This window comes from Tepidanaerobacter acetatoxydans Re1, assembly GCF_000328765.2.
Lineage (GTDB): Bacteria > Bacillota > Thermosediminibacteria > Thermosediminibacterales > Tepidanaerobacteraceae > Tepidanaerobacter > Tepidanaerobacter acetatoxydans.
The window spans coordinates 713,871-771,541 of record NC_019954.2 but is presented as its reverse complement, the minus strand read 5'-3'; the positions used below and the strand labels follow the sequence as shown (position 1 = coordinate 771,541).

Annotated in this window: 51 protein-coding genes, 7 tRNA genes, 1 riboswitch and 3 other annotated features (2 of these 62 cut by a window edge); of the genes, 4 read left to right on the top strand and 54 right to left on the bottom strand. The window is 37.7% G+C overall.

Annotated elements, in window-relative coordinates; genetic code table 11:
• The 6 genes in view from TEPIRE1_RS03610 to rapZ are tightly spaced (at most 59 nt apart) and all read right to left on the bottom strand, a layout consistent with a single transcriptional unit that may run on beyond the window.
• Positions 1-3,036, bottom strand: the 5' portion of a protein-coding gene (locus TEPIRE1_RS03610; RefSeq protein ID WP_015295043.1) for a DNA polymerase III subunit alpha. 393 nt of this gene lie to the left of the window's left edge; 3,036 of the gene's 3,429 nt are visible here — the first part of the coding sequence; the start codon lies at positions 3,034-3,036; the stop codon falls past the left edge of the window.
• A 9-nt stretch (positions 3,037-3,045) separates the two neighbouring features.
• Positions 3,046-4,344, bottom strand: a complete 1,299-nt coding sequence (locus TEPIRE1_RS03605; RefSeq protein ID WP_013777817.1) for a DRTGG domain-containing protein — start codon at positions 4,342-4,344, stop codon at positions 3,046-3,048.
• Positions 4,345-4,403: 59 nt separating this feature from the next.
• A complete protein-coding gene (locus tag TEPIRE1_RS03600) occupies positions 4,404-4,670 on the bottom strand; it encodes an HPr family phosphocarrier protein (RefSeq protein ID WP_013777816.1) in 267 nt (88 codons plus the stop codon).
• Positions 4,671-5,630 (bottom strand): DNA-binding protein WhiA, encoded by a 960-nt coding sequence (gene whiA, locus TEPIRE1_RS03595; protein ID WP_013777815.1) that lies wholly within the window; start codon positions 5,628-5,630, stop codon positions 4,671-4,673.
• Positions 5,631-5,688: 58 nt separating this feature from the next.
• Positions 5,689-6,624, bottom strand: coding sequence for a gluconeogenesis factor YvcK family protein (locus TEPIRE1_RS03590; protein WP_013777814.1), 936 nt, complete (start codon positions 6,622-6,624; stop codon positions 5,689-5,691).
• Positions 6,625-6,630: 6 nt separating this feature from the next.
• A complete protein-coding gene (gene rapZ / locus TEPIRE1_RS03585; protein ID WP_173391426.1) occupies positions 6,631-7,500 on the bottom strand; it encodes an RNase adapter RapZ in 870 nt (289 codons plus the stop codon).
• 320 nt (positions 7,501-7,820) lie between these two features.
• On the opposite strand from rapZ, the gene TEPIRE1_RS03580 reads away from it, so the two are divergent.
• Positions 7,821-8,165, top strand: coding sequence for a YlbF/YmcA family competence regulator (locus TEPIRE1_RS03580; RefSeq protein ID WP_013777812.1), 345 nt, complete (start codon positions 7,821-7,823; stop codon positions 8,163-8,165).
• 74 nt (positions 8,166-8,239) lie between these two features.
• On the opposite strand, the gene mgtE (TEPIRE1_RS03575) is transcribed toward TEPIRE1_RS03580, so the two are convergent.
• The 13 genes from mgtE (TEPIRE1_RS03575) to TEPIRE1_RS03515 form a co-directional block, all read right to left on the bottom strand.
• A complete protein-coding gene (gene mgtE, locus TEPIRE1_RS03575) occupies positions 8,240-9,580 on the bottom strand; it encodes a magnesium transporter (protein ID WP_013777811.1) in 1,341 nt (446 codons plus the stop codon).
• Entirely contained in the window at positions 9,577-10,974 is a 1,398-nt protein-coding gene (gene mgtE / locus TEPIRE1_RS03570) for a magnesium transporter (RefSeq protein WP_013777810.1), read from the bottom strand. The genes mgtE (TEPIRE1_RS03575) and mgtE (TEPIRE1_RS03570) overlap by 4 nt, the downstream gene beginning before the upstream one ends.
• Before the next feature lie 176 nt (positions 10,975-11,150).
• A riboswitch (M-box (ykoK) riboswitch) is annotated at positions 11,151-11,319 on the bottom strand.
• A 106-nt stretch (positions 11,320-11,425) separates the two neighbouring features.
• Positions 11,426-11,875: a hypothetical protein gene (locus tag TEPIRE1_RS03565; protein WP_013777809.1), complete on the bottom strand. Its 450-nt coding sequence runs from the start codon at positions 11,873-11,875 to the stop codon at positions 11,426-11,428.
• Between the two features lie 81 nt (positions 11,876-11,956).
• The gene (locus TEPIRE1_RS03560) at positions 11,957-12,541 is read right to left on the bottom strand and encodes a hypothetical protein (RefSeq protein ID WP_013777808.1); all 585 of its coding nucleotides are present in this window, start codon (positions 12,539-12,541) and stop codon (positions 11,957-11,959) included.
• Positions 12,542-12,712: 171 nt separating this feature from the next.
• Positions 12,713-14,029, bottom strand: coding sequence for a histone deacetylase family protein (locus TEPIRE1_RS03555; RefSeq protein ID WP_013777807.1), 1,317 nt, complete (start codon positions 14,027-14,029; stop codon positions 12,713-12,715).
• A complete protein-coding gene (locus TEPIRE1_RS03550) occupies positions 14,016-15,695 on the bottom strand; it encodes a hydantoinase/oxoprolinase family protein (RefSeq protein ID WP_013777806.1) in 1,680 nt (559 codons plus the stop codon). Before TEPIRE1_RS03550 ends, TEPIRE1_RS03555 begins: the two co-directional genes overlap by 14 nt.
• A gap of 14 nt (positions 15,696-15,709) precedes the next feature.
• On the bottom strand, positions 15,710-16,621 hold the full coding sequence (gene murB, locus TEPIRE1_RS03545) for a UDP-N-acetylmuramate dehydrogenase (RefSeq protein WP_013777805.1): 912 nt from the start codon (positions 16,619-16,621) through the stop codon (positions 15,710-15,712).
• 119 nt (positions 16,622-16,740) lie between these two features.
• Positions 16,741-17,001, bottom strand: a complete 261-nt coding sequence (locus tag TEPIRE1_RS03540; protein WP_013777804.1) for a hypothetical protein — start codon at positions 16,999-17,001, stop codon at positions 16,741-16,743.
• Positions 17,002-17,194: 193 nt separating this feature from the next.
• Positions 17,195-18,046, bottom strand: a complete 852-nt coding sequence (dat, locus tag TEPIRE1_RS03535; protein WP_013777803.1) for a D-amino-acid transaminase — start codon at positions 18,044-18,046, stop codon at positions 17,195-17,197.
• A 23-nt stretch (positions 18,047-18,069) separates the two neighbouring features.
• Positions 18,070-18,819, bottom strand: a complete 750-nt coding sequence (locus TEPIRE1_RS03530; protein WP_013777802.1) for a phosphatase — start codon at positions 18,817-18,819, stop codon at positions 18,070-18,072.
• 25 nt (positions 18,820-18,844) lie between these two features.
• Positions 18,845-19,900, bottom strand: coding sequence for a bifunctional phosphoglucose/phosphomannose isomerase (locus tag TEPIRE1_RS03525; protein WP_013777801.1), 1,056 nt, complete (start codon positions 19,898-19,900; stop codon positions 18,845-18,847).
• Between the two features lie 30 nt (positions 19,901-19,930).
• Positions 19,931-20,866, bottom strand: coding sequence for an HPr(Ser) kinase/phosphatase (gene hprK, locus TEPIRE1_RS03520; protein WP_013777800.1), 936 nt, complete (start codon positions 20,864-20,866; stop codon positions 19,931-19,933).
• A gap of 35 nt (positions 20,867-20,901) precedes the next feature.
• Positions 20,902-21,900 (bottom strand): 3'-5' exoribonuclease YhaM family protein, encoded by a 999-nt coding sequence (locus TEPIRE1_RS03515; protein ID WP_013777799.1) that lies wholly within the window; start codon positions 21,898-21,900, stop codon positions 20,902-20,904.
• 198 nt (positions 21,901-22,098) lie between these two features.
• Here TEPIRE1_RS03515 and TEPIRE1_RS03510 point away from each other — a divergent pair, with 198 nt between their 5' ends.
• Both TEPIRE1_RS03510 and TEPIRE1_RS03505 read left to right on the top strand, forming a co-directional pair.
• Positions 22,099-22,986, top strand: a complete 888-nt coding sequence (locus TEPIRE1_RS03510) for a ComEC/Rec2 family competence protein (RefSeq protein WP_013777798.1) — start codon at positions 22,099-22,101, stop codon at positions 22,984-22,986.
• Between the two features lies 1 nt (position 22,987).
• Positions 22,988-23,203 (top strand): DUF3006 domain-containing protein, encoded by a 216-nt coding sequence (locus TEPIRE1_RS03505; RefSeq protein ID WP_013777797.1) that lies wholly within the window; start codon positions 22,988-22,990, stop codon positions 23,201-23,203.
• A 128-nt stretch (positions 23,204-23,331) separates the two neighbouring features.
• On the opposite strand, the gene TEPIRE1_RS13805 is transcribed toward TEPIRE1_RS03505, so the two are convergent.
• The 3 genes from TEPIRE1_RS13805 to ileS form a co-directional block, all read right to left on the bottom strand.
• A complete protein-coding gene (locus TEPIRE1_RS13805; protein ID WP_013777796.1) occupies positions 23,332-23,505 on the bottom strand; it encodes a hypothetical protein in 174 nt (57 codons plus the stop codon).
• An 83-nt stretch (positions 23,506-23,588) separates the two neighbouring features.
• Positions 23,589-24,446, bottom strand: a complete 858-nt coding sequence (locus tag TEPIRE1_RS03500) for a DNA-3-methyladenine glycosylase family protein (RefSeq protein WP_013777795.1) — start codon at positions 24,444-24,446, stop codon at positions 23,589-23,591.
• A 163-nt stretch (positions 24,447-24,609) separates the two neighbouring features.
• Positions 24,610-27,747: an isoleucine--tRNA ligase gene (ileS, locus tag TEPIRE1_RS03495; RefSeq protein ID WP_013777794.1), complete on the bottom strand. Its 3,138-nt coding sequence runs from the start codon at positions 27,745-27,747 to the stop codon at positions 24,610-24,612.
• A 45-nt stretch (positions 27,748-27,792) separates the two neighbouring features.
• Positions 27,793-28,034 (bottom strand) — a binding site (T-box leader).
• 289 nt (positions 28,035-28,323) lie between these two features.
• On the opposite strand from ileS, the gene TEPIRE1_RS03490 reads away from it, so the two are divergent.
• A complete protein-coding gene (locus TEPIRE1_RS03490; protein ID WP_013777793.1) occupies positions 28,324-30,726 on the top strand; it encodes a transglycosylase domain-containing protein in 2,403 nt (800 codons plus the stop codon).
• A 217-nt stretch (positions 30,727-30,943) separates the two neighbouring features.
• On the opposite strand, the gene TEPIRE1_RS03485 is transcribed toward TEPIRE1_RS03490, so the two are convergent.
• The 32 genes from TEPIRE1_RS03485 to TEPIRE1_RS03330 all read right to left on the bottom strand — a co-directional run.
• Positions 30,944-31,405: a 2-thiouracil desulfurase family protein gene (locus TEPIRE1_RS03485; protein WP_013777792.1), complete on the bottom strand. Its 462-nt coding sequence runs from the start codon at positions 31,403-31,405 to the stop codon at positions 30,944-30,946.
• A complete protein-coding gene (locus tag TEPIRE1_RS03480; protein WP_013777791.1) occupies positions 31,402-33,765 on the bottom strand; it encodes an endonuclease MutS2 in 2,364 nt (787 codons plus the stop codon). Before TEPIRE1_RS03480 ends, TEPIRE1_RS03485 begins: the two co-directional genes overlap by 4 nt.
• The gene (gene polX, locus TEPIRE1_RS03475) at positions 33,762-35,483 is read right to left on the bottom strand and encodes a DNA polymerase/3'-5' exonuclease PolX (protein WP_013777790.1); all 1,722 of its coding nucleotides are present in this window, start codon (positions 35,481-35,483) and stop codon (positions 33,762-33,764) included. The genes TEPIRE1_RS03480 and polX overlap by 4 nt, the downstream gene beginning before the upstream one ends.
• Before the next feature lie 6 nt (positions 35,484-35,489).
• Positions 35,490-35,759 carry a cell division protein ZapA gene (locus TEPIRE1_RS03470; protein ID WP_013777789.1) on the bottom strand — a complete coding sequence of 90 codons (270 nt, stop codon included), beginning with the start codon at positions 35,757-35,759 and terminating at the stop codon, positions 35,490-35,492.
• A 75-nt stretch (positions 35,760-35,834) separates the two neighbouring features.
• The gene (gene pheT / locus TEPIRE1_RS03465) at positions 35,835-38,231 is read right to left on the bottom strand and encodes a phenylalanine--tRNA ligase subunit beta (RefSeq protein WP_013777788.1); all 2,397 of its coding nucleotides are present in this window, start codon (positions 38,229-38,231) and stop codon (positions 35,835-35,837) included.
• Positions 38,232-38,244: 13 nt separating this feature from the next.
• On the bottom strand, positions 38,245-39,261 hold the full coding sequence (pheS, locus tag TEPIRE1_RS03460; protein ID WP_013777787.1) for a phenylalanine--tRNA ligase subunit alpha: 1,017 nt from the start codon (positions 39,259-39,261) through the stop codon (positions 38,245-38,247).
• Positions 39,262-39,310: 49 nt separating this feature from the next.
• Positions 39,311-39,536 (bottom strand) — a binding site (T-box leader).
• Positions 39,534-39,623 carry a YqzL family protein gene (locus tag TEPIRE1_RS14410; protein WP_013777786.1) on the bottom strand — a complete coding sequence of 30 codons (90 nt, stop codon included), beginning with the start codon at positions 39,621-39,623 and terminating at the stop codon, positions 39,534-39,536. (Overlaps the previous feature by 3 nt.)
• Positions 39,624-39,677: 54 nt before the next feature.
• Positions 39,678-40,493, bottom strand: a complete 816-nt coding sequence (gene rlmB / locus TEPIRE1_RS03455; protein ID WP_013777785.1) for a 23S rRNA (guanosine(2251)-2'-O)-methyltransferase RlmB — start codon at positions 40,491-40,493, stop codon at positions 39,678-39,680.
• A 48-nt stretch (positions 40,494-40,541) separates the two neighbouring features.
• Positions 40,542-41,198, bottom strand: coding sequence for a potassium channel family protein (locus TEPIRE1_RS03450; RefSeq protein WP_173391424.1), 657 nt, complete (start codon positions 41,196-41,198; stop codon positions 40,542-40,544).
• 12 nt (positions 41,199-41,210) lie between these two features.
• Complete coding sequence (locus tag TEPIRE1_RS03445) at positions 41,211-42,578, bottom strand: TrkH family potassium uptake protein (RefSeq protein WP_013777783.1); 1,368 nt, start codon at positions 42,576-42,578, stop codon at positions 41,211-41,213.
• A 20-nt stretch (positions 42,579-42,598) separates the two neighbouring features.
• Complete coding sequence (gene rplT / locus TEPIRE1_RS03440; protein ID WP_013777782.1) at positions 42,599-42,955, bottom strand: 50S ribosomal protein L20; 357 nt, start codon at positions 42,953-42,955, stop codon at positions 42,599-42,601.
• 22 nt (positions 42,956-42,977) lie between these two features.
• On the bottom strand, positions 42,978-43,175 hold the full coding sequence (gene rpmI, locus TEPIRE1_RS03435; RefSeq protein WP_013777781.1) for a 50S ribosomal protein L35: 198 nt from the start codon (positions 43,173-43,175) through the stop codon (positions 42,978-42,980).
• Between the two features lie 5 nt (positions 43,176-43,180).
• A complete protein-coding gene (gene infC, locus TEPIRE1_RS03430) occupies positions 43,181-43,750 on the bottom strand; it encodes a translation initiation factor IF-3 (RefSeq protein ID WP_013777780.1) in 570 nt (189 codons plus the stop codon).
• A 142-nt stretch (positions 43,751-43,892) separates the two neighbouring features.
• The gene (thrS, locus tag TEPIRE1_RS03425; protein WP_013777779.1) at positions 43,893-45,803 is read right to left on the bottom strand and encodes a threonine--tRNA ligase; all 1,911 of its coding nucleotides are present in this window, start codon (positions 45,801-45,803) and stop codon (positions 43,893-43,895) included.
• A gap of 80 nt (positions 45,804-45,883) precedes the next feature.
• Positions 45,884-46,059, bottom strand: a binding site (T-box leader).
• A gap of 102 nt (positions 46,060-46,161) precedes the next feature.
• On the bottom strand, positions 46,162-46,770 hold the full coding sequence (locus TEPIRE1_RS03420; protein WP_013777778.1) for a DUF445 domain-containing protein: 609 nt from the start codon (positions 46,768-46,770) through the stop codon (positions 46,162-46,164).
• A gap of 157 nt (positions 46,771-46,927) precedes the next feature.
• Positions 46,928-47,836 carry a putative sporulation protein YtxC gene (ytxC, locus tag TEPIRE1_RS03415; RefSeq protein ID WP_013777777.1) on the bottom strand — a complete coding sequence of 303 codons (909 nt, stop codon included), beginning with the start codon at positions 47,834-47,836 and terminating at the stop codon, positions 46,928-46,930.
• Positions 47,837-47,962: 126 nt separating this feature from the next.
• Positions 47,963-48,037, bottom strand: a tRNA-Val gene (locus TEPIRE1_RS03410).
• 7 nt (positions 48,038-48,044) lie between these two features.
• A tRNA-Leu gene (locus TEPIRE1_RS03405) sits at positions 48,045-48,133 on the bottom strand.
• 13 nt (positions 48,134-48,146) lie between these two features.
• A tRNA-Cys gene (locus TEPIRE1_RS03400) sits at positions 48,147-48,220 on the bottom strand.
• Positions 48,221-48,232: 12 nt separating this feature from the next.
• Positions 48,233-48,307: transfer RNA gene (locus TEPIRE1_RS03395), tRNA-Gly, on the bottom strand.
• A gap of 7 nt (positions 48,308-48,314) precedes the next feature.
• Positions 48,315-48,390, bottom strand: a tRNA-Phe gene (locus TEPIRE1_RS03390).
• A gap of 8 nt (positions 48,391-48,398) precedes the next feature.
• Positions 48,399-48,475, bottom strand: a tRNA-Asp gene (locus TEPIRE1_RS03385).
• Between the two features lie 7 nt (positions 48,476-48,482).
• Positions 48,483-48,558: transfer RNA gene (locus TEPIRE1_RS03380), tRNA-Val, on the bottom strand.
• Between the two features lie 199 nt (positions 48,559-48,757).
• A complete protein-coding gene (gene hisIE, locus TEPIRE1_RS03375) occupies positions 48,758-49,393 on the bottom strand; it encodes a bifunctional phosphoribosyl-AMP cyclohydrolase/phosphoribosyl-ATP diphosphatase HisIE (protein WP_013777776.1) in 636 nt (211 codons plus the stop codon).
• A complete protein-coding gene (gene hisF / locus TEPIRE1_RS03370) occupies positions 49,386-50,144 on the bottom strand; it encodes an imidazole glycerol phosphate synthase subunit HisF (protein WP_173391416.1) in 759 nt (252 codons plus the stop codon). Before hisF ends, hisIE begins: the two co-directional genes overlap by 8 nt.
• Positions 50,145-50,157: 13 nt before the next feature.
• Positions 50,158-50,889 carry a 1-(5-phosphoribosyl)-5-[(5-phosphoribosylamino)methylideneamino]imidazole-4-carboxamide isomerase gene (gene hisA / locus TEPIRE1_RS03365; protein WP_013777774.1) on the bottom strand — a complete coding sequence of 244 codons (732 nt, stop codon included), beginning with the start codon at positions 50,887-50,889 and terminating at the stop codon, positions 50,158-50,160.
• A 30-nt stretch (positions 50,890-50,919) separates the two neighbouring features.
• Positions 50,920-51,504 (bottom strand): imidazoleglycerol-phosphate dehydratase HisB, encoded by a 585-nt coding sequence (hisB, locus tag TEPIRE1_RS03360; protein ID WP_013777773.1) that lies wholly within the window; start codon positions 51,502-51,504, stop codon positions 50,920-50,922.
• Positions 51,505-51,519: 15 nt separating this feature from the next.
• Positions 51,520-52,641 (bottom strand): histidinol-phosphate transaminase, encoded by a 1,122-nt coding sequence (gene hisC, locus TEPIRE1_RS03355; protein WP_013777772.1) that lies wholly within the window; start codon positions 52,639-52,641, stop codon positions 51,520-51,522.
• A 150-nt stretch (positions 52,642-52,791) separates the two neighbouring features.
• The gene (hisG, locus tag TEPIRE1_RS03350) at positions 52,792-53,412 is read right to left on the bottom strand and encodes an ATP phosphoribosyltransferase (protein ID WP_013777771.1); all 621 of its coding nucleotides are present in this window, start codon (positions 53,410-53,412) and stop codon (positions 52,792-52,794) included.
• Between the two features lie 56 nt (positions 53,413-53,468).
• Positions 53,469-54,584: an ATP phosphoribosyltransferase regulatory subunit gene (hisZ, locus tag TEPIRE1_RS03345; protein ID WP_013777770.1), complete on the bottom strand. Its 1,116-nt coding sequence runs from the start codon at positions 54,582-54,584 to the stop codon at positions 53,469-53,471.
• Between the two features lie 734 nt (positions 54,585-55,318).
• The gene (locus tag TEPIRE1_RS03335) at positions 55,319-56,467 is read right to left on the bottom strand and encodes an alpha/beta hydrolase family protein (protein ID WP_013777769.1); all 1,149 of its coding nucleotides are present in this window, start codon (positions 56,465-56,467) and stop codon (positions 55,319-55,321) included.
• Positions 56,467-57,671, bottom strand: the 3' portion of a protein-coding gene (locus TEPIRE1_RS03330; RefSeq protein WP_013777768.1) for an alpha/beta hydrolase family protein. Its footprint extends 40 nt past the window's final position; 1,205 of the gene's 1,245 nt are visible here — the last part of the coding sequence; its start codon lies off the right edge, out of view — the gene reads right to left on this strand; its stop codon occupies positions 56,467-56,469. The genes TEPIRE1_RS03335 and TEPIRE1_RS03330 overlap by 1 nt, the downstream gene beginning before the upstream one ends.

The window sequence follows — 57,671 nt, the reverse complement described above, 5'->3', positions numbered from 1 at the left end:
TTCCATTGTCCCGGTTAAATCTTCAATGTCTACAAATGCCATTATTTTATCATTTTTAGTAGTTTTAGTATTTATTGCTGTTATAATACCGCCTATGGTTACAGGCATGTTATCCTGAATATTATTTACATCATTCTTATTCCCAATATAGAAAGTAACATTTTTCGACAATTCTTCTTCATATTCCAGCAATGGGTGACCACTTAAGTAGATGCCTAACATTTCTTTTTCCATAGCCAGCAATTCAGCCTTCGGATATTCCGGAATATCGGGTAAAATCTCCTGAAATGCAGGGACATCATCAAGCATTTCAAAAATTGAGATTTGATTTTTTACATTTTCCTTTTGCTGTTTCTGAACACGAACTAAAGTACCTTCATAGATTCTAATAAGTTGGGAACGCTTTACTCCTAATGATGAAAATGCCCCGCTCTTTATAAGGCTCTCTAATGCCTTCTTATTTAATTCGCCGCAAACCTTTTCAATAAAATCGGTAAAAGAAGTAAACCTGCCTTTATCTTTTCTGGCATTTATGATCGATTTTGCAACACTTTGACCCACGTTTTTTACAGCAGTAAGGCCGAACCTTATTTTATCAGACACTACTGTAAAACTTTCGTAACTCTCATTTATATCCGGCGGCAGGACCTCTATATTCATGCGGCGGCACTCATTTATATAATAAGCTACTTTATCGGTATTGTCTATCACACTGGTCAAAAGAGCAGCCATAAATTCTACCGGAAAATGGGCTTTGAGATAGGCCGTCTGATATGCTATAACGGCATAAGCGGCAGTATGTGCCTTATTAAAGCCATAACCGGCAAAATAAGAAATTTCATCAAATATCTTACCTGCTGTTATTTTGTCAATGCCATTTTTTATACAGCCTTCTACAAACGACTCCCTCTGAGCAGCCATAACATCCTGCTTCTTTTTTCCCATAGCCTTACGAAGGATATCGGCTTGAGCCAAAGAAAAACCGGCTAGCTCCTGAGCAATCTGCATAGCCTGCTCTTGATAAAGAATTATTCCATAAGTTTCATCTAATATGGGCTTTAGCGCAGGATGCAAGTAATTTATAGATTTTTGACCATTTTTACTCTTTATAAAATCATCGGCTGCACCGCTTCCTAGCGGACCCGGTCGATACAAACCTATTATTGCTGCCACATCCTGAAAAGATTCGGGTTTTAATTCCGTAAGTAAATTTCTCATACCTGAACTTTCAAGCTGGAAAACCCCTGCAGTGTTTCCCTGCCCTAGCATTTCGTAAACTTTTTTATCATCTAACGAAAGTTTATCAAGATTTACTTCTTTACCTTTCGTGTGGCGGATAATGTTTATAGCATCCCTTATAACCGTCAAAGTTCGCAGCCCTAAAAAATCCATTTTTAAAAGGCCTAGTTCTTCAAGAGCAGTCATTGTATACTGTGTTGCCACATTAGAATCGCCTATTTTATGCAAGGGAACATGTTCTACAATTGGGTCTTTTGATATTACAACACCTGCAGCATGTGTCGATGCGTGGCGCGGGAAACCTTCAAGAGCTTTAGCTACATCTAAAAGACGCTTGATTCTTTCATTTTCATCATACATTTTTTTAAGCTCAGGATTTACTATCAAGGCATTTTCGATAGTCATGCCTATCTCCTGTGGTATCATTTTTGCAATCATATCCACTTCGCCGTAAGGATATCCCATAACTCTGCCTACATCCCTAATAGCAGCTCGGGCAGCCATTGTTCCAAATGTTACAATTTGTGCTACTCGATCTTGGCCATATTTCTTGACGACATAATCAATAACCTCCTGACGCCGCTCATAACAGAAGTCCACATCTATATCCGGCATAGATACTCGCTCGGGGTTTAAAAAGCGCTCAAATAGAAGATTGTACTTTAACGGATCAATATTAGTAATATGCAGGCAATAAGCTACAAGGCTGCCGGCGGCAGATCCCCTTCCGGGTCCTACCATGATTTTATTTTTCCGTGCATAGTTAATAAAATCCCATACAATCAGAAAATAACTGGAATAACCCATTTTCTTAATTGTATCTAACTCATAATCTAAACGCTGTTTGATTTTATCCGTAATTTCGGAATATCTTTCAGCCGCACCTTCATAGCACAATTTTTCCAGAAATTCATCCTGCGTAACGCCTTCCGGAACTTCAAAGCTGGGCAGATGTATTGTATTAAAGTCCAGTTTTACATTGCATTTTTCGGCAATTACGGCAGTGTTTTCAATGGCATCTGGGATATATGAAAAGAGTTTTTCCATTTCTTCCGATGATTTCAAATAAAATTCTGAAGTTTGGAATTTCATTCTGTTTTCATCATCTAAGGTTTTCCCTGTTTGTATACATAAAAGAGCATCTTGCACCGTTGCGTCAACTTTATTAATATAATGGACATCATTTGTTGCTACAATAGGGATTTCAGTTTCTTTACTTAAACGTATAAGGTCATTGATTATTTTTCTCTGATCTAATATGCCATGGTCTTGAACTTCTAAGTAAAAATTGTCTTGTCCGAATATTTCCTTAAAATCTTCAGCAGTTCTTTTAGCTTGATCATAATTGCCTTCCAACAGCAAAGTCGGTATCTTGCCTGCAAGACAAGCACTTAATGCTATAAGACCATCTGAATATTCTTTAAGAACCGACATATCTATTCTTGGTTTATAGTAAAACCCATCGGTAAAACCTACCGAAACAAGCTTCATCAAATTTTTATAGCCCTCATTATTTTTTGCCAAAAGAACCAAATGATATAAATCATCATCTATTCCCGGCTGGCGGTCCTGCATGGTTCGTGCAGCCATATAAACTTCGCAGCCTATTATCGGCTTGATTCCATAAGAGAGCATAATTTTGTAAAAATCTATTACACCATACATTACACCATGGTCTGTAATGGCTGCGCTTTTCATACCCAGTTCTGTCAGACGTTTAGCCAGCCTCTCTATTTCACACGCACCGTCTAAGAGGCTATAGTTCGTATGGACATGCAAATGCACAAACTCTCCCATTAAAATCACCTACCTGTCAATAACCCTCGCAGAAATAATGGCTTTTGCCACCAATTTTTCCTCGTGCATGAGATTTATTTCAGCTTTTCCCGACTTTCTCCCTATATCGATTATTTTAGCTTCTATCTCTATTTCCTGCTCTAACTGTACAGGTTTTGAAAAATATACCGTAAAACTATCTAAAACTGTTTCCAATCTTTTCTGTGCCCTGAATGCTTCAAAACCGGCATTAGCTATAATCGTCATAAGAGCTCCGCTGCTTGCTACACCATAAGGATTTAACATAACGGGATCTGTCTTTCCTCTAAGCTTCACTCCATCTTCGGTTTTGCTCATGGAAAAACGACTCATCACAATACTATCCGCCGTTTCACCTATTTGCGGCTGAAAACTCAAATGTTGCAAAGCCTTAATCGCATCTTTTCGAGTCAAGATACCTACCAGCCTTTTATCCTCTACCACAGGAATAAGCTTTATACCTTCCCAACCCATTAGCCGTGCCGCATGAGCCACCGGTGTATCTTTCGTCAATACTATCGGATCCTTGCTCATAACATCTTTTATTAAAACATCATCCTTTAGGCTTGATATGTCATTTGTAGTAACAATACCACAGACTTTCATATTTTTGTCGACTACAGGAAATTTACTGTGTTGGGTTGTTTTATACATGTTTCTCCAATCGCCTACGGTAGCATCAATGGTTAAATAATCAGGTTCTTTTACCATCGCATCCTTTACTCTGACAACTTCTTTCCTTACCAACCTTTTGTAGATAGCACGATTGATAATAGTAGCTACGGTAAAGGTATCATATGATGAAGAAAGTAAGGGCATTCCCATATCATCTGCCAGTTTAATTACTTCATCATCCACATCAAAGCCACCCGTTACTAGCACTGCCGCACCATGTTTTAATGCCAGGATTTGCGCATCTTTACGATTGCCGACTATAAGAAGGCTTTCTGGTTCAATAAACTTATGCATTTCTTCTACTTCCATAGCACCAATTAAAAACTTACTAAGAGGTTTATGCAGGCCGGATTTACCGCCCATTACACTTCCCTCAACTATATTTACTACTTCGGCAAAGGATAAATGTTCAATTGCTTCATCAGTCTTTTTTTCAATTCGGATAGTACCTATTCTGGGCATGGTACAAACATATCCTGCCAGCTGTGCATCTTTAATGGCGCGATATGCCGTTCCTTCACTTACATTTAAATCATTTGCCAACTGCCTTACCGATATTTTCGAACCTACCTCAAGCTTTTTAATATATTCAATAATTCGGGCATGTTTTGTCATAACCTCACCCTTAATTCATTATATCTAATTTAAAAGCTACCGTCACGGTAGCTTTTAAATTAATCTTCACCAAATTTGCTTTCTATCAATTCTACTAGTTTTTCCACAGCTTCTTTCTCATCTTCACCCTGAGCAGAAATTGTAATTTGAGTTCCTTGACTTACTGCAAGTGACATAACACCCATTATGCTTTTTGCATTAACCTTTTTCCCGTCTTTTTCGATAAATACTTCTGATTTAAATTTGTTTGCTGTTTGGACAAACAATGCTGCAGGCCTTGCATGAAGACCCGTTTTGTTCTTAACGGTTACATTTTGTTGAAACATCTAATATTCCCCTTTCGTTGACTGTAGCTTCTTAGCTATTTCTTCAATTTTTTTTAATCTATAACTCACACCTGATTTGCCTAAAATCGGATCCATCATTTGTCCCAATTCTTTTAAGCTTAAATCCGGGTGTTTGAGTCTAAGTTCAGCAACTTGTTTTAAATTCTCCGGTAAATCATTAAACTTACCACTTTCTTTTAAATAGTTAATGCTAGCAGTCTGCCTGACAGAAGCATCAACCGTCTTGTTCAAATTGGCAGTTTCGCAATTAACCATGCGGTTCACACTGTTTCGCATTTCTTTTAGCACTCTTATGTCTTCATATTTTAAAAGACTGCTGTGTGCACCGATAATCCCTAACATATCGGCAATGTGGTCCCCGTTTTTCAAATATATTAAATAGTTGTTTTTACGCTCTACCACCTTTGATTTTAAACCAAAATCACCAATAAGTTTTAATAGAGTTTGAGCCATATCCTTATCTTGTGTAACAAATTCCATATGATAAGAGCCTTTAGGATTACTGATAGAACCTCCACCTAAAAAAGCGCCTCTCAAAAAGGCTTTTTTACAGCATTTATTTTTAATTAAGGCCGGATTGATGCCGGTGCTTTGATGTTCGGAATCGTTCCCAATGGGTAGTATTCCCAGTTCTTCAAGTAAAGTCTTGCATTGCTTTACATCTACGGAAATAATATATAAGCTTCTGTCTTTTAGAAAACTATTCCGCTTTACAGCGATCCCATCCGGTGATATGGAATTTTTCTTTAAAAGTTTGTAAATCCTTCGGGCTGTAGGTGCATGTACAGTTTGAATCCGAAGAAGTATCTTTTTCTGCCCACCTATTATTTGGATTGTTCCAGCCATTTGTATAAGCGAGGCTAGTTCTGCTCGCTGACAGCATGTGCTTGAGGATAGTCTGGATAATTCTTCTTTTACATTATACGAAAAAGACACCATCCTCACCTCATTCCATCTTATTCTACATTAATTTTAAAAAACCTTCAAACAAAATTTATTAAATTAATTTCATAATCGTTTCAGCTAGCTTTACCGGACTGTGATGAGCTACATCAGTGGGATTAACTATGGAATCTGCCACTACGGTATACCCCATTTCTTCTATGACATCTTTGTCACACTCTACATATGTGGAACCTTCGGATAGATAGCGCGATAATAGATGATCCGGAATTTGACCGGTATTTATAATGACATACTCCATCACATTAGGATTTGAATGTTCTATAACCGCTTTCACATGATCAGATGCAGTATAGCCATCAGTTTCTCCCGGCTGTGTCATTACATTTACAATATAAATCTTCTTTGCCTTTGATTTTGATATGGCCTCAGCCAGATCTTTTACAAGAAGATTGGGAATTAAGCTGGTATACAAGCTTCCAGGGCCGAGTATTATCAAATCGGCCTTTTCCACGGCTTCTAATGCATCGTCTAGCGGCTTAGCATCGGATGGCTTTAGCATTACTTTTGATATCCTTTTTCGCGAATTAGGAATACAAGACTCACCACTGGCTTTCTCGCCATCCTCATAAATCGCCTCAAGTGTTACATCCTCCAAAGTAGACGGAAGAACAGTTCCTTTAACTGCTAGAATCTTACTGGATTCTTTTATGGCCAGTTCAAAATTACCCAGCATTTCAGTCATTGCTGCCAAGAATAGATTTCCAAAGCTATGCCCTTTCAATGACCCACTGCTAAAACGGTATTGAAACAACTCCTCCATAAGTGGTTCTGTATAAGCTAAGGCTAATATACAGTTTTTGATATCACCCGGAGGTGGTATTTTAAGTTCATTTCTGATAACTCCCGAGCTGCCACCATCATCTGCTACCGTTACAATAGCAGTAATGCGGTCCGAATAAGATTTTAAGCCTCTTAAAAGATTTGGAAGACCTGTGCCTCCCCCTAAACATACTATATTAGGGTACAAGTTTTCTCAACTCCGTTCTATGTCTTTGTCTATATCTCTATGGTCTATGATCACCCGGCAGCGGTCAATCTTAAGCCTTGCGGCTATTTCATCGGCTAAGGCCACAGACCTATGTCTGCCGCCGGTGCAACCGATGCCTATTATCAGCTGAGTTTTGCCTTCTCTTATATAATATGGTATTAAATACTGAATCATATCAATTAGTTTATCCAAAAACTGTTGGCTTTCCGGCCATTTCATTACAAATTCTTTAACTTCCGGATCTTCGCCGGTATATGGTCTAAGTTCATCAATATAATACGGATTAGGCAGAAATCTCACATCAAAAACCAAATCTGCATCCAAAGGAATTCCCTGTTTAAAGCCAAATGATACTATGTTTATTAAAAAAGGATCCTCTTTTTCCTGTTCAATAAACCTGATTACTATTTCTTCTTTCAGTTCAGCCGGCGTTGTTAAAGATGTGTCAATGATATAGTCGGCCACTTCACGAAGTTTGGACATTTTCTCACGTTCGGATTTTATGCCTTCAACTATGCGCCCTTCAAAGGCTAGCGGATGACGTCTGCGGCTTTCCTTATATCTTTTTATGAGCACCTCGTCAGACGCCTCAAGAAAAAGTATTTCATAGTTATGGCCTGCCTTACTCAGTTCGTTTAAGCTCTCAAAAAGCTTGTCGAAAAAGCCGCCTCCCCGTATATCAATTACTAAGGCTATCTTATTTATTTTTTTAATGCTCTGTCGGCAAAGTTCTATAAAAGTAGGAATCAATGCCGGAGGAAGATTGTCTACGCAAAAATATCCATGATCTTCAAATACCCTCATAGCCAACGTTTTCCCAGCTCCTGAAAGCCCGGTAATAATTACAAATTCTATGTCATTCATACATTTTCACCCCTTTACTGCTCTTGAGGCAGCTAAACACTTAAACACCTTATGGGCAATGCCTGCTTTAATTATGTTTTTTATTTACATATTAAAACAGCATTAATTCCATATATTTATTTAATTATATTGCCGCTGGTTCTAACTGCGTTTATCAGCTTCATATCTTATAATATCTTAGTAACAGTATAATATATATTATTAATAAAATCCATTCCATACAAATGTACATAAAATCGAGTTTGGAAAAACTGCAATATTTGCTATAATAAGATTTAAGGTAGCAATTACGAAAAGGAGGTTGTTATAAGATGAATGTATACGATCTTGCGCACCAACTTGCGCGAAGTTTGAATGAGAGTCAGGAATACTTAGAATACAAAAAGGCTAAGGAAACTATTAAACAAGACCCTCAAGTTGAAAAAATGCTTAAAGATTTGAGAGCTAAACAAATCGAAGTCCAAGCTCTTAGTATATCCGGAAAGCCAATCGCCGAAGCTCAAAAAAGCCTTGAAAATCTCTATAATATCGCAGTTAACAACTCACTGCTAAGGCAGTATTTAGAAGCGGAAGAACGATTTGCAGTCTTGTTTACCGATATTCAGAATATTATTATAAAAGGTATAGAATTTGATATAGATACGGAGGATAAATAATTTTTTTAGGAAATCAACCGCTATGCTGTTCCGATAAAATGCGCATCAGTAGCTGGGCGGTTGATTTCTCATACTTACAGATTTAAAATCCATGTTGCTGTGGAAAAATAAACAAAGAGCCCTATAATATCAAGAAGTGTGGTTACAAACGGGCCAGATGCCACCGCCGGGTCATGTCCGAACTTATGCCATAACAGCGGAATAAATGTACCTAATGCGGCGGCTAATGTGAGATTAAATGCCATGGCAATTCCTACTACAAGACCCAATAGCACTTTTCCCTGCCAAAAATATGTTATTGCAGTCACTAATATACCATTAATTATGCCTAAAATTATCCCGACCGCAGCCTCCCGAAGAACGTTTTTTATTATAGAAGCAGTGTCGATTTCCCCTGTTGCAAGTCCCCTGACAACAATCGCGGCAGATTGTGTGCCAACATTTCCACCCATGTCCATGATAACCGGTATAAAAAATGATAAGGCAACTATAGTCTGTAAAGTGGCAGAAAAGCCGTTGATTACTCTTCCGGAAAAAATCTCCCCGATAATGGCTACCAAAATCCATGGCAGTCTTCGCTTTGCTCGAATCCAAGGGGATATTTGTTTTAAATCTATTTTCTCATCGACATCGGAACCAGAGAATTTTAATATGTCTTCGGTAGTTTCCTCTTCAACCACCATCATAGCATCATCTACAGTGACAATACCGAGCAAAACATCATTGTCATCAACCACGGGCAGTGCTAAAAGACCATATTTTTTGATAAGTCGTGCTACCTCTTCTTGGTGTGACATCACATTTACTTTCTTTACATCTGTCTTCATAAAATCTTCGATTGGGGTTTGCTCCGGTGCCAAAATCAGATCCCTTAAGGAAATAACCCCTGCAAGCCTGCCCTCAGAATCCACCACATAAAGATAATATATGGTTTCCGCATCGGGTGCCAGCTCTGCTAATTTATTGAGCACATCTTTTGCTTTTAAATCTTTGGAAAAAGCAATGTATTCAGTTGTCATACGACCGCCGGCCGTGTTTTTATCATAAGCCAGAAGGTCTTTTAAATCTAATTTTGCACTTTCCTCCATTAAAGACAGTATCTGCTTTTTTTCTTCTTCTTTTAAATCACCTAAAAAGTCTGCCACATCGTCTGATGACATTTCTGCAAGTAATTTAGAGGCATAATTTGCTTCAATGTTTGTTAAAATAAAGTACTTTTTATCTGAATCGACTTCTTCTAGGACTTGTATGGCATCTTCGAAATCTAGTATCTTAAACAAATTTAGGCTTTCTTTGGGTGAAAGCTCCTCGAAAAATTCAGCTATATCTACAGGATGATACTTATGAATTACCGATTTTAACTTAGTATAATCCTCTTTACCTAAAATATCTCGGATTTCTTCTACTCCGTTCATGCCAGCACCCCCTCTAATCCAAGCCTTGCAAAGCCGACCATGTTTGGAGAAATTATATCAATAAAGTAAATGGCAAATGTAAAATATACTATGAGTGTTGTTATATCCACCACTGTAGTTATAAATGGCCCCGAAGCCACAGCAGGGTCGATGTTGAACATGTTAAAAATGAGCGGTATTAAGACACCTATGAGTGCTGCAAGCATTAATGAAATGCACATAGAAAGACCTACTGCCAGACTTAGTTGAGCATTTTTTTGCCATATATAGCTTATAACTGAAATTAGTGCACCGCATATTATTCCCAATTGTAGCCCTGCTAAAGTTTCTCCAATAATAAACTGAAAAATATTTTTTCTGTTTAGTTCTTCGGTAGCTATACCGCGCACCGCTAATGCTAAGGACTGAGTTCCGATATTACCTCCGGTAGCCATGAGCACCGGAATAAAAAATGCTACAGCTACAACAGACTCTAACACATGAGAAAATCCATCAATAACTTTTCCTGACAGCATATCCCCGAAAAGGCAGACAATAAGCCAGAAAATCCTTTTTTTTGATGCACCCCAGATTGTACTTGTTAAAATCACATCTTCTTCCGTAGTGATACCGGCCATTTTATGGATATCTTCAGTATTCTCCGCTTCCAAAACTTCCATAGCATCATCAACAGTAACAATACCCAGTAAACGATTTTCATTATCAACTACTGGAACGGCCAGCAGTGAATACCGCGATATGATTTTTGCAACATCTTCTTGGTCTTGGTCTACATTTACCGAGATAACTTTTTTATGCATTATTTCATGGATTTTTTTATCTCTCGGAGCGCTTATAAGTTCTCTAAGTGATAGAACTCCTTGTAAGTGTTTTTTGTTATCAACTACGTATAGGTAATAAATTGTTTCGGCTTTTTGGCCAAATTGACGAACATCTTCTATGGCTTGACTCACAGTTTCATCAGAAAAAATATAAACATAGTCGGTAGTCATAAGTCCGCCGGCCGTATCTTCCGCCATTTTGAGAAGCTCTTTAAGTTCCTCGTAATCTTCTTGGGGAAGTTTCATGAGAAGGCGCTCCGCCTGAGCTGTAGGCATCTCCTGAATAAGGTCTATAATTTCATCTACAGACATATTTTCCAGGATTTTTATAGTTTCCTCCTCACTCATTTCTTCAAGTATTTGAAGACTATCCGCCGGATCAAGTTCTTCTAAAACTTCTGCGGCTTTAGAGCTGCTCATCATATGCAAGAAAAGCTTTTTATTGCCGTTTTTTATTTCATTTAATATTTCGGCAATATCTGCCGGATGTAGATTTGCCAGTATTTTATGTGCTTCGTCACTTTTGTTAAGTACAAGATGCTTTATAAGAATTATGTCTTTCTTTGGCAGCATTACAGTACCTCCTTTTTAAGAGGATCACCCGAACGCTGCATTAGCGGTAGGGTAAACCTCTCGTAATATTCTTTTATTTAGTAAATATCGACTACTAGGACCAGGGTCCACCTTACCGCCCCCTTTAAGTATAAAAATCAATATAAAAACCCTTTCCGATGAAAGGGCATGACAAAATATTTTCCCCTCGTCATCGGTTTTAGCACTGAGCGACTTTGGAACTTAAATTCCAGCCACATTAGATTCCACCTTAATCCGGTAAAACCTGTTAACCCATTGGTGTCTCTCGACATTTCCGGGCAGTGGCTTGTATTCGCACAGGAGCCTCACCTAACGGGAAGTTCGATATACCTTTGCTTTAATACTATTTTAATCTCTTTTTGAAATGTATGTCAAGGAAAACTTAAAAATAAAGAGGAGGCTGCCTTTACTAACCTCCCCTTCATGCATTTTACTGAAGCTGCTGACCGGCCTGCTGTTGCTGCTGTTTTTGCTGTTGCTGCTGTTGCTGCTGCTGCGATTGTTGATTTAATTGTTGGAGTTGTTTTGTCGACTGATCTAATAATTGATTCATTTGATAAAATACTTGATTGGTCTGGATGTTTTGTTGAGCCTGTGAAAGAGCATCAATTGCCTGCTGAATTGCTTGATTTATCTGGTTATCCGTCTGTTGCTGCTGAGTCTGTGCTTGATTTTTTAACTGGTTCAGTAATTGATTAAATTGATCCGGTTGTATCTGATTTGTCATTTGATTGTTTACACTCCCTTGAACTTGTTGATTTACTCCGGTTTGGTCAGCATATATGCCTTTATTTTCCAGCTTATTATTTATTTCTTCGGAAACCTCAGCGTCAATTTTCTTTTCCAATAAATAATCTTTAAAGTCTTTTTTCCCAGTCAAACAAACACCTCCCTTAAGGAATTTTAACCTCCCATATTAGCATACCCTGTGCATTGCATTTTAATAGATAAATTTTCCCCATTACTGAAGTAAACTATCAATAGATTTACTTATTTCATTAAATACCTTTTGTTGCTCCATGGTTTGTTGTGCAGAATTGAGAGTATCTATAACTTGCTGCAAATTTTGTTGAAGATGATATGTGGTATCATCCGAAGCAGAAAAAATATATTCCCCGGCCTGATTTGCTTTTGATATAGTCTGCAGTTGATTCTCAGTGTTTTTTAAATCAATGGTAATTTGTTGGGATGATGTATTAAAATCATTTAATATTCGATCTATTTGCTGGGAAAGTTTAGCAAAACTATCGTTGATTTTCTGTGCCTGATTTGTCAATGCAATTCGCTTTTGGGCTATTTGTTCTTGTAAAAGTTTAGTATTAGCACCAGATACCCATTTGGCCAGAAGATTTTGGTTTCGCTCTATTTCTATCTCAATTTGTTGAATTGCAGTATCTAACTCGTTTTTAAAATTTAATATATCCTGATGAGTGTTTTTAAATTGATTAGTCAAATCGCTAAAATTCATTTTATTTTGTGCGATGAAGTTTTCAATTTTTAGAGTTTGGTCTGAAAAATTGTTGCAAAGATTTTTAAAATCGTCCAAGTTATCACCTTCCTTTTTTGCTAATTCTTTTTTGCTAATTCCTTTTAGATATTTTGTCCTTTTGTATATTCTTTTCTACATCCATATTTTTCTTTTAAAAAAAGTTTTTTATACAAAAAAATAGCCCGAGTTTTTGAATACTCGAGCTTTAAGAATCTCTTACATTTAATTTCAAGATTGTTTATCAAGGTAAGCATCATTTACACGATCTTGTAGGTAAGCTTTAAAATATTTTTGCATGTCGACATCTTTATAGATTTTATAGCCTTCGTCCACGCATGAAGAACATGCATCACGAGGTATAGTTACCGCAAAAATGGGCATGCCTCTGTCGCTATTAGACTTAATCATATTTACGCCCGAACACTTAGAGCATACTTTGAATGTTTGTGTTTGATTTTCAAGTATGCCGTCAGTATCGTAATATATCTGCCGCTGTCTTGTAATATAGTCTTTATCTTTTATAAACTCATATGCAATTAAATCTTTTTGCCGCCAGCGGTTATAGATATTTTCACAAAGTTCTTTGATATATTCTGTAATTTTCTTTGATTGTTTTAATTTTACCGGGTCATAATCCGGTTCCCTAACATGGGAATAGTCTAAGCCTGCCATAGCCAATATTATCCCAAGATTCACATAGGGCAATGCCCCTTCTATCGAATATCCTCCTTCTAAAACTGCTATATCAGGGTTCAGTTTATGATTTAATTCGGCATAACCCCAAGCAGTGAAGTTCATATTAGTAAGCGGATCTGTATAATGGTTGTCCTGCCCTGCCGAATTTATAATTAAGTCCGGTTTGTATTCACTTAATATTGGAAGGACAAGATTATCGAGCACATATAAAAATCCTTCCTCGCCGGTTCCCGGAGGAAGCGGAATGTTTATATTATAGCCCATGGCTCCAGGGCCGCCAAATTCATCTATAAAGCCTGTTCCCGGATAAAGTGTTCTCCCATCCTGGTGAAAAGAAATAAACAGGGTATCTCTGTCATTCCAATATATATCTTGAGTTCCATCCCCATGATGGCAGTCCGTATCAACTATTGCCGCCCGACAGTGCCCGTATTTTGCCCTGAGATTTTCCAGCATCACTGCTTCAATATTGATAATACAAAAACCTCTATCCCCGTATACGACACGCTGAGCATGATGCCCTGGCGGCCTTACAAGGGCAAATGCCTTATCTGTTTCTTTGTCCATTACCGCATGTGCTGCCTTAATAGCACCACCTGCTGAAATTAAATGGGATTTAGTAACTCTTTGCTCTACATTTGGAACACAAAAATGAACTCTCTGGATATCTTGCTTTACTGCTATTTCAGGGTTGTAGAATTTGATATTTTCTATATCCATTATACCTTCCTCAAATATCTGATCCTGAGTATATAGCAGTCTTTCTTCACGTTCAGGATGTGTTGGACTGATTGCCCAATCAAAAGCAGGAAATAAGACTACGCCCAACCGATTCTTAGCAACTAACATTTTTATCACCCCATAACCCGTATATTAGTCCGGGCTTAATTTGGGCTCTTATCCTTATGTTCTTGCCACTTGTGTAAAAGCCGCGCACTATATTAAAGCTGTTTTCTTCTACTATTTCAGCCTGAATTTCGCCCTTTTCAGCTCCGAGCAGCAAAGATTGCTGTTTTAATAAATCTATGGCTTTAAGTCTTGCCTCTTCCAAAGTATAATCTTTATTTATCTTTTCATATAAACCCATCTCGGGAACCGCAAGGGTTCTTTGTGCGGTATCTATAAACATAGTAATTTCCGCTGTAGTTCTAGCCAACGCAGCACCCACCGCATTTGCCGCTTCATAAACTTTGGGATAGCGGCAAGGTATGCCAAAACTTTTTTCAAGAATAGGAGCCATCGCCTTAGCCGGACCACCTATAACTTGTATTAATTCAGGCTTAATTTTTTTGCCGTAAAGTAATTCTTTTACAGTGTATACCGGGTGAGAATTTATTTCATGCAACAGTTCTTCTGCCTTATTTTTTATCATTTCAGCCATTGTATCCAAAATTGCAGATGCTGCGGCCTCAGGACATAGATTTAGTTGTTCGCCTATTTCCTTCATAGCACTTAAGGCCTTGCTTTTATTGCCGGCACTGATTAATCCCAGAACTATCATTGCATCTGTAGGGGTCGGACATGGCCCGTCAAAGGCCTGTGGTCGTCCCAGCCTTTTTGGACCTATAACAATCTTTTTATTTTTCACGCAAACACTGCTATCTCCGCCAACGCCTATGGATACGCTATAAAGAGATCTTACCAGTGTTGGAAATTCTCCGATTTTTATTCCCAACGGTTCAAGCAACGGAACTCCATCGGCTAAAAATGAAATATCAGTAGTAGTTCCGCCGATATCTAGAAATATGGCATCTTTAGAAGTTTCAAGAAAGGCTTGTCCGCCCATTACACTTGCTGCCGGGCCTGACAAAATAGTATTAACCGGATATCTTTCACCGGCTTTAAGACTCATAGTTCCTCCATCAGCTTTCAAGACACTTACGGGTGCATTGATTTTTTCGCGCTGAAGAGCCTTATATATGCTTTCACTAAACTTTAGAAATGTTGTATAAACTGCAGAATTATAATACGAAGTGAAAACCCTGCGAGGGAAGTTTAATTTGCCTGATACAGTATGACCCAAAGTTATGGGGAAAAATTCATCTTTCAATAGTTCGTTTATTCTTATCTCATGATCGGCATTGCGCACAGAAAACTTTCCAGCTACCGCTACAGCTGAGATATCTTTGCGTTTCAAGGTCCTTGCTGCCTTTTCTATTTCTGATTTATCAATAGGACTTACTTCCCTACCCCGATGGTCTATATAACCCCCAATAAAAATATTTTCCCGGCCGCAACTGAGAAAATCTTTTTGCAGACCGGGTCCGCTTTCGATTATCATTCCAACCGGATCTGTCTTTTGTTCTATAATGGCATTAGTAGAAATAGTGGTACTCAGTATCATTCGCTCAATTTTATTAGGATCTTGTCCTGAAAGCAAGGGCTTTAAAGCTCCCCAAATAGATTCCAGTAAATTGCTGTGATCGGTGGGAATTTTAGATGTTTCAATAATCTTGCCTTGATGAATAAGAACCGCATCTACATTAGTTCCCCCCATATCCAGCCCAACAATCAATTTTTCTGCCTCCTTTAATCACCTATGATTTTAATTTCGGATTCAAGATCAACATTGAATTTTCTTTTGACTTCCTTTTGCACGTGACTGATAAGGCTTATCACATCCTTAAAAGTTGCATTTTCTACATTTACGATAAAACCTGCATGTTTATCAGATACCATGGCTCCGCCTATTCTGTATCCTTTAAGACCCGCCTTTTCTATCAGAGCTCCTGCAAAATGGCCTGGAGGTCTTTTAAAAGCACTGCCGGCACTTGGCAAATTAAGCGGTTGTTTAGCTTTTCGGCAAGCTGCAAATTCCTCCATTTGTCTTTTTATGTCTTCGTAATTTCCGGGTAAAAGTTCCATTTCAACTTCCAATAAAATTCTATCGCCATCTTGAAGAATGCATCTGCGATAAGAATAATCAAGTTCTTCTTTTTGCATCTCATACAATCTGCCATTCATATCTACTACAGTGACCTTTTTTACAACATCAGCCATTTCTCCGCCATAAGCTCCCGCATTCATAACCACGGCACCTCCAACAGTGCCCGGAATACCATTGGCAAACTCTAATCCGCTAAGACTGCTTTCAAGTGCTATTCTGGACAAAGCTGATAGGGGAACTCCGGCTTTGCACCTAATAATATTTTTATTTACATTGGCATCATTAAAATTTTGTGCCAATTTCATTACTACGCCCCTAATACCCTCATCCTTTACTAGTAAATTCGTTCCATTGCCCATGACGAAAAAGGGAATATCGTTTTGCCTGCATACTTTGATAATACTTGTTACCTCTCCTATATTTGTAGGCAAAACCATTATGTCCGCAGGCCCCCCAATACGAAACGAGGTATGTTTTTTCATTGGTTCGTTTATTTTAACTTGACTTTCAGGCAAGAATTCTCTCATAATTTCATATATTTTTGTAACGTCCATGATACCTTCCCTTCTTCTTCAATAAAAATACAATTTTATCTTCTAACATAGTTTATTTCTATATAAAGGCTATAATTCCTGCAATATGTCAAAAAAGGAACCTTCATAATTATTATAATTTATTCTTCATCGACTGTTGACATAATATTTGACAGCAGCTCTGCAAGAGTGGCATCATCAGAAATATTATAAAAGCTTATCATCCCACCGGCTTCCCTTATAATAAAAGCCTCAGGCGATATGCTCATACCCAAAAATAGGCTAAATATGTAGTAGGCTCTTAAAGTAATATGAATAAGAGGTATAAATGTCAAATCCCCTATTGTCCTTGGCTTACCCAATATCATTTTATCATAGATGGCATAATTATCAAAACTCATGTATAAACATTCCTTATTTGTACTTTTCAGTTTTACCGTGCTGCTGCTTAATGCTATTTTTTACCTTTTTTATTTTTTTCTTATTCAGATATGTAGAATTGCAACATAAAAAATAGGATAAAGGAAGCTTTGAAGAATCCTCTATCCCATTTTATAAACATATTGACAGATATTTTACGCCATATCTCTTTGCTTAGCAGTCTACTGTTTGGATGTGCTCTTGGTAATATTTCTGTATTATTTTTGTTAATTTGCCGGGAATCCCATCACCAATAATTTTACCATCAACTTTAACTACCGGCATTATCTCCGTAGTAGTTCCTGTCAGAAAAACCTCATCAGCATCAAAAAGGTCGTCAATACAAAAAACTTCTTCAGAATACTTTATGTCATTTTGGTCGGCAATTTCTAAAACCACACCGCGAGTTATGCCGTTAAGTATTTTATTGTTTGCAGGGTGTGTAATCAGCTTATTATCTTTAACTATAAATACATTACTGCTGGAACCTTCTATTACGCTTCCTCCTCGATGGAAAATCGCCTCAAACGATCCGGCTTTCTTTGCTTTCTCTTTTGCAATACAGTTTGCCAGAAGCTGAACCGTTTTGATATTACAGCGGCTCCAGCGCTCATCGGGCACTGTTATACAGGTAATGCCATTTTCGTAAAATTCTTGTGGATTTCCTTTTGATTCTCTCACTATAACTACCCAAGTACAGGAGCTTTCCTTAGGAAAAGCATGCTGCCTGACAGCCGCACCTCGTGTAACCTGGATGTATACCGAGGCATCATTGAATCCGCTCTCTTTTACAGCCTGCCGACACACTTTCTCCAAATTGTTAAGTCCAAAATCGAGATCCATGTATATTTCTTTTGCTCCATTTTGCAAGCGAGCCAAATGACGGTCAAGATAGAAGAATCTGCCATTATATATATGTACTACTTCATATAAACCGTCTCCAAATTGAAAACCTCTGTCTTCAACCGATACTTTGGCATTTTCATAATCTACTCTTTGCCCGTTTAAATACACCACTGTTGACATGCACAATGCCCCCTTTTGATGTTTTAGATTTTAGTTGATGTTTTGTAACTAGGCACAACTTCCCTACCCTTGGATTTTAAGAAGTCTATGACCTTTTTCATAGAAGTGTTTAAAACATTTTCCTCAGGAATTCCGGCTTCTTTTATTACTTCTTCGGCTTTATCAAAATTACCGATATCAAAGCAAATATGTGCGTCACTTCCCAGAGAAACTCTGGCTCCAATTGCTGCGGCTTTTTTCGCAATTAATATGCAATTATCCTTGCTGCCCTTGCGGCTAACAGTAAAAGAACTGTTGTTTATCTCTATATGCACATTATATTCATGAGCAGCCTCAACAAATCTATCAATGTCCAAGGGAAATTCCGGATTTCCCGGATGCACAATGATATCCACATAGGGGTTTTTCATCGCTTCAATGACGGCTCTTGTATTATCTTCAACCGTTCCTTTCGGAGAACATCCGGTATGCAGACCCGCCAGCACTATATCTAACTTTTTTAAATAGCGTTCGGGAAGGTCTAGAGTTCCTTCATTATCAAGTATATTTGCCTCAATTCCTCTGAGTATATATACGCCCTCAATCTGCTGAGGTATAACTGTCATGTTCCCAAAATAATAGCGATTCACGCCTTCTCCCATAGCCGGCCCATGGTCTGTTATGGCGATCATTTTAAGACCTTTCTTTGCTGCAGCTTGAGCATTTTCAATAACCGTGCTGTAGGCATGGCCACTTGCTATAGTGTGGCAATGGGTATCTACTTCGTATTTCAATATTACCACCTCATAAAATGAAATTTCAATCCTTCATCCGTTCTTTTAATTCATCAATAAAATCTATTTCTTTAGGGTCTTTGTTATTTAGTATCGCCAAATATGCACTTACATAATCTCCGAACATTATATGATAAAGCATTTGTTCCAGTGATGATTCGCCTTCAGGCCATATCTCCGTAATACCGCTGACTTCTTCTTTTAAAATGTCAGTCGTTATATCAATACGTTTTTTTATGCGATCACTTTCATTCGGTGACCTTAGTATAATAATTTCAAAGGTCTTTAAAAGCTTACTGTCACCCTCAAAGCCCATTATCTCATTGTGATTTAGCTCCGGAAAAGCATTATAGAAAGCCGGGTGTTTAGCATTTTCATTCATCTGCCCTTTCCATCTCACCGCAATAATATCGGTCAGATTTGAAGTGCCGTAAATCAAAGGAAGCTTTCCATGCAATTTTCCAGCTAAGGCTTTTGCAGGGTTATCCTTTTCTGGTACCTGCGGGCAGTATTTTTCACGGACTCGTTTTAAAAGACTAACGGCTGTTTCTATATCTGATTTCTTGCCAAATCCTATTCCCAGCTCTTTAAACAATACTAAAATCGGAAACAGTGAAAATCCCAAAGCCGCGCGCGGAGGCAATCCACCCGGAATCGTAATAACAGGAACTTCATCTTGTGCGGCTTTTTCCTTTAATTTGCCTCCCGTAGTAATAACTATAATTTTAGCTTTCTTAGTTTTTGCATAATCATAGGCAGTCAGGGTTTCTTCCGTGTTGCCGGAATAACTTGAAGCAACAACAAGTGTCTTCTCGTCCACAAAAGCAGGTAACTTGTAATCCCTATTAACAATAACAGGAATCTGAGCTCTGTCAGTCGTCAGCATGCGAACTAAGTCGCCGCCAATAGCAGAGCCTCCCATTCCTGTTATTACCACATTCATAATATTGTTAAATCGCAGTCCGGATATTGACTCCTTGGTAATGTTGACAGCTTCTATGCAGTGGTCCGGAAATTTGTATATAAGGTCAAACATACCACCTTTGTCTAATTCCTTTATTTTTTCCAGATTGTCTAACATTTTTAAATACCTCCTGTTTTTTATTAATATTTATTGCAAATTTTTTTTGTCTTTATTGATTTCCTCCAGAAGTCTTTTACTAAACTCTAATGCGGCATTATATCCAAAAGCTTTTAAGCGGAAATCCATCGCCGCAACTTCTAAAATAGCAGCCAGGTTTCTTCCCGGCCTAATTGGAATCGTTTTTTTCGTTATATTTGAATCAAGAATTTTTATTTTTTCTTCTTCTAATCCTAATCTATCGTCTTCTTTATACTTTTCCCACTCCACCAGTTCCGCCACCAACTCAATTTTTATATCATTTCGTATACTGCCTGCCCCAAAAATGGTTTTCACATCGATAACTCCCAGCCCGCGCACCTCTAAAAAATGTCGTATAAGCTTAGGGGCTGTTCCGACTAAAACATTTTTTGCAACTTGTTTTATTTCCACAGCATCATCAGCAACCAAACGATGACCCCGCTTAATGAGTTCTATTGCTGTTTCACTTTTGCCTATGCCGCTCTCGCCTATTATTAATATACCTATACCGTATATGTCAACTAATACGCCATGAATTGTCGTACGCGGCGCAAGCATGCTTTCCAGAAAATCCGTTAGCCTGCTCATAAATTGTGTGGTTGCGGCAGGAGACCCCAAAACAGGTTTTTGATATTTTCGCGCCACTAAAGTAAGCTCTTCCGGTGGTATAAGGTCGCGGGTTATTATTACACATGGTATATCATAGGAAAAAAATTTTTCAAGGCGAGCCTTGAGGATATTTTTAGGAAGACCTTCCAAATAAGATATTTCCGTTCTTCCTAAAATTTGTATTCTATCATATGCAAAATAATCAAAGTATCCGGTAAGTTCAAGCCCCGGACGGTTTAAATCCGCCACCGTAATACAGGGCATATCGCAATCGGTATCTGCGATTATTTTTAATTTAAACTTATCAATCAGGTCCCTAAGATTTATTTTTTGCATTTTACTCTCCACTGATTTTAAAATCCTTTTTATTTTTATTTGTTCATATTTTCTTTTGAATTACTATCGCTGTAGTTTGACATATACGCACTGCGTTCTAAAAACTTATCCCATGGAGTCCAAGGCGACTCCGAATCTGTATGTTTGTTTAGAAGCCCGGAAAATTGGTTTAATCTGGCACTTAAAAGGTCGGAATGAAAAAGTGCAAAAGCCTCTATTGTCTTTGGCACCTCAGGACTGCCCCACTGTTTTTCACCATGGTGTGAAATTATCATGTGGCTGATGGACAATTGTAGTTCCTTCGGAAAGTCCGGAATTTCTCGGATTTTTTCATCCACCATTTCTTTTCCAATTACTAAATGGCCTATGAGTTTTCCTATGTCTGTCATTTCAAAAGAAATACTTGAAAAATTATATTCTTTAATCTTCCCAATATCATGCAATAAAGCACCTGTAATCAGTAAATCGCGGTTTATGATATCCTTATATTCAGAAGCTATTAATTCACAAACTTGGGCCACTTCAAGGCTGTGTTCTAAAAGGCCGCCTATATATGCATGGTGGATTCTCTGCGCCGCCGGGCTGTTTATAAAAGCCCAATATGTATTTTTGTCGTTAAAAATTGATAATAGTAACTTTTTGAGATATGTATCCTCCACTGATTGAATTAATTCATTAAATCTTTTTACCATCTCTTTACGGTCTTTTGAAGTGGATTGTTGAAAAAGAGTTAAATCTACATTATCCTCATACTTTTTTATATTAACAATATTTATCTGCAGGCCATTATACTCTGATACATAGCCTTCAACCATTACAATATCGCCTTCATCAAAAAGACCTGCCACATCGCAAGCTCCATCCCATACCCTACCTTCAATATTTCCAGTCGCATCTGCCAGAACCAGTTTCAGAAACTGACCCGGAGCTTTAGCACTTGAAGGCGAGTAATTTGCAAAATTCTTTTTTACTACGCCAAATAAAGTCTTTACTTTATCTCCGACTTTTAAATCTTTAATAAATTGTTTTTCCATTACAACCTCCAAAGACCTGTTAAATAATTCTATGATACAATAAGATTATAGCACAACTTTATCCATTTAAAAAGAAATAAACGACAGTTTACCTTGTGGAGAGGATTTTGATATGGTATTATTTACATGCTCTTTGCTTAACTTATTTTCAAAAAAATAAATAAAAAATATGGACATATTTTTAGAGGTGATTTCTAATTGCAACATTCTAATGTTGGAAGTAAAAAACTATGCAACAAATACTTTATTATTTTACTCTTGGGTTTGCTTTTACTTTCTGCCTGCTCAATTGAAATTGATACATTACAACCTGCCGATGATGGTCTTCTTGAAATTCATTTTATTGATACCGGTCAGTCTGACAGCATCTTTATTAAATCACCTGATGGAAAAAGCATGCTAATAGATGCAGGAAACAATGACGATGGCCAGACGATTATCGATTATATTGAGAGGCTAAATGTACATAGACTTGATTTTGTAGTAGGAACACATCCGCATGAAGATCATATTGGTGCAATGGATGACATAATTGAACATTTTGATATCGGAAAAATCCTCATGCCAAAAGTCACTGCAAACACAAAAACCTTCAAAGATGTTCTATTGGCAGTAAAAGATAAAGGCTTAAAAGTCACTTCGGCACGAGGAGGCATGGAGTTTTCTCTTGATGAAGGTGTGAATATAGATATACTTGCCCCCAATAGCAGCAGCTATGAAAGCCTTAACAACTATAGTATTGTAATAAAGCTTACTTACGGAAATACTTCATTTCTTTTTACCGGTGATGCCGAAAAAATTTCTGAAGAAGAAATGCTAAAAAATGAGAATTATAATCTGAGTGCAGATGTGCTTAAGGTCGCTCACCACGGCAGCAGTTCAGGTACAACAAAAGAATTTTTATCGGCTGTATCTCCCAAATATGCCGTTATTTGCGTAGGGAGTGATAACACTTACGGTCACCCGCATAAAGAAACATTAGAACTTTTATCTGATTACGGTGTGCAAGTATACACTACTGCCGACAATGGTAATATATTGATAACCAGTGATGGCCAAAATATTGAAATAAAAAGGGTGAAATAAAATGTATGCCGTAGTAGATAGGTTTGAAGACAAATATGCTGTATTGGAAACCGATGACGGTCAAATGTTAAATATTAAAAGACAGCTTTTACCGGAAGATACCAAGGAGGGCGATGTAGTAAACCTAGATGATATGACTGTTGATAAAAACGAAACCGAAATTAGAAAAAATGTTATTCGTAAGCTTGCAGACGAGCTGTTTGAAGATGAAATTTAATTGATGCAGTAAATCTGATTTATCAGGAAAAGATTTTAGTTTTAGATACATAAAGACGGCATTCAAATACGTTTTTGCACCCATTTGAATGCCATCATCTTTAATGATAAGATTTCTATATTTTATAATCAATCTAAGGCATTTAAGATATCATGAGCTTTTTCACATCGGCCAACCTGCCAATTTGAGCAGTTTTTACAGGATCTATATTGCATAATGTATTCAGCGGGATATTTAAATGTGCTGCCCTTTTTATAGTCTTCACACGTTTTTGCTATAATAATAGTTTGTTCCGGACTCATATTTATCTCCCCCACCTCTTTTTTGATACTATTATTATAGCATATTTAAGTGTATAATATGACACTTTTTAAGATTTTATATTTCACTTTATAATATCTTGCAAGTAATTTCGGGAATAGTAAAAAAGATATTGCTGCATGAAACCTGCTCTATCGCCAAATTTTTTCTCCGCAAATTTTTGGAGTTTTTTAATAGGTATTTGGTTGCCGCTGAAATAAATATGTTCAAGAACCCTTTTTATCCATACATCTATAGGGAACGCATCAAACTTTCTCATGGAATAAAGCATTATACAATCTGCCACTTTTCTGCCAACGCCGGGCAAGGTCAATAGCACTTCTCTGGCTTCATCTGTCGGCAGTTCTCTTAAACCATATAAATCAACTTTACCATCCGCTATCATCCTTGCTGTTTCTATGATGTACTTGGCTCTGTAACCGCATTTTGTCTTTTTTAGCTCATCTTCTGATAGGCTTGCTAGTCTGTCCGGAGAAGGAAAAGAATAGTAAGTTTTTCCTCTGTATTCCAATGGCTCTCCATAGATTTTACACATATTTTCAATGGTACTTTTAATATTTCTAATATGATTGTTTGCCGATATAATAAAAGATATGGTGGTTTCCCACGGATCTTGAAAAAGGATTCTATATCCACTGCAGTAATTAACCGCAGCAGCTACCTCTTTAAAGCACATCAATTCCTTTTCTATCTGTTCATAATCTCTAGGCAGATCGAAGTATTCCTTAGCAAATGCTTCTTCTTTGCCTTCTAAGTTAGAATCAATTATTAGCTCATCATTGGCCTGGACAACCTCAAAAATATAATCTTCAACAACACCGATATATTTCCCATCTTCGCTGCGATTCCACCGAAATGCCTGGCCTCCGTCGGCTATTATTTCAAGATTAAATGGAAGAATATTGTTAAAATATATTTTCATAATATCCTCTCTCCATAAGTCAAAACACTTTACTTCAATAATTACCCACACTATAAATATGCGGCATTTGTTCTAAAATTTACTGCAAACAAATGCCGCAACTTAATATATTATATTAGTATTTTCCCATTGTATTACCTGTTCTGTATGATATCGCTCCTAATTAAATTTGCTTTACACCAATATTAACCTTGTGGCCGTTGATATCACACTCTCTTGCAAAGCTGTCTTCAGGCGGAAAAACTCTTTCAATAGCAATAGACAGCGTATCTGTTTTTATTTCTTCTCCGTGTTTTTCTAGCACTTCATCTATAATGTCGTCACCTAAATAATACAGACATATCTTATCCTCAACTTTAAAGCCTGCTTCTTTGCGCATGTTTTGAATTTTACTTACCAGTTCTCTGGCAAAGCCCTCAAGCATAAGGTCAGGAGTAATTGTAGTATCAAGAACCACGTAATAGCCGCCTTCACCTTCGGCACAGAAACCCTCTTTATCTTGAGCTCGAATATCTAACTCATTTTCTAAAATAGTTATGTTTTCCCCATTTACATTGATAACAACTTGGCCGTTTTCTCTTGCTCTTTTTATAAGCTCCATAGGTTCAGCAGCAGCAATCTCTTTTGCTATGCCGGACATGAGTTTTCCGTATTTTGGTCCCAATAAATCGAACCGCGGTTTTACCATGTATGTGAAATATTCTTCAGCTACATCGATATATTCAATTTCTTTTATGTTCAGCTCTTCTTTAATAATATCCGACAAGTCTAAAACCAATGCTCTATCATTGAAGTTTCGAAGTTGTACCATCATCTTTTGAAGGGGCTGACGGTTTTTAATCTTACCTTTGTTCCTGGCAGCTCTGCCAAGTTCTACAATCTTCCTTGCAAGTTCCATCTTGTGTTCCAGTATTTCATCGATAAATTCTTCTTTGACCTCCGGAAAATCGCAAAGATGTATGCTTGCCGGCTCTTCGGGGTATGGTGTTAAAACTAAGTTCTGATATAATTCTTCTGTGATAAAAGGAACAAAAGGTGCTGCCATTTTGATAAATGTTACAAGTGCTTCATACAGTGTCAAATATGCAGCTATTTTATCATTGTCCATTTCAGACTTCCAATAGCGTTCTCGACAGCGTCGCACATACCAGTTGCTAATATCATCTATAAGTGATTCCATAGTCCTTGCAGCATCTGTTATGTCTAAGTCATTCATATATTTGCGTATTTGTTTATTCACGCTATTTATCCTTGACAATAACCATCGATCCAATTCGCTTCTATCCTCAGGGTCTAAAGAATACTTCCTTGGATCAAATTCATCAATATTTGCGTAAAGTATAAAAAATGAATATACATTCCACAGTGTCCCCAAAAACCGTCTTTGGGCTTCACTTACGGCATCTTGATAAAAGCGGCTGGGGCTCCAGGGAGGACTTGCCACATAAAGGTACCAGCGCATAGCATCGGCACCCTGTTCATTAAGAACCTTCCATGGGTCTAAAATATTGCCCTTATGCTTGCTCATTTTAATTCCCTTTTCATCAAGGATATGCCCCATAACCAGAACATTTTTGTAAGGTGATTTGTCAAACAGTAGTGTAGAAATCACCAAAAGGCTGTAAAACCATCCCCGAGTCTGGTCAATGGCCTCTGAAATAAAGTCTGCCGGGAAGTGTTTATTAAAGTAATCCTCATTTTCAAAAGGATAATGGAATTGCGCAAAAGGCATGGCACCAGAGTCAAACCAACAATCTATTACTTCAGGCACCCGTTTCATGTTGCCGCCGCATTCCGGACATTTTAAAATCACCTCATCGACATACGGTTTATGCAGTTCTATATCCTCAATAGGTTGTTTGCTCATATCTTTGAGTTCTTTTATACTTCCTACCGCATGCTGGCAGCCACATTCGTCGCAAATCCAGATATTTAAAGGTGTCCCCCAATACCTCTCACGGCTTAAGCACCAGTCAATTACATTTTCCAGAAAATTGCCGAATCGCCCATCTCGAATGTGTTCCGGATGCCAATTAATACCCTTATTTATTTCAAGAAGTCTTTCTCTGATAGCTGTTGTCTTTATAAACCAGCTGCTGCGGCCGTAATATAAAAGCGGAGTATCGCACCGCCAGCAAAATGGATAGCTGTGCTTGTACTTTTGTGATTTATAAAGGATGTTTCTGCTTTTTAAATCCTTGATAATACCCTTATCGGCATCTTTAACGAACATACCCGCCCAAGGAGATACCTTTTCAGTAAACTTGCCCTGTGCATCAACCGGTTGAATTACTGGCAAACCATACTCATGACCCACTCGTGAGTCATCTTCACCAAAGGCCGGTGCAATATGCACTATGCCAGTGCCATCCTCCAATGTAACAAAATCTGCTGTAACCACATAGTAAGCTTTATCCTTCTCTTCTTCAAAAAATGGGAATATCGGCTCATATTTCAAGGAAACTAATTTTTCTCCGGGGAATTTATCTATTATGGTATATTCCCCTTCTAAAGTCTCCAATCTGCCTTCGGCCAAAATTAGTCTTTCGCCGCATTGTTCAACCATTACATAAGTATAGGTATCCTTTACCGCTAAAGCTACATTAGACGGAAGAGTCCAAGGAGTTGTCGTCCAAACAAGAAAATAAGTATTTTCTTTCCCTGCTACCGGAAACTTTACAAAAACCGAAGGATCTTCAACCTCCTTATACCCTTGTGCAACTTCATGACTGGAAAGAGATGTGCCGCATCGCGGGCAATATGGAACTACTTTATTCCCCTTATATAATAAACCCTTTTCCCATATTTGCTTAAGCGCCCACCACACAGATTCAATATAAGTGTTGTGATAGGTGACATAAGGGTTGTCCATATCTATCCAAAAGCCTACCCTTTCAGTCATCTTGCGCCATTCCTCTTCATAGGTAAAGACACTGTTTTTACACTTTTTAATAAAGTTTTCAACACCATAGCTTTCAATCTGAGGTTTCCCGCTAATACCCAGTTGCTTTTCCACTTCTAATTCTACAGGAAGGCCATGGGTATCCCAGCCGGCCTTTCTGTCTACCCTATAGCCGGTCATAGTCTTATAGCGGGGAATTAAATCTTTTACTACTCGTGTAAGAACGTGGCCAGCATGGGGCATACCGTTAGCAGTAGGCGGTCCTTCATAAAACACATAATTAGGAGCATCCTTGCGATTTTCAATGCTCTTTTCAAATATCTGTTCCCTTTTCCAAAAATCAAGGATTTTTTCTTCTATAGGGACAAAATTCATTGTCGATTCTACTTTCTTAAACATTACTATCCTCCTGTCTTAACTTTAGAGTAAAAAAAAATCCGTCCCAAAAGGGACGAGATTTCTCCCGCGTTACCACCCAAATAGGAAAAAGATCATTTATAATTTATATTATTACATCTTTTTCCCTCTCATTTTTGATAACGGCAAATAAGCCGGCAATTCTTACTCCTTTAGTTTCAGAATCACACTCCTGGGTGATTTTCAGTCATCATCCCCTGCCGGGCTTGCACCCTCCCCGGTTCGCTAAAAGGTTTCCTGATGCTTACTGTCCCCATCATAGTTTTAATCAAATATCCCATATTACTTTTTTATGATATATTATTTTATTGTCAATGTCAACGTTTCCCCTTGCCGGTAAGCTGCCTTAAAAAGCTTTGGATTGTTTGCCGCACATCTGTTATGATGAAAAATTTGATAAGTTCCCTTATATTTTGTTGTGTGGTATAATGTTTTTATCTGCTTCATAGCTAATTTTAATTTAATATTAACCGACCATATATGCCTCAAACAAGATTGGTTTTGTAAAATTTTATTTGCTTAAACTCATTTAATTGAGAGGACCAAGGGGAGGTTATCATGTCAAATAAAAAAAAGAATATAAAAAAACGAAAAATACTTAATTGGCGCAGTATAATTATTTTCATTATGGTTTTAATTATTATCGGCTTTGGGACAGGCATTGGAGTATTTGCATCATATGTAAAGGATGCACCGGAGTTTGACCCGAATAAACTAAAGCCCAGCGAAACTTCCATAGTATATGATCAAGACAACCAAGTCATAGCCGAATTACACGGCGAGCAAAATCGAATACAGGTACCTTTAGAAAAAATACCTAAAAATCTAATAAATGCCTTTATTGCTATAGAAGATCAATACTTTTATTCACACAAAGGTGTAAATATACGTTCAATAATCGGATCTCTCGCTACCAATCTGGTGCATGGAGGTATTAGGCGAGGTGCCAGTACCATAACCCAGCAGTTGGTTAAAACTGCTTTTTTATCTCCTGAACAATCTTTAAAGCGAAAAGCCCAAGAGGCATGGCTTGCTATACAGTTGGAAAGACATTATACCAAAAACCAGATAATGGAGTTTTATTTAAATCAAATTTATTTCGGGCATTCTGCCTACGGGGTTGAATCAGCTGCCGATACTTACTTTGGAAAAAGTGTTGAAGATTTAACTTTGGCTGAAGCCGCCATGCTTGCCGGGATACCAAAGGGTCCTGCTTATTATTCACCTTACACTAATTTTGATAAGGCCAAGGAGCGTCAGGAGATTATCTTAAATGCTATGGCCGAAATGGGATTTATAAGTGAAGAAGAAGCAGAAAAAGCCAAACAAGAAGAAATAAAGCTCGTAGGAATAAAAGATGTAGCTGCAGATTACAAAGCTCCATACTTTACCGATTATGTCATACAAGAATTGGCGGCTCTTTTTCAAAAGGAGTTGGGGCTTCCCGAAGACGAAGCCTATAATAAAATCTACACCGGCGGCTTAAAGATATATACCACGGTTGATATGGAAATTCAAGAAGAAGCCGAAAAGGTCTTGTCTGACCCGAAGAATTATCCCTATTCTAAAAATGATGCCAATGAGGTAGTTCAGCCACAAGCCGCTGCCGTTATAATCGATCCTCATACAGGATATATAAAGGCTCTAGTAGGCGGCCGTGAGCATCAGAGAAAATTAGGATTCAACAGGGCTTCTCAAGCTTTTCGTCAGCCCGGATCGACTTTTAAGCCTATTTTAGTATACACCGCAGCAATTGATATGGGCTATACGGCTGCTACCGTAATCGACGACTCGCCTGTGTCTTTCCCTTCGGGGTCCGGCACAGTATGGTCTCCAAAAAATTATACAAATGATTTCAAAGGCCTTACAACTATTAGAAAAGCCATAGCCAATTCGGTAAATATCGTAGCTGTGAAGGTATTTAATGAAATTGGCGTGGATAGAGGTATAGAATATGCACAAAAACTAGGCATAAAAAATCTCATACTTACAGGAGACAAAAATGACAGACAGCTTTCAGCCGCCCTCGGAGGTATTACAAAGGGGGTTACGCCTTTGGAACTGATTTCGGCTTTTGGTACTTTAGCAAACGAGGGAACACATGTGGAACCTATAGCAATTTTAAAAGTTGTAGATAAAAGCGGAAGAACAATTTTTGAAAACAAGCCGGAGATGTGGAGTGCCGTTAGCAAACAAACAGCTTTTATTATGACCGATATGCTTAGAAGCGTCGTAACAGAAGGCACCGGAAAAAGAGTAGCTGATTTTCCGTTCCCTGTAGCCGGAAAAACCGGTACCACCTCTGATGACAAAGATGTATGGTGGGTAGGTTATACTCCTCACCTGGCAGGTGTAGTCTGGATGGGACATGACGAGCCAACAGCTATGCACAATGTAGCAGGCGGATATCAGCCGGCCTTAATGTGGAAACAAATTATGACAGTTGCACATAAAGACCTTCCCAAAGCAACATTTGTAAAACCGGATGGTATAGTCGGCCCTATAGCTGTTTGCATAGATTCAGGGGATTTACCCTCGGAGTTTTGTTCAAAAGATCCAAGAGGTAATAGAATTAGACAGGAATACTTTATAAAAGGCACACAGCCTGTAAAAACCTGTGATGTTCATATAGAAGATTTTATTGATACCTCTACCAATTGCTTAGCAACAGAATTTTGCCCGGAAGAGTTAGTTCAAAGACAAGTTTTCATTAAGAGGCGTGTTCCTTATTCACCATCTTCCTCAGGTCAGATACCATTAGATGCAAAATATGAATTGCCAACGGAATATTGCGATGTTCACAAATCCGAACCGGTAATTACTCCTCCTGATATGAATTTCCCTTGGGACGATGATGAAGATACTAATGAAAATGAGGAAAACGGATTCAATAAAAATGGCAATGATGACAGAGAAAATAATGAGCATAACCATAATAATGGAAACAATAACAGCAACTAACTAATTAATCAGTCCTTGAATTTAGCAGGTTTTCCTTGTCTACATCATGACACGGTGTTTTAATCTGGGCTGTCAAACTTGAGAAAAACTATCACATAAGTAACTTTGTTTAAATAAAAAAACACTTTTTGGTCGTATTGAATCAAAAAGTGTTTTTTTATTATGCTGATTAGGTATTAAGGATTTTTGAAGAATATGTCATCATCGGCATTTTACTTTACTTCTGTTTTAGGTATTCATCCGAATCTATTACATTGATACCATGCTCTTGTAAATATGCTGCCGTAACTCCCATTCCCCGGCGCAGGCTTTTCTTAAATGTTCCGTCATAAATACATTTACATCCGCATGAAGGGCTTTTTGACTTTAATATAGCCTTATCCGCATTTAATAGCTTTGTAAGTTTTAGTGCTTCTTTGGCTCCTCTTAAGAAGTTTTCAGTTACATCTTGGCCTTTATCTGTAATTACCCTTGCTTTACCATCTATTGCATCCCGACCGTCTCCATCAGCTATTTCCGAACAATCTCTGGGTGTAGGCAGGCCACCTGCCTGTTCAGGGCAAAAAGGTACTGCTACACCTTTTTTTACCATTTCACAAAAACAGGGCTCTATATTATTTCCACCATCATATTTGGTATTTAAACCGATTAAACACGCACTTATCAAAAATCTTTTCACAATTCAACCACCGTCACACCGGAGCCTCCTTCTTCCATATTCCCTAATCTGAAAGCCTTGATATCCGACCTGGTTTTTAACATATCTGTTATTCCCTGACGCAGAGCGCCGGTGCCCTTGCCATGTATTAAAGTTACCCTCGCCACACCTGCCATCATTGCATCATCAAGATAGTTGTCTACTTCAGCCAAAGCTTCGTCAACCGTAAGACCTCTTAGGTCAATTTCTGTTGAAATTTCCTTGGCTTTACTCATAGCGATAGATGAATACCTGGATTTTTCCTCCTCAAACTCTATCTGTTCTATAGGTATAAGACTTTCTGCCGGAACATTTACTTTCATAATTCCAACCTGTACCTGAGCTGATTTTAAGGCTTCATCCAGTGATAAAATATAACCTTCTTGATTCAAACCTGCTATCTTTACTTTTAGACCGGGTTTTAATGGTTTTTTGTATTTCTTTGCCGCGTTTATAATTAAAGCATTTTTTGAGTCCTGCAGTTTTTCATCAGTTTTTCTAAGCCAAGACCTTGCTTGTTCTACAGCCTTGTTTCTAATATGAATTTGATTTTCTGTTTCGGCATCTTTTAAGCTTTCTATAATTTGTGCAGCTTCTCTTTCAATATTATCAAGTAACAATCGGGCTTTCATCTTGGCTTTTTCAACAATTTTTTCCTGCTGTATTCGCAGTTTTTGTTGTTCTTCTTCTAACCTATCGATTTTTTTTAGGTATTCCGTTTTCAAAGCTCGCAGTTCTTCCCTTTCTTCTTCAGCCTTATTCTTTTGCAGCTCTATATGTGTAAGCAAATCCTCCAGCTTTAAACTTTCTTCAGCCATCAAACTTTTGCCTAAGTCCACCACTTCTTGCTTTAAGCCAAGTCTCTTTGCTATTTCAAAAGCATTGCTCTTGCCCGGAATCCCTATTGTTAGTCTATAAGTTGGGCTTAAGGTTTGTATATCAAATTCCATGCTGGCATTTTCAACACCCTCTTTAGAAAAGGCAAATGTTTTAAGTTCACTGTAGTGGGTAGTAGCCAAAACCCTGCTTCCTTTTTCATAAAGGTAATTTAATATAGCCATAGCCAAAGCCGCACCTTCTGTCGGGTCTGTGCCAGCTCCTAATTCATCAAGAATTATTAAGCTATCTTTCGTAGCTAGGTCAAGGATTTCCTTTATATTTTTCATGTGAGAAGAAAAGGTGCTAAGACTTTGTTCAATGCTTTGCTCATCACCTATATCTGCGAAAACATCTTCAAAAATTGAAACTTCAGTTCCTTCTTGAGCAGGCAAATGCAAGCCTGATTGAGCCATGAGTATAAAAAGGCCGACGGTTTTTAAAGCAACCGTTTTCCCTCCGGTATTAGGCCCAGTGATTATCAGTATGTTAAATTCATCACCAAGATACACATCCAGGGGAACCACTTCACCTTTTAAGAGCGGATGCCTTCCTTGTATTATATTTATATATCCTCGATTATTGAAGATTGGCTCAGTGCCTTTTATGTCCAAGCTGTAGCCTGCCTTTGCCATAATAAAGTCCAGATGAGCCAAACCATATAATGTATCATGAATAAAATCATAATTTTCCTGTACCTTTTTTGAAAAATCCCATAAAATTCTTTCAATTTCCTTCTTTTCCTCAATCTCAAGTTGTCTGAGTTCATTGTTCATCTGCATTACTGCCATGGGTTCTATATATAGCGTCGCTCCACTGGCCGATTGGTCGTGGATAACTCCCTGAATACTGCCGCGAAATTCCTGTTTTACCGGAACAACATAACGGTCTTGGCGAACAGTAACTATTGGATCCTGTAATGCTTTCTGGTAGTAAGGAGAGGAAATTATTTCATTTAATTTGTTTCTTATGCTCTGGGCCAGATTCTTCTTCTGTCTTCTGATTGAACTCAACTTAGGACTGGCATTATCAGCTATTTCCTCATCACTTACAATTGCTTTTTCTATTTTTTCCTCCAAGGATTGAAATATATGCAAGCCATTTACTATTTCATTTATGATTACACTGTCTGCCGGCTTCTTTTCATTCCATGCAGATTTAATTAATCTGGCAGCTCTCATAGTTGATGCTATATCCAAAAGCTCCCCCGGAGAAAGTACAGACCCAAGTTTAGCCAAATTAAGGCTATTTCTTATATCCTTGATTCCTCTAAGAGATATTTTGATTCCGGAGTTGAGTAATGCCAAACCTTCACTGGTTTCCCTCTGGAGCATTTTGACCAAATCCTCATCAGAAGAAGGTCTCATGCGGGCTATCTTTTCTTTTGCCAGCGATGAAACTGCGTATTCCATTAATATGCTCTTTATCTTATCATATTCTAAAATAGTTTCGACTTTATTGTTCATTGCATCACCTTTAAAAAGTCCAAAAGTTTTTCAATGGAAAAAGTATTTATAACATTTTCGGGTTCAAGCCAACCTCGCCTTGCTACCCATAATCCATACTTCATGTCCGTCAATGTTTCTTTGTCATGAGCATCGGTATTTATGGCAATTTTTATGCCCATCTCCTTTGCCCTTTTTGCCATCACATCATTCAAATCCAGTCTATCGGGCGAAGCATTTATTTCAAGTACAGTGCCGGTTGTAGCCGCTGCTTCAAATACCAAGTCCATATCAATATCATAGGGAGCTCTCCTGCCTAAAATTCTTCCCGTAGGATGTGCAATTATATTTACATAAGGATTATGACAAGCATTGACAATGCGTTTTGTCAAAGTTTTTCGGTCTTGGCGAAACCCACTGTGAATTGATGCAATAACGATATCTAATTCCTTTAAAATATCATCTGCAAAATCCAGCGTCCCATCGGTTAATATATCAACCTCGGCACCTGCTAAAATGCGTATTCCCTCAAGCTTGTTATTCATATCCCTGATAATATCAATCTGCTCTTTTAACCTGCTTTCATTAAGGCCACCGGCTATTCTCAAGGACTTGGAATGGTCGGTTATAGCTATATATTCATATCCTAGGGCTTTGGCTCTTTTGGCTATTGATTCCATAGAACTTACTCCATCACTAAAGTTGCTGTGAACATGAAGGTCCCCGCGAATGTCTTCCTGCTTTATCATCTCAGGCAGGCAACCTTTCATAGCAGCCTCGATCTCTCCCCGCCCTTCTCTCAGCTCCGGTATTATATAGGGCATTCCCAGTTTTTCGTAAACCTCTTTTTCGCTTTTAGGATAAAATACCTTTTTGTTTTCTTTTTTTAAAATGCCATGCTCATTCAGTTCATATCCCATATTTGTAGCGATATTTTGAAGTTTAGTATTATGCTCTTTGCTGCCGGTGAAGCACTGCAGTGCAGCGCAAAAAGCCTTGGTTTTTACAGCACTTAAATCTAGTTTGATACCCATGTTAAGCATTACACTTACTTTATTCAAATCTTGGTCAAGGACTTCGGCAATATATGGAAGCCTTAAAAAATCCTTCAATATTGCCTCCGGACTTTCAGTAGCTATGACTATATCTATGTCCTTTACCATTTCTTTTTTGCGGCGCAAACTGCCGCTAATCTCAACATTTGTAACTTCTGTCATGCCGGATAATATAGATGAAATTCGTTCGGCAATGGGCAAGGCTGTTGCCAGTAAAATCTTGTCCGAATTATTTTTTAAGGTCTGTATGCCTTTTAAAATAGCCTGTTCTGTTTTTACTCCAATACCCGGTAATGTTCTGAGTTTGTGGCGGCGAGCAGCCTCTTCTAATTCTTCAATGGAGGATATGCCGAGAGAATCATAAACGAGCTTTATTTTTTTGGCCCCCATACCGGGTATTTTAAGCATTTCAACAAGGCCCGGCGGAAAATTCTTTTTAAGTTCTTCATAATAACGGCATGTGCCTGTATCAATAATTTCATAAATTTTCTCCGACAGAGCCTTTCCAATACCCTCGATTTCCTGTAATTGAGATTGCTTTGCTAAATCTTCAATCTCCAGCGGAAGATTTTCAATTGTATAAGCGGCTTTGCGATATGCTCTTATTTTAAAAAAGTTTTCACCTTTTATTTCCAGCATATTGGCAATATCATTAAAAATAAAAGCCACTTCAAAATTTCTCATAATAGTTCAATCCTTTGCTTCATCTCCAAATGTTGCTAAAAACTCTTCATATTCCTGTTTTAGTTTAAACAATTCATCGGTAATATTAAGAGCTGCCAGCACTGCAATTCGGGTGCGGCTCAAATTAGGGTAATCTTTGGAAAGGTTAAACATCTCCCTATCAACATATTGAGCTACTTTTTTAATATAGTCGACAGATGCCGTGCCTCTTAAATAATAATCTTCACCATTTATATTTACTTTAACCCTATTTAAGGGTTTAGCTTCATTAGGCATCCCAACCACCCTTAGTATTTATTATCGGTTTTTTAACATCTAATATTAATATTCTTCAAATACCGATGAAATCCTTTATTCTCTCAAAGTAGCATTGAATTTATCTTGAAGATGTTTTGTTATTTTCTCAATGATTTCGTTGACTTCAGTATCTGTAAGAGTCCTGTCTTCTGCTCTAAAGACCAGTGAAAAGGCAATGCTCTTATAACCTTTGGCTATCTGGCCCCCTTGATATATATCAAAGAGTTCTACTCTTTCCAAGAGATTGCCTGCACTTTCTTTTATAGTATTTATTACATCTCCTACAAGAACTTTTTCATTTACTACTATTGCTAGATCACGATCAGAAGTTGGAAATTTAGGTAGTGGTTCAAATCCTACTTTACCGGAGGCATTACTTAATATTATATCAAGATCTAATTCTGCTATATAAACTCTTTTACTTATTTCGTAATTCTCCAATACATCAGGGTTTATTTCTCCTGCAAATCCGATTACATCATTACCCAATACAATTTTAGCGCATCTGCTCGTATGGAAAGCAAAATGCTGTTCTTGAAGGAAATTATAGTTTTTAATCCGCAACTTTTTAAATAGCGTTTCTATTACTCTTTTTAAATCATAAAAATCCATCGAGTCATCACATAAGCCGATAGCAATTCGCTTATTTTCATAAGGCAGCTCCTTAAGCGGCAATTCTTTAGGTAAATAAGCAGCACCAATTTCGAAAAATCTTAGTTCATCTACTTTGTGGTTCAAGTTAAAACTTATAACATCAAGTATATTTGGCATAAGCGTAGTTCTCATTATGCTATGTTCTTCTCCCAGGGGGTTTAAAAGCGTGATAGCCTGCCTTAGCGAACTGTTTTGCGGTGCATTTATGTTGTCAAAAACTTTTGGACTTATAAAAGAATATGTGTATATTTCAGAATACCCATTATACACTAATACATCCTTTATCTCATTTATATATTTCTGATGATCACTTAATTTACCATGTGTTACATTACCTGTTGGTAAAGTAATAGGTAGCCTGTCGTAACCATACATTCTCCCGATTTCCTCAATTATATCTGCTTCCTCTACAAGATCTGACCTGAAAGTAGGAACAATTACCTTCATACCATCTGCCGTGGAATTAACCGTAATTTCCAAGCGGTTTAATATATCTACCATTTCATTTGTAGGAATATCTGTTCCGAGCACACTATTTATTTTATCCGGATTAAAAGGTATTTCTTTTGGAGCGGTTTTCCCGGGAAAAACATCAATGTATCCCTTTAAAACTTTTCCGGCTCCGAGCTGTTCTATAAGCTCACAAGCCCTATCGGCAGCTTGCAAACAAATATTTGGGTCAATGCCTTTTTCAAACCTCATAGACGATTCCGACCTCAGCCCCAGCTGCTTTGATGTTCTGCGTATATTAGGGCCAAAGAAATTAGCTGATTCTATAAGTACACACTTGGTTGACGAAGTTATTTCAGAATCGGCTCCGCCCATTACTCCGGCAATGCCCAGAGGTTTTTTACCATCTGTAATTAGCAACATACTCTCGTTTATTTCGCGAATATTGCCATCCAGTGTTTCTATTTTTTCAGATGTCTTCCCACGACGAACAATAATCGAATGTCCTTCGACTTTATCATAATCAAAAGCATGAAGTGGCTGTCCCATTTCCAGCATTACATAGTTTGTAATATCTACAATATTGTTTATAGAACGAACACCACAGGTTTGAAGTCGTCGCTGCATCCACAAAGGTGATGGTTCTATAACAATGTCTTTCACCAAGCGGGCTACATACCTGTTGCACAAATCTTCGGCTTCTATGTTTATATTCACATTATCTTTAACACAGTCTTCAGCTTCTTCTTTTAAGTTTATCTCAGGTATCCTAAAATTAGATTTGAAGGTCGCTGCCGTTTCACGGGCTACACCTACAATGCTTAAGCAATCAGGGCGGTTGGGAGTTATTTCAAAATCGATAACTACATCCTCTAAATTAAGATAGTCTTTAATATCCTTCCCTACCGGAGCATCTTCGGGTAATATTAATATTCCATTTTGCATCTCTTTAGGCAAGCCATGATCGTCTAATCCTAATTCTTCTGCCGAACACAGCATTCCAGCCGATTCTATGCCACGAAGTTTAGATGTTCTAATCTTTTTACCGCCTGTTATGGTCGAACCATGCAGGGCTACAGGAACTTTATCCCCTGCTTTTATGTTTGTAGCTCCCGTTACAATTTGAATGGTTTCTTCCCCTGTATTTACATATACTATTACTAGTTTATCGGCATCCGGATGTTTTTGGACTGTTTGAATTTCGCCAATAACTATATTCTTAATATCTGTTCCCCAATACTCGATGCCCTCAACGTTCGAACCAGACATAGTAAGTCTTTTTGAAAGTTCTTCAGGTTTTTCATTTATATCAACAAAATCTTTTAACCAGCTAATTGGTACCAGCATTTGAACTCCTCCCTTAAAACTGCTTTAAAAATCGCAGGTCATTTTCATAAAAAAGTCTTAAATCATTTATGCCATATTTAAGCATAGCTATTCTTTCTACACCCATGCCAAAGGCAAAGCCGTTTATTTTTTCAGGGTCGTGGCCCACATTGCAGAGAACATTAGGATGCACCATGCCACAACCGAGTATTTCCAGCCAACCGGTATAAGAGCATACACGGCAGCCTTTCCCCTGACAGGCTATGCATGATATATCCATTTCAGCACTGGGCTCTGTAAAAGGGAAAAAATGAGGACGAAATCGGGATTTTCGATCATGGCCAAACATCTCATGTACAAAAGCAACAAGGGTCCCTTTAAGATCGCCCATGGTAAAGCCTTCACCTATGGCAAGACCCTCCACCTGATGAAACATAGGAGAATGTGTGGCATCTACAGCATCAGATCTAAAAACCCTGCCAGGCGCAATAATCTTCAACGGCGGTTGTTGTTTTTCCATAGTTCTTATTTGAACCGGTGATGTCTGGGTTCTAAGCAAGATTTCATCGGTTATATAAAAAGTATCCTGAACGTCTCTGGCCGGGTGATCCGGCGGTGTATTTAAAGCCTCAAAATTATAGTAATCAAGTTCAATCTCCGGTCCTTCCGCTACTTGATATCCCAAGCCTATAAATATGTCTCTGATTTCATCCATTATCAAGGTAAGCGGATGCCTGCTGCCTAAGGAAACTTTTGTGGGAATAGTCACATCAATAAATTCCTGTTGCATTTTACTATCTTTTAAAGTTTTCCTTAGTTGCTGCATTTTCTCAGAAATCTTTTGCTCTAAGTCTGCCTTTACTTCATTTGCTAATTTACCGATAATCGGCCTTTCTTCCGGAGTTAATTTAGCCATATCTCTGAGTATCTGAGTAAGTTCACCCTTTTTACCCAATATCTTCACTCTTAGCTCATTTAATTCATCGATATTATCAGACTTGGATAAAATTTCTAAGGCCTTTTCTTTTAAGTGCATTAAATCTTCTTTCAAGTTGACTAACCTCCTGTATAAAATTAAATAACAAAAAAACTTCCGTCCAGCTAGGGACGAAAGTTTCCTTCCGTGGTACCACCCTTTTTTAGTTTGAAATACAAACTCTCACAAATTCCGTAACGGCGAAAACCGGGGAGATTTACTACCTATTAGGCTTCGATCTCCCTGCTTCAGAGCGAACTTCGGCGGATTCTCCCTGCAAAGGCTTACAGTCTTTGACCTTCGCTCCCTAAAAGGATCCTCGCACTTACTCTCTCCTTCATAGCATTTCATGACATTAGCAATTCTCTATAAATAAGATAAGCCGTAATAGACCCGGTAACCTCAAAAATATTCCAAAAAAATTCGGCTATAGGCACTGTGCTCCACCCTTTCCTAAGGTTTACACACACATATTATAGCACAGCATAAAACTATTTACAAGCTGTGGGTACAGGCTTAATCCTTTGTTTTACCGCTTCAAAAACCATAATTCCATGGGCTATGGCGACATTTAAAGACTCAGCGCTGCCTGGCATTGGAATTTTAACCAGTTCATCGGAAATACGAACTATTTCTTTTGAAACCCCTTCATCCTCAGAGCCCATAACTATTATGGTACAAGCCATGTAATTTACATCATAATAAGGCTTTTTAGCCTTCAAATGTGTTGTTACTACTTTCCCGCCTTTTTCTTTTAATTCAATGAGCGTTTTTATCAAATCGTCAGTTTGAATTATTGGTACATGAAATAGGGAGCCCATAGCAGAGCGTACAACCTTAGGATTATATATATCTACACATTTTTGTCCAATAACAATTGCATCGGCACCGGCAGCATCAGCTGTTCTTATTATCGTCCCCATATTGCCCGGGTCCTGTATTCGATCCAGCGCAATCATCAGGAAATTTTCTTTTTGTACATCTTCGATATTTGTATCCTTGAAATTTATAACTGCCATGATGCCTTGAGGTGTGACCGTATCAGTCAATTCGTTAAATAGATTGTCTCTTACTTGATATAATCGGTTTGGGCAAACCTGCTTGCTTAATATTTTAATGAAACCAATATTTGATTTAAAAAAATCATCAGATATGACAACAAACCTAACTTCATAATTTGATTTTATAGATTCAGCTACGTTTTTTAAACCCTCAACAATAAAACAGCGATTTTTCATTCTGGCTTTCTTGGATTTTATTAAATCTTTAACTAGTTTTTGTTGCTTTTTAGAAAGTTGTTTTATCATTTTTTTACCGACACCCAGCCATTATGAGATGCTTCCATATCATATACATCATAAATGCTTTTCCATGTTTTCAATATCGTGTTTTTGCCCGACTACTGCAAGCACATCGCCTTTTAAAATGACATCATCACCATTAGGTGATATGATTACATCGCCATCGCGTTTTATAGCAATAACATTTAAGCCATACTTGCGTCTCATATTGAGCTGACTAAGGCTCTTATTAAACCAAGACGATATAGCACTTATCTCTATAATAGAATACTCAGGCGAAAGCTCTATATAATCAAGAATATTAGAGAGGGTTAAATTATGTGCTACTCTGATACCCATATCCCTTTCAGGAAAAACTATCCTGTCTGCACCTATTTTATATAACACTTTTCCATGCAGCTCATTCTGTGCCTTTGCTACTACATATTTAATGCCCATTTCTTTTAATATCAGTGTAACCAGTATACTAGCCTGAATATCATTTCCTATGCTCACCACTGCCACATCAAAATTTCTAACACCCAATGCCCTTAATGCATTTTCGTCCGTTGCATCAGCTTTAACAGCATGTGTGATACTGTCAGCTACATTTTGAACTATTTCCTCATCAATGTCAATTCCAAGTACATCGTGGCCTAAGTCATACAATGTCTCAGCTAAACTTAATCCAAACCTGCCCAACCCTATAACAACAAATTGTTTCAATACAATCGCCTCCGCATCTTATCCAACCAGAATTCTTTCTTCCGGAAATCTTATCATAGCCTTGTTTATTCGGCTGCCGAGAGCCATGGCAAGGGTAAGCGGTCCTACTCGTCCTGCAAACATCGTTAAAATTATTATTATTTTACCAATACTTGTAAGTTCGGTAGTAATTCCTAAGGTTAAGCCAACTGTCCCAAAAGCTGAAGTCGTTTCAAAAAGAATTGATAGAAAGTCTGCTTTTTCAGTAATAGTCAGCAAAAATGAGCTTGTAAATACTAATAATAAAGCTATTACTCCAATAACCACAGCCTTAAATATATTATCCATAGGTACACGCCTTTGATAAATCTCAACATCTTCTTTGGAAGCAAGTATAGTGTAAATCATCATGATGATTATTGCAAATGTAGATGTTTTTATACCTCCTCCGGTAGAAGCAGGTGATGCTCCTATAAACATTAAAAATATCGTGAAATATTTTGACGGCATTGTCAAGTCCGAAAGATTGAGTGTATTAAAACCTGCCGTTCTTGCCGTTACTGATTGAAATGCCGCAGCTAAAATTTTTCCGGTTGGAGAAAGATTGCCCAATGTTTTAAGGTTAGAATACTCTAAGCAATAAAAGGTGATAAAGCCTGAAACCAATAATAGTAACGTCATCGTAATAACAACTTTAGAATGTAGGGAAAGATGTTTGAAATTTCTCTTTAGTAGGAGATCATGAATTACAGTAAATCCAAGCCCGCCAAATATTATTAGCCCCATTATTACACCATTTATTATTGGGTCTTCTACAAAAGGGGTAAAGTTTTTAAATCCTCCTATAAGGTCAAAACCCGCATTGTTAAATGCCGAAACTGCATGAAACACTCCATAGTAAATCCCTTTGCTTATACCATATATCTGTGTAAATCGTATAGATAAAAGTATTGCACCTATTCCCTCAAAAATAAATGTTGTAAGCAGTATATGCCGCGTTAATTTTACAAGGCCCGATAATGTAGATTGATTTAAAGCTTCCTGCATTACAATGCGCTCGCGGAGTGTTATTTTTTTCCCTAGCAGCAAAAAAATCAAGGTAGCCATTGTCATTATTCCTAGACCACCCATTTGAATTAGGCACATTATAACTATCTGACCAAATGTGGAAAATTGAGTTTGTGTATCAACAACCACCAAACCTGTAACACATACGGCAGATGTGGAAGTAAATAAAGCATTTAGAAAACCTATGCTCTGACCGCTCTTTGAAGCTGAAGGAAGATTTAAAAGAATACCTCCAACAAGTATTAAAGCAGCAAAACCGAATACAAGTATTTGAGTAGGTTTTAACTTTCTTAACCCGAAATGCAGTATCTTGATTTCAACCGCCTCCGAAAAGTCCAAAAAGCGACCGAAGCCGCTTTTTATTTACTGTTTGCCTTAGCGATATCTACTAATTGTGTAAAACCGTTAGCATCATTTATCGCCATTTCTGATAACATTTTGCGATTAATCTGTACACCGGCTTTTTTAAGCCCGTTAATAAACTTACTATAGGATATGCCGTTAGATCTGGCTGCTGCATTAATTCTAGCAATCCACAGCTTTCTAAAATCCCTCTTCTTAAGTTTTCTTCCTCTGTAAGCATGAGATTGAGCTTTGAGGACAGCTTGATTTGCCGGTCTGAATAATTTGCTTTTTGATCCTCTATATCCTTTTGCAAGCTTGATAACTTTTTTATGTTTTTTACGAGCAGTAACTCCTTTTTTAACCCGTGCCATACTTATCCTCCTTTAGCGTTCATTACATGTAAGGTATTACCTGTTTTATTCTCTTGTGATCTGCTTTGCTTAAAATTGCAGGTTTTCTCAAGTGCCTTTTTCTCTTGGAAGTTTTTTTGGTTAATATATGACTTTTATAGGCCTTTGACCTCTTTATTTTTCCCGTCTTTGTAACTTTAAATCTTTTTGCTGCACCCCTATGTGTTTTAACTTTTGGCATCAATATCACTCCTTATTTGTAGTTTGTTTTGGTGCAATTACCATAACCATATTTCTGCCTTCCATTTTAGGCGGTTTTTCAACCACACCCACTTCGCTTATGTTTTCAACCACTCTATTTAAAACCTCTTCACCCAGTTTTGTATGAGTCATCTGCCTGCCACGAAATCTTATGCTTACCTTTACTTTATCCCCATCTTTTAAGAATTTAATGGTATTTTTTAGTCTTACTTGAAAATCATGCTCATCAATAGTAGGATTCATTCTAATTTCTTTTACATTAATTACTTTTTGCTTTTTACGAGCCTCTTTTTCACGCTTACTCTGCTCATATTTATACTTCCCAAAATCCATAATTTTACATACCGGTGGCTTTGCATCAGATGATATTTTTACCAAATCTAGTTGAACTTCCTGGGCATAATGCAAGGCATCTTTTAATGACATAATTCCAAGTTGCTTTCCATCAGGGGATATTACTCTTACCTCTCTGTCTCTTATTTCATGGTTCACCTGGATGTCTTTGTCTTTGCTAATACTGTTCACCTCCAAAATTATAAAAATAAAAGGGGACAAGAAGAATCACTCGTCCCCGTTGAAATCTGTGGGATAATAACCTTATAAGCTTTCGCCATAAGGTGAGAATATATCTTCTGCTTAAATTACTTTATTATCTTTTCGCTACATCAGTAAATATATCACATATTTACCTTTAATGTCAATTAAATTTTGAGGTTAATATCAATACCTCGTCGATAAACGTTTCAATAGGTTTTTGCCCTACATCGCCTTTTTCTCTAGTCCGCACTGAAACCGTGTTTTCATTTGCTTCTTTGTCACCTACGATAAGCATATAAGGAATTTTTTTCATCTGTGCATCTCTTACCTTATAGCCTATTTTTTCATTTCTTTCGTCTACTTCCACTCGGATACCGGCTTCTTCCAACTGTTTCTTTACTTTATAGGCATAATCCATGTGTTTTTCACTTATGGGAAGAACCCTTGCCTGCACCGGAGCAAGCCAAACCGGAAAGGCTCCTGCATAATGTTCAATTAGTATTCCGATAAAACGCTCAATGCTTCCAAAGATAACCCTGTGAATCATAACCGGACGGTGCTTTTCACCATCTGCCCCGATATATGACAAGTCAAAGCGCTCAGGCATCTGGAAATCCAATTGAATGGTTCCGCACTGCCATGTTCTGCCTAAACTGTCCTTTAAATGAAAGTCAATTTTAGGGCCGTAAAAAGCTCCATCACCCTCATTAATCTTATATGACATGCCCTTCTTATCCAAAGCTCCTTGCAGAGCTGCTGTTGCCTGGTCCCATAGTTCATCAGAACCCATGGAATTTTCTGGTCTTGTGGACAGCTCTACATTATATTCGAAACCGAATATCTGATAAAAGTAGTCTACCAAATCTATCACGCCAATTATCTCATCTTCGATTTGAGAAGGCATCATGAATATATGTGCATCATCCTGTGTAAAGCACCTTACCCGCATAAGGCCGTGCAAAACTCCAGAAAGCTCGTGGCGATGCACCAAGCCAAGTTCGCCTAATCTAATTGGCAGATCTCTGTAGCTTCGAGAATCTGTTTTATACATGAGTATGCCTCCAGGGCAATTCATGGGTTTTACAGCATAATTCATATCATCAATTTTTGTAAAATACATATTTTCCTTATAGTGGTCCCAATGGCCAGATCTTCTCCAAAGCTCTTCATTTAATATGATTGGAGTTTTTATTTCTTGATAGCCTCTTTTACTATGTTCCTTGCGCCAGAAATCTGTCAACAAATTCCATATTATCATGCCCTTTGGATGGAAAAACGGAAATCCAGGACCTTCTTCGTGAATACTGAAAAGATCCAATTCTTTACCTAGTTTTCGGTGGTCGCGTCTTTTGGCCTCTTCTATGCGTGTTAAATATTCGTCCAGCATAGATTTTTTTGGAAATGAGATGCCATAAATCCTCTGGAGCATCTTATTATGTTCATCGCCCCTCCAATAAGCACCTGCCAGACTCGTAAGTTTAAATGCCTTTATCCTTCCAGTGGAAGGAATATGAGGCCCTGCACAAAGGTCCTTAAACTCGCCCTGCTGATAAAAGCTAATGGGTGCTCCTTCCGGAAGGGCTTCTACCAATTCTACCTTATATGGTTCATTTATTTTATTAAGTTCTTCTATAGCTTCTTCTTTAGATACATTTTTACGACAAAAAGCATAATCTTCGGCAATTATTTTAGCCATTTCCTGCTCTATTTTTTCAAGGTCCGATGGGGTAAAGCTTTCATCCCGGTCAAAATCATAATAAAATCCTTCATCGATAGCCGGACCTATGGCTAATTTCGTTTCGGGGAATAATCGTTTTACGGCTTGTGCCATAACATGTGACGAGCTATGCCAAAATACTTTGCGCCCTTCTTCATCTTCAAATGTCAAAAACTTTACATTACAATCTTTATCAACTTTCGAACTAAGGTCTTTAATAGCGCCGTCAACTTTAGCAGCCAAAGCTTCCTTGCCTAATTTCCTACTTATATTTTCGGCGATTTCAAGTAATGTAATACCTTTTTGATATACTTTTTCAACTCCATCTTTTAAACTCACTTTTACTTGTTCCATAATATCCCCTTCCTTTTGTCCTTAAGTACAGGTATGTTGCAAATATAATTTATTTTTTAAAATCAAAAACCTCGCATCCCTTAAGGGACGAGAGGTTTTCCCGCGGTTCCACCCTAATTTAAACTCATTTTAATAAAGGCTTACAGCCATAAAACTCCGAGTTGGTCTTCGGTCTACTATTCCCAGGGCTTTTGCAGCTTCCGGCCCCTCTCTTTAGAGAAAATCGTAAACTTACTCTTCCCTTCATAGTTTTTATATAAATAGAATTTCATTTATTATAATTCTAATGATTACTATTGTCAAGAGCATACTTACCGTATACTATAACAACTAATGCCAATAAACTTTACTGTAAATATTATAAGAAATAATAAGAAACCAATGCTTGTACTATACCAACAAAAAATCCCATTATACCTCCGAGAACTTCTATCTGCTTTAATTCTTGCTTTGAAAGTCTGATAATTAAATCTTCCAGTTCTTCTAAATCAAATGAGTTAATCTTTTCTTTCACGAGCTCCTTCAGTTGAAATTCTTTCTTTGCTTTTTGAATAAGTGTTGCCTTCATCTCATCAAAAAGCTCATTTCCATGACGATCAATTATATCGCCAACATAATTTGCTATAGACCCGCGAAGGCCTGAAGGCAGAAATCCGGGAAGCTTATCATCAATCTTTGTTGCCACAACATCCTTTATATATTTTATTATTTCAGTTTTATTTTTGTCGGAAGCCAAGCTTTCTATAATTTCTTCCGTAGAAATAATCTCATTTTCTAAAGCTTCTCCAATGCTTCGAGATATATCCAGCCTTCGCTTCGGAATCAAACCCTGGATTTCAATCCCAAGGAAGGGAATTTTAATGGGATTTAAAGGCCGAAAGATAAGTTTTATGGCAAAAAGGTTAGTTCCCCAACCAATAAATGCTCCGATTAGCGGCATCAATGCTAACTGAATGTATGCATTCATAAAAGTATCACCATTTTTCCGATTTAAAATTCTAAATAATAAGATAAGTTCTAACTGAAGTTCTAACTAAAGTTCAAGCAAAATATTTAAAATTAGCTTTAATGCAATCTTAACTATGATAGCATACTTTCAATAGAAAAAAAAGGGCCTTTGGCCCTTACTTTGTCGTTAAAGGTTTTGATTGCAGGCATATATTACAGCTATTGCAAAAGTGTATTCGTCCTTCAAAAATATTATAAATGGTATTAATAACTTCTATTTTATCTTCTCCAGTAAACCCATGGATAATGATTTTCCTTGGAGCTATATTTATCAATGTGCTTACAACTATGTCATCTGTACTTACTTCAGTATTTTCCTGTGCCAGTAAATCCAAACTCAAATCATTCTCTATAAATTTAGAGTCTTCATCCATCAGTATTATTTTGGTATTGCAAAATACCACATTAACTAAATCTTTTTTAGGTTCTTGGAGGTCGATGAAATGGCGAAGTAAGTCTATAAATTCCTTATACTCCCTATCAATAAGATACTCATCAATAGCTGTGTCCACCAACTCTTCCAACTGTTCCATATATTCTCTCAAGCGAAAGTCAATAAAACCATCCAACATAATTATATTATTATCTGCAAGATATTCTCTAATTTTATGTACTACGCAAATCTTACGTTTTACTTTGCTCGAGGTATCTTGAGTTAAATTTAACTCACCGCTGTTTGCAATATCCATCGTGAAATCGTATATTCGGTTTTGCTCGATTTCATTGAAATAAAAGTAGTTATCTCTTATGATTTTTTTAATCAAAATCGGTTCCCAATAATCCATTACAATATCTGAAAGTGCATTAGCTATAGAATTAACAAATATTTGCCGCATATTTTCATAATGATTGTCTTTTAATATTATCTCATCCTCTATATAACAATAAAAAAATACGGCATTACCTTTATAATTCTTTTTCAGGGTTACATTAAATCCTTGTTTACTTAAAAGGTCCAATTCCAATTTCAATCTATCTTCAAAACCTTCTACAGGTTTAATAGAACCTATTGACAGTATTCTCACCTCAACCACTCCTTTTATTTTTGTAGTATATATTATATGTATGTAGCTTATACCATATACAACAAAACAAAGGAAGTAGTTCCAATAAATGCATTTTGAATTTTCAGTATTTTTTCTGTATAAAAATGGTGGGCGCTGTAAGGATTGAACTTACGACCCCTTCCGCGTCAAGGAAGTGCTCTCCCACTGAGCTAAGCGCCCACATCATTGGTGCCGGGAACCGGAATCGAACCGGTATGGGATTTGACTCCCGCAGGATTTTAAGTCCTGTGCGTCTGCCTGTTCCGCCACCCCGGCAGAACTAATTAGTTGGAGGCGGCACCCAGATTTGAACTGGGGGTAAAGGTTTTGCAGACCTCTGCCTTACCACTTGGCTATGCCGCCTAAAGATACAAATGGAGCGGAAGACGGGATTTGAACCCGCGACCCTCGCCTTGGCAAGGCGATGCTCTACCACTGAGCCACTTCCGCACATCTATGGTGCCTTGGGGCGGAATCGAACCACCGACACGAGGATTTTCAGTCCTCTGCTCTACCGACTGAGCTACCAAGGCTAATATAATGGCGACCCAGATGGGACTTGAACCCATGACCTCCAACGTGACAGGCTGGCGTTCTAACCAACTGAACTACTGGGCCGCATATTTGGTGGGCGAAACAGGGCTCGAACCTGTGACCCCGTGCGTGTAAGGCACGTGCTCTCCCAGCTGAGCTATCCGCCCAAAGACAATACTTAGTATACATTAGAATCGAATCAGTGTCAAAAATCATTAAAACGAATTATTAAGCTTTATTTCTTTTATACAAGGTGTATCTCTTAGTTGCTTTGTTTATCAATTACACCTTATTGAAATTGTAAGCCTTGTGTAAGCTCATCTGTTAAAGCAATTATACAAATTTATTGACTAATTGTCAAGAAAATCACTTATGCCTTCTCTTAAGCTCATTTATAACTTCCTCAATTGTTATTCCGTCATATCGTAGTGCAATTAACATGTGAAAAAATAAATCGGCGGATTCATATATTGTCGCATCTTTGTCTTGGCTCATGGATGCTATTACAACTTCTGCGGCTTCTTCACCGACCTTTTTCAATATTCTCTCCCTACCGCCATTATACAGTTTTGCCACATATGAACCTTCCGGCTTTTCCTCAAATCTCGAATCAATTATATCTACTAACTCATTTAAAAAATTTAGCGTATTTTCCTGCGGTTCGTCTTTTTCATTATCGCTATCTTGAATATCTGACAAACTGCGATAAAAACAAGAATTATGCCCAGTATGACAGGCAGGCCCTTTTGCATCTACTTTTAGAAGTAATGTGTCTTTATCGCAATCATAAAAAATACTTTTAACTTCAAGAACATTGCCACTGGTTTCTCCCTTTTGCCAAAGGCTTTTTCTTTTACGGCTGTAAAACCATGCCTTTCCTGTTTCAATGGTTTTTTTTAATGATTCTTCATTCATATATGCAACCATTAGGACTTCTTTGCTTTTCGCATCTTGAACCACGGCAGGGACTAGACCTTTTTCATCATAATTTATATCAATCATTGATTACATCTACTCCTTCTGATTTTAAATATTCTTTAACTTCTTTAATACTGAAAAGCCCTTTATGAAAAACAGATGCCGCTAAGGCGCCACTGGCTTTACCTTTTAAAAATATTTCCCTGAAATGTTCAAGCTTTCCTGCACCCCCTGAAGCTATAACAGGCACATTAACCGCTTCTGCCACAGTATTGGTAAGAGCTATGTCATACCCATCATTAGTACCATCTGCATCCATACTCGTTAAAAGTATCTCTCCAGAACCTAAGTCTACAGCTTTTTTGCACCAGTCAATGACGTCAAGGCCTGAAGCTACATGTCCGCCATGTGTATAAACTTCCCAACTGTTATTATTTTTTTTGGCATCACAAGCCAATACAATATGTTCACTTCCAAACTTTCGTGCTCCTTCTTGAATCAGTTCGGGATTTTCAACAGCTGCTGTACTGATAGAAACCTTGTTGGCACCTGCTGCTAGCAAATTCTCAATGTCTTTTAAAGTAGATATTCCACCACCTACCGTAAAAGGTATATTAACATTTTGGGCAATACTTTTTACTATTTCCAAGGTAGTCTTTCTGCCTTCTAAAGTTGCTGATATATCCAAAAACACAATTTCATCTGCCCCCTGCTTGTCATAAAAAGCTGCTAACTCAACCGGGTCTCCAATATCTCGAATGTTTTCGAAATTAACTCCTTTTACCACTCGTCCATTTTTTACATCTAGGCAAACGATCAATCGCTTTTTGCTCATCATATCTCACTCCTTACTGTAAACTAAACTGTTCTAAAACTGCCTTCAAATTCAGCGTTCCATTGTACAAAGCCTTTCCGATTATAGCTCCGTCAAGGCCCTTTTTTTCGTATCGGGCCAGCTGCTCCAAGTCTTGCATAGAGGAAATACCGCCTGATGCAATTACTGAAAAATCATCAAAACTGAGCACTTTTTCAATGCCTGCAATATTCGGTCCTTGCATCATACCATCCTTTGAAATATCCGTGTAAATGATAGTTTTTAAACCGGTATTCTTAAGCTTTTTTAACATCTCTTCCGTTTTGACTCCGGAATCTTTTACCCATCCGTTGATTGCGACTTCATCTTTGCGTACATCCAAACCAACCGCAACTTTTTCAGCTCCAAATTTTTTTATTGCTGTTTCTATTAAAGATAAATTTTTAACAGCAGAGGATCCGAAAATAATGCGATCTATACCCAGATTTATATAATTTTCCGCCGTTTCTTCATCTCTTATGCCGCCGCCCAGTTGGATATTGACATCTACGGTTTTGCGAATCCTTTTAATTACATCTATATTGACAGGATTGCCTGATTTTGCACCATCTAAATCTACAACATGAATCCATTTAGCTCCCTTATTCTGCCAGCGCTTTGCAGCTTCTGTTGGATCTTCCAAATAAACAGTTTCCTTGGAAAAATCTCCTTGATTAAGCCGCACACACTTTCCTTTCCTAATATCAATTGCCGGATATATATTCATTGACCCACCCTTTCTAAGACTTAAAAATTCTTAAAGTACGCCCTTTGTTGAAGGTATGCCCTTTTCTCTAGGGTCGACAGCTGCAGCTTCTTTTAATGCACGGCCAAATGCTTTAAAAAGCGCTTCGATTATGTGATGAGTATTTTGACCGCGTATTGCCTCTAAATGAAGTGTAATTCGTGCACTGCTCGCAAATGCCCTAAAGAACTCTTCAACTAACTCCACATCAAAATCTCCTACTTTATCCCTACCAAAAACGGCATCAAAAACTATAAAAGGCCTGCCGCTTATATCCACCGCACAAAATGCCAGTGCTTCATCCATGGGAACATAGAAACTTCCATAGCGTTTGATACCTTCTTTTTGGCCAAGGGCCTTTAAAAATGTCTCGCCTAAAACTATGCCTATATCTTCCGTCAGATGATGAAAGTCAACCTCAACATCGCCATCTGCCTCAATATCCAAATTAAAAAGGGAATGGCGAGAGAACAGGTTTAACATATGATTTAAAAAAAATGCCGGTGTTTTAATGTTGCTTTCGCCTTCACCATCTAAATTAATTTTAACTTTTATCTGTGTTTCTTTGGTGCTCCTATAATTCTCAGCAATGCGCATATAAACCTACCACCTTTAACTCATGATTTCTCTTAAGCAAGACAAAAGAAACTGGTTTTGTTCAGGAGTACCTATGCAAAATCTCAAACAGTTCTCCAGTATCTTATCATCTAAGCGACGAGTCAGTATGCCTCTTTTTAAAAGCTCGTTGTATACCATATCTCTTGGTTTCTTTAGTTCAAATAAAAAAAAGTTTGATGAGCTTGGATATACCATTATCCCATCAATGGATTCTAAGCCTTCCTTAAGACGCTTTCGCTCATCTATAAATTGGTTTCGCATGTTTTTTAGCCAATCGGTTTCCTTTAAAATCTCTACTGCAGCAATTTGTGAGAAAAGGCTCACATTATATGGCAGTTTAACTTTAAACAGCTGTTTTATTGCATCTTCATGGCCGATGGCATATCCTACCCGAAGACCTGCCAAAGAAAATATCTTGGAAAAAGTGCGAATAACTATAACATGTGGATACTTTGCAATTCGGTCTGCAAAAGTCTTGCCGCCAAACTCAAAATAAGCCTCGTCAACGACCACAATACCGTTGAAATCCCTTATCAAATCCTCTAATTTCTCATCATTAAAATAATCGCCCGTAGGATTATTGGGATAGCACAGAAACATCAGCTGCGGCTTGTCTTTTGTAAAGTGTTGTTTTATTCCTGCAGTGTCAATATCCCAAAAGTATCTGCCATATTCCTGTTTTTTTACAAGAGGCACTTTAATAATATTGGAACCGGCTACGGTAGAAAATATCTCATAACTGGAAAATGTTGGAACTAAAATTATAACATCACGGCCCGGACCAGCAAAAGCCATAATTATATCATTTATGACTTCATCACCGCCGCTGCCTACAAAAATTTGGTCAGGGTCTGCTCCGGTATATCCAGATAAACTTTCCCTAAGAATATCGCAGCTCGGGTCATAGTAATAGTTAAAGTGTTCCTCCTTCAATCTGTTCCATATACGTTCTTTTATTTCAATTGGTACATCATAAGGACTTTCATTAGCATCAAGCTTTATTCTACATTGTTCCTTTGAGGGCATATATGGTGTTAATTTTAATATATCTTCCCTTACGAAGTGTATTGGTGATGTTATAGTAATCTCCTCCCTAATGCAACATCGATTCAACATTGATTCAGTATCAAGTCTGATGGAAAAATTTTTATATTTTTAAACAAAGGTTAAAATTATAGCTCTAATTCAATGTATAAATATACACCTTTGCACAGCTTCATTCTATCATAAATGGCTATAATAAATCCAACTTAATAATTACTTGCATCATACAACCTCTTTAAGTTTTTCCATCAATTTCATTATTACATCGGATTTTATTCGAAAGCTCACTTGGTTTGCTATAAGTCTGCTGCTGATAGGACAGATTTCTTCTAAGATTTTCAAGTGATTTTTTTCAAGGGTTTTACCAGTGGATACAATATCTACAATCGCATCCGAAAGTCCCAACACTGGACCTAATTCTACAGAACCATGAAGCTTTATAACTTCTATGGGAAATCCCTGTTTTACAAAATGTTCTTCTGCAATACACGGGTAACTGGTTGCCACCCTGTAAATTGGAGTATTTAAAGGTCTGCCATCCGGAACAGCAACTACCATACGGCACTGTGCCAGTTTTAAATCCATCAGCTCAAAAACATCATTCTTGTTTTCCAACAGCACATCCTTACCTGCCACTCCAATATCCGCCACACCATATTCAACATAAGTAGGAACATCCGAAGGTTTTGCCAAAATCATCCTTACGCCATATTCTTCAAAATCAAAAAAAAGCTTGCGGGAATCTTCGCTTACTCCTTCAAAATCCATTTGTATTTTTTTAAAAAGTTCAAGAGTTTCCGACAAAATTCTGCCTTTTGATAGGGCAATTTTTAATAAATCCAAGAAAATTCTCCTTTATTGATTAGTGAACTATTATTTTTAAAAAAAATTATCTGATGTTAACTATGCGAATTATGTTTTTCTGAAGGTATCATTTTAACTATAATACCGTGTTTTCTCATTTCTTCTGCTTTATCTAATGCCTCAACAAATCTTTTGGGGTTATAAAATAAGTATGTAGGTTCATAGATGTCTTTCATGTCTTTATCTAAAACCGAAAGAATCACATCCTCACTTAAGGCAAAACCCGTTGCCGGTCGAGATCCGTTAAACTTATCGAGCAGTGTATCATATCGTCCCCCGCCCCCTAAAGGGAATCCTGCATTTGGTGAATATATCTCAAATACTATCCCTGTATAATAATCCATGCCGCGAGCAAGGCCGGGATCAAAAGTAAGATTAATATTGTCGAAATTTTTTAGTACTTTCCATAGCTTGGCAAGGTCCGATATGGCCTCAACACATTTGTCGTTAAGCGGAAACTTTATAATCTCATCTAATATCTCCGGGCCACCATAAAAATACGGTAGAGCTGAAAATATTTCTTTGGTGTTAGATTTGAGTACATTTGCTTCAATTAAATTTTTGAGCAGCACAAAATTCTTATTCTTGATTGCTTGAGCTATATCATCCTTTAGTAGCGGATCATCCTCTATTTCATCTAAAAGCCCTTCTAAAAATTTTATATGCCCTACATTTATTATAAAATTATCTATGCCTATCTCCTCTAATATGAAAGATGCTAATATTATAATTTCAATATCAGCTTCTATTCCTGAAATGCCTATAAGTTCAGCACCAGTTTGATAAAATTCTTGCTCTCTGCCCTTGCGCATCTCCTGAAATCTAAAAACATTTGCCATATAATAGAATCTTAAAGGCATAGAATGCTCGCTGTAATGTGTTGCAACCATTCTGGCGATTGATGTGGTAATATCAGGTCTTAAAGCCATAACCCCACCCTGCCTGTCAAAAAACTTGAACACCTTTTCCGCAAACCCCGGTTGGCCGCTTTTTACAAATGTCTCTAGGTATTCAAAAGATGGTGCTATTACTTCTTCATAGCCCCATTTCTCCAATATATCACTGCTTATTTTTTCAATCCGCCTTTTTTTACGAGCTTGCGGCGGCAAGTAATCTTTAACACCTGCAGGCTTTCGAAAGTATTTGGTCATTAATACACATCCTTCAATAATCCTTTAGTATATTAAATCATTAAAGTATCTAAAGTATTTAAAGGAATATTAACATAATGCTTTTAAATAATCAATAGTGATTTTGTAGAATTCCCCCATTTTTTATAAAAGCCAATAAAACAGAAACATAAACGACATTTACATTCTCTTTGTCCTTAGCATTTCCACGCTTGAAATCGTCTTTGGAAAGCCTCAGATATTTCCCCAACCGCCATTTGGGAGCTTGTTTTGAGAAATGCGAACAATGTTGTTGATTCCGCAAAACCTCTAAAGCAAAGAGCTTTCGGCTTACTTCGTGCCAAGTCGGCCCGAAGTGGTATTTAGGATTGTCCGGTAAAAAGGCGGTCAAAAAAGAGCACAAAAAACACCTTTGAGGAAAATCCCTGAAAGGTATCAAACAAAAAGTGTGCGCAGTATCTTTCCGAATATTCTTTTAGTTTTCCAAAGTTATGTAAAAATAAAACTTCTGCTACATTCGGCTGCTACGGTAAGGTTGCAGCCCCACCTTTTACAGGTAAGAGAGATATTAATTCATAAAAGAACCTCCAATTGCATAACTGCCACTGGAAGGTAATTAAAAGCACGCATTTAGTTACCTACCCACACGTCATGATGCAATAGACAGTTATTGATTGGCTAAAATTCGGCCGAAAGTGGACGCTATATGTGGTATGTAGCTTGCTTCATGTGGCCAACTTTCAATTTTTGCTGCATTATGATTTCGTATTAAGCCAGTCAACAATAAAATGCAATGCCAACACGACATTTCCAACCTGACAATGATTTGATGCATGATCTTTTTTCGTAAAAACACGGCCTGCAACGCTATTTGCATTCGTCAGCGCCTTTAACTGCCGTTCATACATCCTTAAAGGAATAATATGATCCTCGGCTCCGGCTAAAATTAACACATCCTGTGTAACATTTTGCGAAACATGTTTTGTACATCTATATTTTTTCAGTGTTTTTAGATATTCAAAAGGAGTTTCAACGCCATATGCATACATCATTTGATCATAAATCCATTTTTCCATTTCACTCTTTTGCATCTGCTTTCGAGCAATATAGTTTATTAATGTTTTTGCATTGGCTGATACAAGTCCATTTATGATGTAATATTTAAGCATTCCGTTTCTTCCCATGATACATTCAAAGAAATCATACACCACATTCCATGCAATAACTCGTTTGATTCTTTTTTCAAATGCCGCAGCACGCAGGGCAAAATACCCTCCTAATGATATACCAATTAATGTTACAGCATCCAGATTAAAATAATCCAGAATTGCCTTTGTGGGTTTCTCCCATTCATGAGTCATTTTTAAGTAGTACTTTTGCAAGGGCTCTCCCTGCCCGGGCCCTTCAAACATGATAACTTCAAACCCCACATCTACGAGCCATCGAACTGACAGGTAAAATTCCTCAACAAATGAATCGCCGCCGCCATGAACAACAATTGTTCCCTTGGGCAAAGCATTGTTTTTGATTCGGATAGCCTTCAGATAACCTCCATAATATTGAACTTTATGGCGCTCAATTCTATCGTTTTCTAATGCCTGATAGAAGAGCTGCATAAACTGATTAAACAACCGCTTCTTTTCTTCCGTATTGCCAAAACAGAAAAATTCGGCAAATCTATAATAGAAAGCCGCATTCAGCGTTCGGCCTTCTTTGAACGCTTTTTCTGCTAATGAGGTCATTATGCTCCTGACATCCTCATATTTACGAATACTTTGTGCAGCTTCCATCATTTCTTCCATAGGACATTGGTTGATTAGAGCCCTGTTAAATTGAAAATTCAATCCAACATCATCATGGAAATGGTAATACCCAACAGGTATCTTAAATTGTAATCTTTCCATCAGATATTTATTCCCTCACTTTTCAAAACCTCATCAAGCCAATCAAATACTAGCGCACTTAACAGTCCGGTATTCTCACCAAGACAATGAGTTCCGCCTCCATCTTCAAATAAAGCTACAATCATCTTTTTGTTTAAATTAGGCAAAGACTGCATAAAATCATCTTCCATTGCTTTGATTGCCGGATTGAGATATTCCCCATTGCTACATATATTTAGTACAGGACATGTAATCAAAGAAGGATTAAAAGCAAATGCACTCGTTTTGTTTAAAAGACCCGGGATGTCATCAGTTGCTATACCATGTCTCCACGCCATGATTTGAAACATCCTCACATTAAACGCGGACATTTTAATACCATTTGCTGCTTTCTGGTTTTGTATGGCCATTTCTCCCATTATCTTTCCGATATTCGTAACTGCACAATTTGATATGCATGCTTTAATTCTTTTATCATAAGCTGATGCACGGGGTACATAATATCCGCCTCCACTTATTCCATATGCAGCGATAAGATTTGTATCCACTTCCGGTCTGCTATAGGCATAGTCTAATATCGCCCCTATTGGCTTTTCTGTATCCGGCCTAAAGAATTGCGCTTCGGCAGGAAGAATCCCCTGCCCCGGTATGTCAACAGTGATAAAATTATAGCCACGTTTTATTGCTGATGGGCCGATTTGAAAGTATAGATCCATAAAAAAGGTTTCCGCACCACCGATTGCTATTATTGTTTTTGACTTTTGCTCGCTCGTTGCAGCTTTTATGAAACAACCAGGCAGATATGTGTCTTCAAAGGGAACACGTATTAATTCGATTTCCGGATCAGACAAAGCACCTGCTTTTGAAAAGCATTCCATGGATTTTTCGTACCACTCCATATACTTCTCGTTACGCGGCAATAAGGATGTCAGTGCAGCCCTATAATAACCGGCTGCCCGCATATAAAATTCTCGTGCGCTTATTTTATGTCCTTCCGCTTCAGCAGTCTGTGCCCTTTTCTCTACACGATGTGCAATTTTGGGCCACTCTTCGGCCCAACTATCCGGATTGTAATCCTCTATTTGGGCAGCCGTACAAAACATTTCACCAATTTCTCCGCCTCCATTTCGAATACACCCCAACGCCCATTGAAATGCAAAATCCATGCTGTTGTCCTCGAATCTTATCTTGTAAAACTGGCGATGGGGATCAATCACCTGCGTTG

Bases quoted from the DNA above. Each gene is read 5' to 3' on its own strand.
- TEPIRE1_RS03515 (WP_013777799.1), bottom strand. From the start codon at position 21,900: ATGGAAAAACAATTTATTAAAGATTTAAAAGTCGGAGATAAAGTAAAG.
- TEPIRE1_RS03335 (WP_013777769.1), bottom strand. From the start codon at position 56,467: ATGGAAAGATTACAATTTAAGATACCTGTTGGGTATTACCATTTCCAT.
- TEPIRE1_RS03420 (WP_013777778.1), bottom strand. From the start codon at position 46,770: ATGAATGCATACATTCAGTTAGCATTGATGCCGCTAATCGGAGCATTT.
- TEPIRE1_RS03480 (WP_013777791.1), bottom strand. From the start codon at position 33,765: ATGAACAATAAAGTCGAAACTATTTTAGAATATGATAAGATAAAGAGC.
- whiA (WP_013777815.1), bottom strand. From the start codon at position 5,630: ATGGTGTCTTTTTCGTATAATGTAAAAGAAGAATTATCCAGACTATCC.
- mgtE (WP_013777811.1), bottom strand. From the start codon at position 9,580: ATGAACGGAGTAGAAGAAATCCGAGATATTTTAGGTAAAGAGGATTAT.
- TEPIRE1_RS03470 (WP_013777789.1), bottom strand. From the start codon at position 35,759: ATGCCTAATGAAGCTAAACCCTTAAATAGGGTTAAAGTAAATATAAAT.
- thrS (WP_013777779.1), bottom strand. From the start codon at position 45,803: ATGGAACAAGTAAAAGTGAGTTTAAAAGATGGAGTTGAAAAAGTATAT.
- TEPIRE1_RS03600 (WP_013777816.1), bottom strand. From the start codon at position 4,670: ATGTTTCAACAAAATGTAACCGTTAAGAACAAAACGGGTCTTCATGCA.
- ileS (WP_013777794.1), bottom strand. From the start codon at position 27,747: ATGTTTAAGAAAGTAGAATCGACAATGAATTTTGTCCCTATAGAAGAA.
- hisB (WP_013777773.1), bottom strand. From the start codon at position 51,504: ATGCGCATTGCTGAGAATTATAGGAGCACCAAAGAAACACAGATAAAA.
- hisIE (WP_013777776.1), bottom strand. From the start codon at position 49,393: ATGATTGATATAAATTATGATGAAAAAGGTCTAGTCCCTGCCGTGGTT.
- rplT (WP_013777782.1), bottom strand. From the start codon at position 42,955: ATGGCACGGGTTAAAAAAGGAGTTACTGCTCGTAAAAAACATAAAAAA.
- TEPIRE1_RS13805 (WP_013777796.1), bottom strand. From the start codon at position 23,505: ATGAGTCCGGAACAAACTATTATTATAGCAAAAACGTGTGAAGACTAT.
- TEPIRE1_RS03555 (WP_013777807.1), bottom strand. From the start codon at position 14,029: ATGTTAGTTGCTAAGAATCGGTTGGGCGTAGTCTTATTTCCTGCTTTT.
- pheT (WP_013777788.1), bottom strand. From the start codon at position 38,231: ATGCTGGTACCAATTAGCTGGTTAAAAGATTTTGTTGATATAAATGAA.
- mgtE (WP_013777810.1), bottom strand. From the start codon at position 10,974: ATGCTGCCAAAGAAAGACATAATTCTTATAAAGCATCTTGTACTTAAC.
- TEPIRE1_RS03505 (WP_013777797.1), top strand. From the start codon at position 22,988: ATGTATGCCGTAGTAGATAGGTTTGAAGACAAATATGCTGTATTGGAA.
- polX (WP_013777790.1), bottom strand. From the start codon at position 35,483: ATGAGAAATTTTGAAGTGGCTTTTATTTTTAATGATATTGCCAATATG.
- rlmB (WP_013777785.1), bottom strand. From the start codon at position 40,493: ATGATAAAACAACTTTCTAAAAAGCAACAAAAACTAGTTAAAGATTTA.
- TEPIRE1_RS03490 (WP_013777793.1), top strand. From the start codon at position 28,324: ATGTCAAATAAAAAAAAGAATATAAAAAAACGAAAAATACTTAATTGG.
- TEPIRE1_RS03605 (WP_013777817.1), bottom strand. From the start codon at position 4,344: ATGACAAAACATGCCCGAATTATTGAATATATTAAAAAGCTTGAGGTA.
- rpmI (WP_013777781.1), bottom strand. From the start codon at position 43,175: ATGCCAAAAGTTAAAACACATAGGGGTGCAGCAAAAAGATTTAAAGTT.
- hisZ (WP_013777770.1), bottom strand. From the start codon at position 54,584: ATGACCAAATACTTTCGAAAGCCTGCAGGTGTTAAAGATTACTTGCCG.
- TEPIRE1_RS03580 (WP_013777812.1), top strand. From the start codon at position 7,821: ATGAATGTATACGATCTTGCGCACCAACTTGCGCGAAGTTTGAATGAG.
- hisF (WP_173391416.1), bottom strand. From the start codon at position 50,144: ATGAGCAAAAAGCGATTGATCGTTTGCCTAGATGTAAAAAATGGACGA.
- hprK (WP_013777800.1), bottom strand. From the start codon at position 20,866: ATGCAAAAAATAAATCTTAGGGACCTGATTGATAAGTTTAAATTAAAA.
- dat (WP_013777803.1), bottom strand. From the start codon at position 18,046: ATGTCAACAGTGGTGTATTTAAACGGGCAAAGAGTAGATTATGAAAAT.
- TEPIRE1_RS03525 (WP_013777801.1), bottom strand. From the start codon at position 19,900: ATGTTAGACAATCTGGAAAAAATAAAGGAATTAGACAAAGGTGGTATG.
- murB (WP_013777805.1), bottom strand. From the start codon at position 16,621: ATGGACGTTACAAAAATATATGAAATTATGAGAGAATTCTTGCCTGAA.
- hisC (WP_013777772.1), bottom strand. From the start codon at position 52,641: ATGTTGAATCGATGTTGCATTAGGGAGGAGATTACTATAACATCACCA.
- TEPIRE1_RS03540 (WP_013777804.1), bottom strand. From the start codon at position 17,001: ATGAGTTTTGATAATTATGCCATCTATGATAAAATGATATTGGGTAAG.
- hisA (WP_013777774.1), bottom strand. From the start codon at position 50,889: ATGAATATATATCCGGCAATTGATATTAGGAAAGGAAAGTGTGTGCGG.
- TEPIRE1_RS03500 (WP_013777795.1), bottom strand. From the start codon at position 24,446: ATGAAAATATATTTTAACAATATTCTTCCATTTAATCTTGAAATAATA.